A 57,671-nucleotide genomic window follows, 5' to 3' on the forward strand; every position below is an offset into this window, starting at 1 on the left:
TGCGGCGGTCTTTGGCGATGAGTTTTTCACCCACATTGGGCCAGCGTGGCTCATTAGGCATATGCTCTTTAAAAGCGACCAAAGCTTGCTCACGTAATGCAATGCGGTCAACTAAAAACAGGATTTTTTCAGCATGCCCTGCGCGCATAAGCGTATCGATCATCGCAATACAGGTGCGGGTTTTACCTGTACCCGTAGCCATGACCAGTAGGAAATTGCGTTTCTTTTGTTCAAGACCTTCAAGCACTGAGCGAATGGCCTTGATCTGATAATCACGGCCAGCAATCGAGGTGTTGATGAATTCATCTGTAAGCGGCTTGTGATTGCGGCGAATATAGGCGAATCGTTCCAGATCGTCTCGGGTGGGAAAGCCGATGACCTTGCGCGGAGGAGCGTTTCCAAGATCCCAAAAGTAGGTTTCATGGCCATTGGTGTAGAAGCAAAATGGCAACTCACCGCCAACTTGTTTTTGAATGTTGTAGCAATATTGTTTGGCTTGTTCACGACCTATAGCTGCTTCTTTACTGGTTTTTTTTGCTTCGATTACTGCTAAAGGTTTACCGTTTTTACCCAGCAAAACGTAGTCAGAGAACTGATGGCCTTGGTATGGGATGTAAGGTTCAGCTAAACCTTCTAGCAAGGTGGTCAGAATATCGTACTCTTCAACGACCTGTGTAGGGTCTTTAACGTCCCAACCTGACATGGAGAGTTGTTGATCGATCAGTTCAGCACGTGTCTGCGCCTCAGATTTCGACATGTCTACCATCCTCCCTTGTAATTATTGAGTCTCCCACACATGTAGCGGTCTGAGGGTCAGGCTGCTAGTTTTGCTGTTCTCTGGTAGAACACTCTCAGTATTCGCAGTCTGCCTTGTCAACAATTACAATGTAATCGTAAACTACTTTTCCTAACCCACCATTTTGACTAGTAATGGAACAAGGCGATTTATTGTTGAGCAGTTGCCCTTATATAGCTCACCGGCGATGATCTTGTCACATTCGTAACCATCAATCCAGAAGAACCAGGAGTTCGCTCTCCAACACAATCGCTTAGATATATCTAATACTTCGCTTATTTCATCGAAACAAGACAAAAAAAATAAACATCCGCGAAAACCAACAGCACCAGCATCACTGCTGGCACTGCCGATCCTTTCAGTAAAACCACCTCAACCTAAGCCCTACACCCAAACTCCCCATGCACCACATTCCCGTCCCGTTCCAGGTTATCCATATAGTCCGCATACCACTGCAGCATCTCACGCCGTCCATCAAGATACTTCGCATGGTTGTAGGTACCACGGATGCTGTTCTTATCCACATGGGCAAGTTGCGTCTCAATCCAGGCCGAGTTATAGCCCTGCTCATACAGGATGGTGCTCATAGTGTGGCGAAAGCCGTGGCCGGTCAGCCGCCCTTTGTAACCTAGCAGTTCGATAACCTGATTGATGCTTTCCTTGCTGATTGGCTTACGCTGATCGTTTCGGCCAATGAACACCAAGGGATAGCCACCAGTCATTGGCTTGAGGGAGCCGAACAGTTCGATAACCTGCGTTGATAATGGAACGACATGCGGCCGCTTCATTTTCATCACTTCAACCGGTATGTTCCACAGCCCCTTGTCAAAGTCGATATCCTGCCAACGTGCAAATCTCAGCTCCTGGGTTCTTACGCCCGTCAGCATGATGATCTTGGTTGCCGTTTTAGTGATGACACTGCCAGTGTAACCAGATAGGTCTTTAAGGAAATATGGCAGCTCCTGAGCTGTCAGGAAGGGGAAGTGCTCCTTCTTCGGCGTTGCCAAAGCGCTGGCAAGATCGGGAGCAGGATTGTAAGTAGCTCTGCCAGTGATAATGGCAAAACGAAATACTTCTCCGCAGCGTTGGCGAACTTTACGCATTTTCTCCAACGCTCCGCGCTTCTCCATTTTGCGCAGTGCTTCCAGCAACTCCATCGGCTTGAGGTCGGCAATAGGACGCTTGCCAATATAGGGGAAGATGTCTTTTTCGAAGGTATCAATGATTTCATCACGGTAGCGCAATGACCAGCGGTCGGCTTTAGCCTGATGCCACTCGCGGGCAACGGCTTCAAACGTGTTCTCCGAATTCAGTTTCTGTGCAAGCTTCTCTGCTTTTTTGGTTTCTCCAGGATCGTCACCTGCTGCCAGTATCTTTTTAGCTACATCGCGTTTGTCACGGGCTTCTGCCAGAGATACATCGGGGTAAACGCCAAAGGCAAGACGCTTCTCTTTCTCGCCATAACGATACTTCAATCTCCAGTAACGAGAACCACTGGTTTTTACTTCAAGGTAAAGCCCTCCTCCATCGAAGAGCTTGTACGGCTTGTCTTTTGGTTTAGCAGTTTCGACTTGTCGGGCTGTTAGCTTCATAGGGGGCACCTCAAAAATGGGGGCATCGCCAGTGCCCCCTACGGTGCCCCCAGATCACACTTGATTTGGGTAGACACGAGTTGACACCAGGAGAGCGAAAGTGGCTTAAGTTGCGGGTATTATAAGGGATTTATTGACTTTAGTGGAGTTCAGAATACATCGAATGGCGGAAGATCACAGGAGTCGAACCTGCCCAGGACCGCTGGCGGCCCCAACTGGATTTGAAGTCCAGCCGCCCCACCGGGGACGAGGATCTTCCTCTAAGAATCGGAAGCAAGAGGCGATTATAGCGCGAATCTCCCTTGCCGCTAAGGGGGAATTCGAGTTTCCGCGATCGCCTTCTTACACTTGGCCTCCCGACCCAAACTCCCGCCTTTTATCTGCTACCCTAGCGGTGCCCGGGTTATCAACCCGTACATTGCTGGAGATGCTATGACCAAGAAAGTTGCCGTCCTGCTCAGCGAAGGATTTGAAGAGGCCGAGGCGGTTATCGTGATCGACGTGTTACGTCGTATGGAGATAGAGGTAGAGCTGCTTTCCTGCCAGGATCGGCTGGAACTGCGAAGCTATCACCAGGTACGTATGTTTGCCGATGCTCTGTTGGAACGCCGCATGGACCAACTGTACGACGCCGTGGTGATCCCCGGTGGGCCGCAGGCTACCGTCGCTATGGCGGAAAACGAGCTGGTCGTGGAGTTTATCCGCCGCCACGATCGTGCCGCCAAGCTGATCTGCCCACTGTGTTCTGCCGCTGCCCGCGTGCTGGCTACCAACAAACTGCTGCAAGGCCGCCGTTATGTCTGTTCTGGCGATCTGCATCAGGAGATCGAGGATGGTACCTACGTGGCTGAAAGGGTTGTGGAAGATGGCAATCTGATCAGTGGCCAAGGGCTGGGGGCCGCGTTTGATTTTGCCTTCACCGTGGCCTATCGCCTGACCGGCGATCGCACTACCACGCAAGAGCAAGCCGTACATATCTATCACGAAAACTGGCAAGCCCCACAGGCAGTGCATTAATCGCCACCGCCTGCTAACTAGGCGCGGCACAGTTAGCGTTTCCGGCCCAGATGCCGAAAGCGAAAATTGTTACCGCGCTTTCTGTTTCCTCTCTTCCCCTAGTTATCCAAGTACTAGGCTTTCACCCCGAGTTTGCTATGTTTAGCTGCTATCAACGCATAACAATGACCCGTAACTGTTTTGCCAGATACGACGAAGCAATGATCAGCAATACCACGGTCATCAGCACGCCAGTTAAACTCCCCCCTTACCGAAATATCATTTATGTTAACCACGAAAAAGAAGTGTGGGAATAGACTGACCCTTTAGCGAAGATTATTAAATCTGACAGCAATGCAGCTATTTAATGAATGTTTACTGGCAAATATTTTCGATCAAAGTAGCAATATCGACTGAAAGAACCGTAACGTTACCTATACGACTTCCCCTGTTGTTTTAGATAGCCCACAATTGATGTGATTTCAAACACCACGCAGTACCTTCATGGGATCCAGACTAAAATAGAGAGGGAATTTCTTATGGGTGTGCCACACACAAAAATTCTATTACCTCCCGCCATTAATAAAAAACCAAACAAATTAATAGATGACCTGAATACAGACCCAACGAAATTCTCCTCAGATAAATTAATTGGGAGGCAGCCTAGAAATAACACCCCCCAATTAAAGTTAGTATAGGTGTGAAATTATTATGGAAAAGAAAAACAACACACCAACGCCCCACGATGCCACCTTCCGGCAGTTTCTGACCCAACCGGAGGTTGCTCGTGATTTCATGGAACTACACCTCCCGGCTGAGCTGCGTGCCATCTGCGACCTTAACACCCTGAAACTGGAGTCGAGCTCCTTTGTGGAGGAGAACCTCCGTCAGTACTTCAGCGACATGCTCTACAGCCTGAAAACGACAGCGGGCGATGGGTATATTCATGTGCTTATCGAACATCAATCGACGCCTGATAAGCACATGGCTTTCAGGCTCATCAGGTACGCAGTGGCGGCAATGCAGCGCCATCTGGAGCTAGGCCACAAAAAGCTGCCGCTGGTAATACCGATGCTATTCTATACCGGCAAACGCAGCCCATACCCCTATTCCACCCGGTGGCTGGATGAGTTTGATAACCCGGAGCTGGCTGGCAAAATTTACGGCACAGCTTTTCCGCTTGTTGATGTCACCGTCATCCCTGATGACGAAATCGCCAACCATCGCAGCATGGCGGCTCTGACGCTACTACAAAAGCACATTCATCATCGGGATCTGGCGGAATTGGTGGATAGGCTAGCTCCTATCCTACTGGCCGGGTATCTCTCTTCAACGCAGGTAATATCGCTGGTACACTATATTGTACAGGCGGGCGAAACGTCAGACGCCGAAGCCTTTGTACGCCAGCTGGCACAGCAAGTGCCGCAACATGGGGACACACTGATGACCATCGCACAACAGCTTGAACGGAAGGGTATGGAGAAGGGCCTTCAGCTTGGTCGACAAGAAGGCCGAGAGGAAGGTAGGCAAGAAGGTCGACTGGAAGGTCATTCAGAAGGCGAGCGCGATGCTAAGCTGAAAATCGCCCGTGCCATGCTGCAAAACGGTTTCGATCGCAACGCCGTCATGAAAATGACTGGCCTGAGTGAAGATGAACTGGCACAAATCCGCCACTGAGTTTTATTTTTCTCCGTGATAAAACAGCCCTCCCCTAATCAGGAGAAGGCAACGGAGATAAAGGAGAACTTTACGGCTGCAGTAACATGGGGACACACTGATGACCATCGCACAACAGCTTGAACGGAAGGGTATGGAGAAGGGCTTTCAGCTTGGTCGACTGGAAGGTCATTCAGAAGGCGAGCGCGATGCTAAGCTGAAAATTGCCCGAGCCATGCTGCAGAACGGTCTCGATCGCAACGCCGTCATGAAAATGACTGGCCTGAGTGAAGACGAACTGGCACAAATCCGCCACTGAGTTTTATTTTTCTCCGTGATAAAACAGCCCTCCCCTAATCAGGAGAAGGCAATGGAGTTAAAGGACAACTTTACGGCTGTAGCAACGCCTTCACATCCAGCAGAATAAACTCGTTATCATCCGCCACGTTGGGTTCACGGCTGGAAGAGAACGGGAAATTATTGTCGTTCCCCACGATGATATGGCTGCCATCCACCACGTCGACATTCTCGATAGTAAAGAACGGGAAGGTCAGCACGCCGTTATTCAGCGGTTTACGCGCCAGCTTCTGCGGATCCTGAATGTTCATCAAATCGACATACGCCAGTTTATCTACCGGTTTGCCGACGTTAACGTCGGAAAACGCGATTTTATACACCCGCTTAAATTTCGCGAGTTGGCTGAAGCAGTTATCGGTCGGCGCTCCTGCCGCACAGGCTTTATCCGCCGTGCCTTCGCCATTATCACGCTCGATCACCAGCCCGTGGGTGGCATCAATCATATTGAAATCACCAATGGCGTTCTGATTGTCTTCCAACACGTACTGCCAGCTGCGGCCAGTCCATGCCTGCTGTTTGACATCAAACTCCAGCACCCGCAGGTAGCGTTTGCCCGCCACGTTCTCAAACTGCTCACCGTCCCACAACGCTCCTTCCAGCATCGGATACAGCTTGCTGCCATCCGGTGATACCGCCATGCCTTCAAACCCCTTGGAGCGCGCGACCTGGAAGTTCTGTTTGCCGTCCGGCGCACCTGGCAGCGTCAGCGTCGGGTTATCCGGCGATTTCACCACTTTGCCATCAACCTGGGTATCAAACACCGCCAATACCTTGCCATTCAAATCCGCTTTAATCAGATAGGGGCCAAATTCATCGCCGATCCATAAGGCATCGTCGGCAAACTGGAAGCTTTCCGGGTCGAAATCACTGCCGGTCAGGTAACGTTTGTCGGTGCTTTCATTGACGATATGGAACGGCACTTTTTTATCGGGATCGTGCAGGAACAACGTTTTTAGCTGCGTTACCGTGCCTTCCTTGAAGTCGATACGGTAATGGTTGAGATACAGCATAGCGTCCGGCGAGCTGGCTTTGCTGCCAAAGCCGTTATCGGTCAGCACCCAGTAGGTGCCATCCGGCATATGTTTGATGCCGGAATGCCCCTGCAACGGTTGGCCATTGATGGGCAGCCCGATGCCGGTCAGCCGATCGGCGGATTTCCCCGCCACGCTACCCAATTCGGTGATGCGCTTACCGCTGGTGTATTTACCACTCTGTTGCAGATCGGCAGGGGCATCCTGCGGTGCCGTGACGCTGGACTTCACCGGTAATACGGCGTGTCCGGCCAGCACGGCGGGCACTTCCTGAGCCTGTGCCCATAGCGAGGTACTGAACACCAGACAGCTAGCCAGCAGTGTCAGGCGTGATGGAAGGTTATTCATATTATGTACTCCCTGGTTATCGTTTTGCCCAAAGGTAAAAAGCAACGCCACTATAGGGAGCGGTAATGACAGAAATATTATGAGCGAAAACACTGACATGAAAAGCAATGCATCATCCCGTCCGTTACTGCCATCATGATGGCCGATTTTGGCCTTCTTTCAGACTCATTACAGTCCCAATATGGTGTTACACCAAAATAAGGAGGGCCGAAAATGTCACATAGCGCACTATTGATCATCGATGTTCAACAATCTTTTCAACATCGCCCGTTCTGGCAGGAAGACGATCTGCCTGCGTTTCAGCAGGCGTTGAGCCGCCTGATCGCTGGCTGCCAGCAACAGGGTGTACCGCTGGTCGATGTCTTCCACGTCTCGCCTGAAGGGCCGTTTTCTTTGGCCTCCGGCTATGTGAAGCGCCTGCCGTTTCTCAGCCATCAGGCCGAGGTTACGGTACACAAACGGGTGCACAACGCGTTGACCGAATCTGGCCTGGATGCCTGGCTGCGCGAACGTCAGATCGACCATCTGATTATCAGCGGTATCCGTACCGAGCAATGCTGCGAAACTACCACCCGCGTCGCCTCGGATCTGGGCTATAAAGTGACGTTTGTAACCGAAGCCACGCTCACTTTCCCGATGCATCATCCAGACGGTAGCCTCTTTACCCCCGAGCAGTTAAAGCGGCATACTGAAACCGTGCTGGTCGATCGATTTGCCTCGATCGCCAGCGTCGATCAGGCATTGGCACAACTTGCGCAGGAATAACCATGTCCAGGGCCGTTTACTTTCTGATGCTCCCCAACGTGCTGTTACTGGATGTCAGCGGTCCGGCAGAGGTCTTGCGGCTTTGTGGGCAGTTCCAGCTGCACTATGTCAGCCCGGTGCCGCAGATCACCTGCTCCATCGGCATGACGATCGGCCAGTTGGCCCCGTTACCGCAGAAATGGGATGAAGGGGATATTTTAGTGATACCGGGAGTGGCGGACTCGGCTCGTTACTTTGCTACCGAGGAAGCGGCTCAGGCTCGCAATTGGCTCCAGTCGATGCGCCCCGCGTTGACACAACGGCAGATAGATCTGGTCTGCGTCTGTTCCGGTGCGCTGTTGGCCGCGCAGGCGGGATTGCTCGACGGTTATCATTGCACCACTCACCATGCCGTGCTCGACCGTCTGCGCCAACAGGCACCCGCCGCGCTGGTTAAAGAAAACCGTATTTTTGTTGAGGATCGCGGCGTGTTTACCAGCGCGGGCATCACCGCCGGTATCGATCTGGCCCTACACTTGGTCAATCAACACTGTGGCGCTGACCGTGCGCTTGAGGTTGCCCGTGAGATGGTGGTTTATTTCCGCCGCTCCGGCGACGATCCGCAGCTTTCACCTTGGCTGCGGCACCGCAATCACCTGCATCCTGCCGTGCACCGGGCGCAAGACGTGATGGCCGCCGAACCGGAAGCCGAATGGTCGGTTCCCCAGATAGCGGAGAAGGCTCATGTCAGTAGCCGCCATCTGGCCCGGCTGTTCCGCCTGCATATTGGCCTCAGCGTACGGGAATACCATGAACAACTGCGGTTGGCGGTCGCACAGCAACGGCTGCAACAGGGCTACGGTCTGGAAAAAGCGGCACTAACTGCAGGCTTCTCCTCTGGCCGCCAGCTGCGGCGTGCACAGCAGCGCTGGCAGGATTAAGACACCAGCCGCCGGGTATCCACTTTCTGTAATCCCATCGACAACAGCACGCTCACGCCAAGCGCCATACCGAACACCCAGAAGATATCCAGCAGCGGGTAGGCCGAGAACTCCCAATGCTGGTTACGCATCAGGTTGACGATCAGAGCGTGGAAACCGTAGATCGCCAGTGAATGGCGCGAGATCACACTTAACCAGCCGATCGGGTTAGGCAGGCAGTTTTTGCACCACACCAGCAGCGATACCGCCGCCACAAACACCAAGGGGCCGGTGTACATATAAAACGTATCGGCGAAGCTACCGTTGATAAACATCTGGCTTTTGGTGCCACGGATAATCAATATCACGCTCGCGATAAATCCCAGCGCCGCCGCCAAGCTGATGCCGCGCCGTTGGGTTGCCATCATGCCAATGGCCCGCCCTGCCAGGGCATACAGCAGGTAATAGAAGGTATCGCCATAGATATACAGGTTCACCGGTAGCAGACGCACATTGTCCAGGCTCAGCTTGCTGGTATTGGGGTTGGCGATAATCGCCAGAATGACGATGACGCCCGCCAGATAGCGGCCAGAAACCGGCTTAACGCTGATCAGCGGTGAAAGCAGGTAAATGACCGTAATCGCGTAAAAGAACCACAGATGATAAAACACCGGTTTGAACAGAATTGCGCGCAGCGAGGGCCAAAAACCGATGCGGGTAAAGCAGGCAATATAAATCAGGGCGATCACGCTGTAGAACAAAATACAGCAGGCAATGCGGATAAAGTGTTTCCGGTTGGCGCTGCGCTCACCAAAAAACAGAAAGCCGGAAAGCATAAAGAACAGCGGCACCGCCACCCGGGAAAGCGAGTTCAACACGTTCGCCATATCCCAGTTATGTTCCCCCACCGCCAAACCGTTGGTGACGTAGTAAGTGGTGGCGTGGATCATCACCACCATCATGCACGCCAGCGCACGCAAGTTATCTATCCAGCCAATTTTATTGCTCATCGGTGCCCGTCTGTTGCCTATAATTCTGTCATGGGAAAATGTTAACAAGAGGTTATAGCTCAGGGGGGCGCAGCACAACGCCTACGCGCAATATTAAGATTGAGCCTTAAAATCACCTTATGATTGCCAAGGTGAACAATTGGCGGCAAAATAGCCGCCACAACTCGCTCAGTTTGCGCTCTCCCGCCCTGGCAGTTCCTTATTTCTTCTTTACTATCAGTAAAATAAAAATGAAAACATCATTACCCCCTGCGGCACTTCTGGGCCGACAGGCGCTTTTATTCCCACTTTGTCTGGTGCTGTTCGAATTCGCGACCTATATCGCCAACGATATGATCCAGCCCGGTATGCTGGCGGTAGTCGCCGATTTTAATGCCGGCGTGGAGTGGGTGCCCACCTCAATGACCGCCTATCTGGCTGGCGGCATCTTCCTGCAGTGGCTGCTTGGCCCGCTGTCGGATCGCCGTGGCCGCCGCCCGGTGATGCTGGCCGGGGTGCTGTTCTTTATCGTCACCTGTCTGGCCATTTTGCTGGTCACCAATATCGAGCAGTTTATCGTAATGCGCTTCCTGCAAGGGATCGGGCTGTGCTTTATCGGCGCGGTAGGCTATGCCACCATTCAGGAATCGTTTGAAGAAGCGACCTGCATCAAAATCACGGCGCTGATGGCTAACGTGGCGTTGATCGCCCCGCTACTTGGGCCGTTGGCGGGGGCCGCCTGGGTTCACGTTGCCCCTTGGCAGAGCATGTTTGTGCTGTTTGCCGCTTTGGCGGCGATTGCCTTTGTCGGCCTGTGGAAGGCGATGCCGGAAACCGCCACGCTGCAAGGGGAAGCCTTCTCGGCAGCCAACCTGTGGCGCGACTATCGTCAGGTGCTGGTCAATCGGCGCTTTATCTGTGGTTCGTTGGCTATCGGCTTTGCCAGCCTGCCGCTGTTGGCCTGGATTGCCCAGTCTCCGGTGATCCTGATTAAAGGCGAATCGCTCTCCGCACTGGACTATGGCCTGTTGCAGATCCCGGTGTTTGGCGCGCTGATCCTCGGCAACCTGACGCTGGCACGCATCACGGGTAAATTAACTATTGAACGCCCAATCAAACTCGGCGCATGGCCAATGCTGTTAGGCCTGTTAATGGCCGCGCTGGCCACGGTATTTTCCGCCCACGCCTATCTGTGGATGACCGCAGGGCTGAGCCTTTATGCTTACGGCATTGGCCTGGCGAACGCCGGTCTGTATCGCCTGACGCTATTTTCCAGCAACGTCAGTAAAGGTGCCGTTTCAGCGGTGATGGGGATGTTGAGCATGTCGGTGTTTACCATTGGCATCGAGCTGGCCAAGGTAGCCTATGTGTGGGGCGGCAACGGGTTATTCAGCCTGTTCAACCTGATCAGTGGCCTGTGTTGGCTGACGCTGACAGCGCTGTTCCTCAGCAAACACCGTGGTGGAGCCACTCCCGCAACGAGTACCACAGTGTAATAGTTAATACCCTCACCCCAGCCCTCACCCACTGACAGACCAAGAACCTCATGGATATTTGCGGTAGGGAGAGGGTGCGAGTCCGGAGCCGCAGTCAGGCGCAGGAGATAAAATGTAGCACGTTACATCACCTCTCCCTTTGGGAGAGGTGATGGATCAGAACAGGCCCATCGGTTTTTCCGAGTAGCTCACCAGCAGGCATTTGGTCTGCTGATAGTGCTCCAGCATCATCTTATGGGTTTCACGCCCAATCCCCGACTGTTTGTACCCGCCGAACGCCGCATGCGCCGGATAGGCATGATAACAGTTGGTCCAGACGCGGCCCGCCTGAATGTTGCGCCCCATCTGATAGGCGATATTGCCGTTACGGCTCCATACCCCGGCACCCAGGCCGAAATCGGAATCGTTGGCCAGCGCCAGCGCTTCATCCATATCTTTGAAGGTGGTCACCGCCAGCACCGGGCCGAAAATCTCTTCCTGGAATACCCGCATGCTGTTCTTGCCGAACAGAATGGTCGGTTCCATGTAGTAGCCTTGTGCCAACCCGCCATCCAGCGCCTTGCGTCGGCCACCGGTCAGCACCTTGGCCCCTTCCTGCTTGCCGATCTCGATGTAGTTGAGGATGGTCTTCATCTGCCCTTCGGAAACCTGTGCGCCCATTTGGGTGCTGGCATCCAGCGGGTTACCGCTGCGGATGCTCTCCACCCGTTTGATCGCCCGCTCCATAAAGCGCTCGTAGATCGATTCCTGCACCAGCGCCCGGCTCGGGCAGGTACAGACTTCCCCCTGGTTGAAGGCAAACAGCGCAAAACCTTCCAGCGCCTTGTCGAAGAACGAATCCTCTTTATCCATCACGTCGGCAAAGAAGATGTTGGGCGACTTGCCGCCCAGTTCCAGCGTCACCGGGATGATGTTCTGGGTGGCATAGCCCATGATTTGGCGGCCCACTTCGGTAGAACCGGTAAAGGCCACTTTGGCGATACGTTTGGAGGTCGCGAGATATTCGCCGATTTCTCCGCCTGCGCCGTTGACCACGTTGATCACGCCTGGCGGCAGGATGTCCTGGATCAGTTCCATCAGCATCAGCACCGACAGCGGCGTCAGCTTGGCCGGCTTCAGCACGATGCAGTTACCCGCCGCCAGCGCCGGAGCCATCTTCCAGCAGGCCATCAACAGCGGGAAGTTCCACGGAATGATTTGTGCCACCACGCCCAGCGGTTCGTGGAAGTGATAGGCCACCGTTTCGGAGTCGATTTCGCTGATGCCGCCCTCTTGCGCCCGCACGCAGGCAGCAAAATAGCGGAAATGGTCGATAGCCAACGGCACGTCGGCATTGGCGGTTTCGCGGATCGGCTTGCCGTTATCCCAGGTTTCCGCTGCTGCCAGCAGGTCGATGTTCTGCTCCATGCGATCGGCGACCCGGTTAAGCAGGTTGGCACGTGCCTGCACCGACATCTTGCCCCAGGCCCCTTTGGCATCGTGGGCCGCATCCAGCGCCAGCTCAATATCCTGCGTGGAGGAGCTGGCCACTTCGCACAGCGTCTGGCCGGTGATCGGCGTCAGGTTGGTGTAATACTCGCCCTGGACCGGCGCCACCCAGGCGCCGCCGATGAAGTTGTCGTAACGTTTTTTCAGTTTGAGGGGAAACCCGGTGTTTTCAGGCGTGAGGTGGCTTGCCGTGGTGGTATTCGCCATTTGAATCTCCTTTTTACGTGGCTGCAACCTTACCGCCCGGAGACGGTAAGCAGGTTCGCGGCGCGGTGGCCGCAGATCAAACGTAAGAAGCGGTAAACTATCTCTAGCTGGAATGATAGGTGTTTACGGCGGAGAATGGCGAAACAATAGTCAAACGCATGAAGGGTGTCACAATTTTTTAAACTGGGTGCAACAAGATGCACCCATAGTTTCAACCACCAAACAGCCCGCTGTCCCGCAGCAGATGTTGGTTGCCTCTGCGGCGGGTAAAGCCGCTGCGATCGAAGAACTCCAATACCTGGATCGCCAGTTTGCGGCCAACACCCAGCCGATCGCGGAAGTCGCCGGCGTTGGTGCTGCCTTGCGTGGCGTGCAGCTCGCGGATCAACGCGGCAAACTGTTCGATACGCTGGCTGAGGTAGTAGCGATCGACCACCACGGCAGTGACATGGCCCAGCTGTGCAGCTTTGCGCAGCGTAGCGCGAACGTGGTTTTCCTCTTCGCCTAACGAGGCAGCCAGGTCGCGCACCCACCAAGGCTCTTCACCAAACAGCGGCTCAATCCGGTTCCACAATGCCTGTTGCTCGCTGCTGAACGCCAAACCGTGCTCGGGCAGGTGCAACCAGCCGCGCGTATTGCGCAGCAAACCGGCCGCCAGTAGCCGATCGATCATCATAAATACCAGCGGCTCATGCAACGCCGGTAACGCCATACGGCGCAGACGGGCGCGCCCCAGGCCCAACTGATCGGCATGTTGCTGATGGTATTCGGCCAACACCTGCAACAGGCGCTGCTCATGCGCTTGCACATTGGCCGGAGCCAATGCCATCTCGCCGGAGATCATCAAGGCATAGCCGGCCAGCAGTTGCTGTAGACCCTCGTCCGTCAGTTGGCGTGCCCAGGCAAATGCGGCCAGATCCAGCGCGCCACCCGGCAAACGCAGATCCAGCACTTGCCCGTCGCTGGATGCCTGAGCCAGCGCCCCCAACCAGGCCAGATATTCCGGCTGACGCTTGCCCCGCTTCGGCGAGGAGAGCCCCAGCACGCGCGCGGCCCCCAACGTTTGCCGAGCGCTGATATCACGCAGCACCAGCCGATCGTTTTCCACCAGCCACAGTGGGCGATCGAGGATCAGCTCCGCCAGGTTGTCGGCCAGCAGCGCAATGCGCCCGGTGATATGGCTGGCGGCATGGTGAATATGCAGCGACTGCCAGTGCTTGATCGGCACATCGGCGTCTATCGCCACCAGAATACGTTCTGCCGCCGCTGGCGGTTGTTGTGCCAGCAGCCAGTCGCCACGCGTTAACTGCTCTTTGCTGACATCGCCGCTGATATTCAGCGCAATACGCTGCCCGGCAAACGCCTGTTCGACCGCCTGATTCTGCGCATGCAGGCCGCGTACCCGCACCGGCACATCTGCACCGGTCAGCCACAGCGTATCGCCTACCTTTACGTTGCCGCCCAGCGCTGTCCCGGTCACCACCAGCCCGGCACCTTTGACACTGAAAGCGCGATCGACCGCCAGACGAAAACGGCGTGATAGTAAGTGCTCTCCGGGCTGCAACGCCAACAGGTGCTGGCGCAGCTCCTCAATGCCTTCCCCCAACGCCGCTGCGGTAACAAACACCGGCACATCATGCCAGCCCTGCTGCGCCAATTCGGCCAATACCTGGATTTGTACTTCGGCGACCCGCGCAGGGTCTACACGGTCGGCTTTGGTCAGCGCCACCGTTAACTGTGCACTGCCGCTCAGGCGCAGGATCGCCAGATGTTCGCGGGTTTGCGCCATGACGCCATCGTCGCAGGCCACCACCAGCAGCGCATGATCGATGCCGCCAATGCCCGCCAGCATATTCGCGAGGAATTTCTCATGGCCGGGAACATCGATAAACCCCAGCACGCGGCCATCCGGCTGCGGCCAATAGGCATAGCCGAGATCGATGGTCATGCCACGGCGTTGCTCTTCCGGCAGTCGATCGGCATTGATACCGGTGATCGCCTGTAGCAGGGTAGTTTTGCCGTGGTCGACATGGCCCGCGGTAGCGATAATCATGCGCTCAGCGCCTCAACCAGTGCGCCCTCCTGTTCCAGGCAACGCAGATCGAGCCACAGTTTGCCGTCGTTGATACGGCCAATGACCGGTTGCGGCAGGCTACGCCACTGCTGTGCCAAGCCTTCCAAGGTTGCGCCCCGGCCATCAAGTGGGGCAAAGGTCAGCGCGTAGCTCGGCAGGCGATCGACCGGCAGGGAACCGCTGCCAATCTGCGACCAGCATGGCTCGCTGCGTAGCTCGAAACGGCCAGCAAACTGCGCAGCCAACTGGCTCTGTAAACGTTCGGCGGCTTGCCGCATCTGCTGCTGTGGGCGGGTTAACAAGCGTAAGGTAGGTAAATGTTCTGCCAATAATTCCGGCTGTTGATACAGCCGCAGCGTGGCTTCCAGCGCCGCCAGCGTGATTTTGCCGACGCGCAGGGCCCGCTTGAGTGGGTGTTGTTGCAAGCGGGCGATCAGATCCTTTTTGCCGACGATAATCCCGGCCTGCGGCCCGCCTAGTAGCTTGTCACCGGAGAAGGTCACCAGATCGACGCCTGCGGCAATCAGGTGCTGCGGCATCGGCTCGGCTGGCAAGCCATATTGCGCCATGTCGATCAATGAGCCACTACCCAAATCGGTCGCCACAGGAATGCCCTGTTCACGGCCCAACACCGCCAGTTCGCTTTCATCGACCGCAGCGGTAAACCCTTGAATACTGTAATTACTGGTGTGAACCTTCATCAACAGGCCGGTTTGCTCATTGATGGCGGTGCGGTAATCTTTCAGATGTGTGCGGTTGGTAGTACCCACCTCCACCAGTTGGCAACCCGCCTGGCGCATGACGTCCGGGATGCGAAACGCACCGCCAATCTCCACCAGTTCACCACGCGACACGACCACCTGCTGGCCTGGAGCAACCGCCGCCAGCATCAACAACACCGCCGCCGCGTTATTATTGACGATGCAGGCGTCTTCCGCCCCGGTAAGCTGGCAGAGTAAATCCGCGATAGCCCGATCGCGGTGCCCACGGCCTGCGCCATCCAGATCGTATTCCAACGTCACAGCGCTGGTCATCGCACTGATGACGGCATCAACTGCCGGTTGAGCCAGCAATGCTCGCCCCAGGTTGGTGTGCAACACGGTGCCACTGAGATTAAACACCGGCTGCAACGCCGGACGCTGTTGTTGCTCTAAACGGGCATGCAGCGCCTGCGGCCAGTCCTGACACCAGGCTGGCAACTGGTGCAGCGTCTTGATGGTTTCACGTGCCTGCGCCTGCATCTGGCGCAGCAGTTCGCTGATTAGCGTCTGGCCGTGTTTGACGACGGCGGGTTCAACGGCAGGATCGCGCAGCAGGCGGTCGATGGCAGGTAACTGGCTGTAAAGATGCTGGGATTCAGTGCTCATGGTCATGTTCAGTGTCCGGTTATCGGCAAACTGGCTTGTTGGCGTGCCGAGCTAAACCAGTCAGGTTATTTAACCTGCATGGTATCAATAATTCGCTGTACCAATGCAAGATGTACCTCCGGTGTTTTTGCCGGCGTTAACATCTGCAACGTGACTACCCGTTTATTGAACACCGTCAACACGATGGTGGAAATCAGTTTTTGCCCGTTGACCGTCTGTTCGGTATCCAGACGATGAAACTTCTGCTGGCCGACGGTGAAATTCTCTTCTTTGGTTTTCTTGATGTTCTGATAGCGATCGGACAATTCGGTAATGATGCTTTGCGTCAGCTCTTTGAGCATCGCATCGCTGGTATTGATCTTCATGTCCGCTGGCGGGATCACTTCCGAAGCGACGGTGCGCTGGCGTGATTTGCTATCGAGGAACAGCTGAATGGTGGATTTGTCGTCGTTGATAATCCCGCTCAGCTTGGTTTGATCGCTGAAACCCGGTGGCAGTTCAAAGGTGATTTTGCCCTGTTGCAGCGAGACGTTCAGACCAGGGACCGGTTTGGCCTCTGCCACAGGGGGTGGGGCTACCGCTACGGGCTGTGTCACGACCGGTTTTGGCGCGGGTGCGGGGACTTCCGGCTTTTTGCTGTCCTGGTTATCGCAGGCAACCAGCCCGGTAAGCAGCACGGCCAACGCCGTACCTTTGGCAAGGGTCTTCAACATCATTCATTCCTTTCGCGTTGCGCGTCTTGGCGTAACGGTAGCAACTCGCCTCGCGGTTTGCCAGATGTCTAATCCGAAAGTCGCTGCTTGCTACTCCCCCTCACCCCAGCCCTCTCCCCAAAAAGGAGAGGGAGCTGGTACGGAGCTGCGGTCAGATGCAGACATCAATCTGTGGCACGATCGGTCCCCTCACCCTGTGGGAGAGAGGGTTAGGGTGAGGGCTACCGTTACTCGCCAGGGAACAGGAACGGGTTGATGCTGCTGCGCGCAAAGCCTTCCTCTTCCATCTTGGCATCGAGGATCAGCGAAGCCAGATCGTCGGCCACCGCCTCGACCTTCGGGTCCTTTTCCTGATAGAGGATCTTCAGGTAGGTGCCACAGTCGCCGCAGCTTTCCGCTTTCACCGCTGCCTGTTCACTTTCCAGCGACCAGTAGTTGAGATCGCCGGTTTGCTCGCAGTTGCTGCATTTCACCCGCACCACGTGCCATTCGCTCTCGCACAGGTTGCAGTGCAGATAGCGCAGGCCGTTCACAGTACCAATATGTACTACGCTGGAAACCGGGATGCTGCCGCAAACCGGGCAGAACTGGCGATGTTCGCCATACTCCGCCCGCGCCTTGCCAGGGATCTGGCTGGCCATCTGCGCCCAGTACAACGACAGCGCCGCCCACAGGAATGGGGCCTTGTCGCTGCCCACTTTGGCAAACTCGCCTTTCAGCAGGGCGCTGGCCAGCAGCTCCAGCTCATGGGTCGAGGATTTCTCCAGGTTATCCAGCACCGCCAGCACGTGTTCCGGTGCCTGCGGGCGCAGCTCTGCGATCAGCGACGCCAACAGCTTGTGCCAGTGTTCACTGCGTGGATAGAGGCTCGCATCCAACGGCGGCTTGCCGCTGGCGGCACTCTGGATCAACGTTTCGCCGAGATCCAGCTCCAGCGGATTATCATGGCAGGCGTTGTGCTGCGCTTGCGCAATGCTGGCGGCAAAGTTGAGATAGTCGCCCAGCGGATGGTCTACGGCCAATTGCTGCAGACGTTCGGCTCGGCGGGTATAAAGGCTCTTCAAGTTGGCGAAAAGTAACGGCGGAATAGTTTCCGCCGTTGAAGACTTTTCACGCTGTGCCCCTAACTGCTCTTTAGGAACGATGCGGATACTCATCTGGGTTTGTCTTCCTGTTGTTTCTCGCGGACCTCACGGTACCAGCGCGGGTGATGCTTCTTGGCCCAGGCAGCCGGCACCCAACCTTCCACCATCGCCGTAATGGTGCCTTTTACCCACAACGCGGCGTAAATGTGCACCATTATCACGATGATCAAACCCACCGCGGCTAACGAATGCACCACCAACGCGATGCGGATCAGCGGAATAGAGAAGGCTGGGGCAAAGTATGGCCGCCAGATAACGATACCACTGGCCAACAACAGCACCAGACTGATTATCGCCGCCCAGAATACGCACTTCTGACCGAAATTATAGCGCCCAGTGTCGCCCACTTCTTCGTTCATGGCAATTTTGTGGATATTCTTGGCCCAGACGATATCTTCCCGGTTGATCAGGTTGTGCTTCCAGTAGCGCAGGAACATCAGCAGGAAGGCCACGAACATCAACACCCCGGTAAAGGGGTGAAGGATGCGTGCCAACTGCGGCGTGCCGAAGATATTCAACAACCAGTTGAAGGAGGGGAACAGGAACCCCAGCCCGCTGATGGCGACAAACATAAAGCAGAACGCCACAATCCAGTGGTTAATCCGCTCCGGCGCGCTGTAGCGCTGAATTGGCTTTTCCTTCCTCATTTGCGCGTCTCCTCATCATGATGCTCGTCCTTCTGATCCGGCTCTTCCTCTTCTTCCACGCGGTTTGGACCCACGCCGACGTAGTGGAAAATACTGGCCGCGAAGGTGGCAGCAAACCCGATGGCGGCCAACGGCTTCCATACCCCTTTCCAGAAGGTGATTGCCGGGCTGATGGTCGGGTTATCCGGTAAACCGTGATACAGCTGCGGTTTATCCGCGTGATGCAGAACGTACATCACGTGAGTACCGCCCACGCCTGCCGGATCGTACAGACCGGCATTCTCATAGCCACGGGTTTTCAGTTCATCGACACGTTCCGCCGCGACGTTCTTCATCGCCTCTTTGGTGCCGAAATGGATCGCCCCAGTCGGGCAGGTTTTCACACAGGCCGGTTCCTGGCCCACGCCAACGCGGTCGACACACAGGGTACATTTGTACACCCGGTTGTCTTCCTGGTTCATGCGCGGCACGTCGAACGGGCAGCCAGCGATGCAGTAGCCACAGCCGATGCAGTGTTCCGACTGGAAATCGACGATACCGTTGGCGTACTGGATAATGGCCCCTTCCGCCGGGCACGCCTTCAGGCAGCCCGGATCGGCACAGTGCATGCAGCCGTCCTTGCGGATCAGCCACTCCAGCTTGCCGTGCTCCTCGACCTCCGAGAAGCGCATCACCGTCCACGACTTGGCGGTCAGATCGGCGGGATTATCGTAAACCCCGACGTTGTGCCCCACTTCATCGCGGATATCGTTCCATTCGGAACAGGCCACCTGGCAGGCTTTGCAGCCGATGCAGGTGGTGACATCGATCAGCTTGGCCACTTCTTCCTGGTGATCGCGCGCACGCGGTGCCGGAGTGAAGCCGTTGGTAGCGGATTTACGAATGATGTCTTGAGATTGCATTGCCATAATTCGTCTCCGTTACACCTTTTCCACGTTAACCAGGAACGCCTTGAACTCTGGCGTTTGCGTATTGGCGTCGCCGACAAACGGTGTCAGCGTGTTGGCGATAAAGCCTTTCTTCGCCACCCCTTCGTAACCCCAGTGGATTGGGATGCCGATGGTGTCCACGTCCTGGCCGTTCACCTGCAAGGTACGAATACGCTTGGTCACCACCGCCTTGGCCTTGATATAGCCACGGTTGGAGCTGACTTTAACGGTATCGCCCTGCTTGATGCCTTTCTTCTCGGCCAGCTTCTCGCCAATCTCCACGAACTGTTCCGGCTGGATGATCGCATTAAGCAACGCATGCTTGGTCCAGTAGTGGAAATGTTCGGTCAGACGATAGGTGGTGCCGACGTACGGGAACTTGTCGGATTTGCCCATCGCGGCCAGATCGTCTTTGAACACGCGCGCCGCCGGGTTGGACACCACGTTCGGGTGCAACGGGTTGGTGCCAAGCGGCGTTTCAAACGGCTCGTAGTGTTCCGGGAACGGCCCTTCGGCCATTTTATCGAGGGCAAACAAGCGGCCCATGCCTTCCGGCTGCATGATAAACGGCCCGACGTCGCTGCCCGGTGCGGCGGCGCTGTAGTCCGGAATATCGACCCCGCCCCACTTGGCTCCATCCCACTCCAGCAACTGGCGTTTGGCATCCCACGGTTTGCCCGCCGGATCGGCAGAGGCACGGTTATACAGGATGCGGCGGTTCAGCGGCCATGCCCAGGCCCAGCCCAGCGTGTTGCCAAGGCCGGAAGGATCGGCGTTGTCACGGCGCGCCATCTGGTTACCCGCCTGAGTCCAACTGCCTGCAAAGATCCAGCAGCCACTCGAGGTGGTGCCGTCATCACGCAGATGCGCGAAGGTACTCAGCAGTTCGCCTTTCTTCGCCAGCACTTTACCGTCTGGATCGAGAACATCCGCCAGCGCCCGGCCGTTGCTCTCCATCGCCACTTCTTCTGGCGCAGGATTGTTCGGGGTCAGGTAGTCCCAGGACATGTTCAGCAACTGTTCAGGTACCGCGCCGCCGTCACGGGTGTACATCTCGCGCAGGCGCATCAGCAGCCCCGCCAGGATCTCACCGTCGTTCAGCGCTTCCCCTGGGGCATCGGCCCCTTTCCAGTGCCATTGCAGCCAGCGGCCGGAGTTGACGATTGAACCGTTCTCTTCGGCAAAGCAGGTGGATGGCAGACGGAACACCTCGGTCTGGATCTTCGATGGGTCAACGTCGTTGAACTCATCGTGGTTCTGCCAGAAGTTGGCGGTTTCGGTGTTCAGCGGATCGATGGTTACCAGGAACTTCAGCTTGGCCAGCGAGGCCACCACTTTGTTCTTGTTCGGGAACGACGCCACCGGGTTGAAGCCCTGGCAGATATAGCCGTTCACTTTGCCCTGCGACATCATCTCGAAGTATTGCAGGACGTCGTAGCCTTTGTCCCACTTCGGCAGCCAGTCAAAGCCCCAGCTGTTGTCCTTCTGCGCTTTGTCACCGTAGAAGCTCTTCATCATGCTGACGAAGAATTTCGGGTAGTTGCTCCAGTAGTTCACCTGGCCCGGCAGCAGCGCCTTCGGCGTGTTGGCTTTCAGGTAGGTGTCCAGATCGGCCTGTTTTTCCGAAGGCAGCGTCATATAGCCCGGCAGGCTTTGTGACAGCAGACCCAGATCGGTCAGACCCTGGATATTGGAGTGGCCGCGCAGGGCGTTCACCCCACCACCTGCCATGCCCATATTGCCAAGCAGCAACTGGATCATCGCCATGGTACGGATGTTCTGCGCACCGACCGAGTGCTGTGTCCAGCCCAAGGCGTACAGGAACGAGGCCGTCTTGTCGCTGGCGCTGGTCTCAGCGATATATTCGCACACCTTGAGGAAGTCTTCGGTTGGCGTACCGCAGATGTTGGTGACCACCTCTGGCGTATAGCGGCTGATGTGTTTTTTCAGCAGGTTCCACACGCAGTTCGGGTCTTGCAACGTAACATCACGCTTGGCGAAGCCGTTCTCGTCGAGCTGGTAGTTCCAGGTGGTTTTATCGTACTTGCGATTATCCGCGTCGTAGCCGCTGAACAGGCCGTCGTCGAAGGCGAAGTCTTCCCGCACCAGCAGGCTGGCGTTGGTATAGGCATCCACGTATTCGCGGTTAATCTTGTTATTGGTGATCAGATACAGCAACACGCCCGACAGGAAGGCAATGTCGGTACCGGAACGAATTGGCGTGTAGAAATCCGCCACGGATGCGGTACGGGTAAAGCGCGGATCGATGACGATCAGCTTGGCTTTATTATGAATTTTGGCTTCCATCGCCCAGCGGAATCCCACTGGATGCGCTTCTGCCGCATTACCACCCATGACGACAATTAAATCGGCGTTTTTGATATCAACCCAGTGGTTGGTCATCGCACCGCGACCAAATGTTGGAGCAAGACTTGCTACCGTTGGTCCGTGTCAGACACGCGCCTGGTTATCTACGGCAAGCATGCCGAGAGCGCGACTAAATTTTTGGGTTAACATCCCGGTTTCGTTGCTGGAGGCCGAAGCGCACAGCATACCGGTGGTCAGCCAACGGTTGACGGTAACGCCCTGGTCGTTGGTGGGAATAAAGTTGGCATCGCGGTCTTCTTTCATCAGTTTGGCGATGCGGGTAAAGGCGTCGTCCCAGCTGATGCGTTGCCACTTGTCAGAGCCAGGAGCGCGATATTCGGGGTATTGCAGACGACTTTCGCTGTGGATGAAATCCACCAGACCTGCGCCTTTCGGGCACAGTGCACCACGGTTTACCGGATGATCCGGATCCCCTTCGATATGAAAAATGCTCTCTTTGGCGTTTTTGGCACCATCACCAAGGCTGTACATCAACAGCCCACAACCGACGGAACAATACGTGCAGGTATTACGGGTTTCACGGGCGCGCAGCAGCTTGTACTGCCGGGTTTCCGCCAATGCCACCGCCGGGCTGAAGCCCAGTGCGGCTACCGTGGTTCCTGCCATACCGCCAGCACAGATCTTAAAGAACTGCCTTCTGCTGACCTGCATGGGGGGTCTCCTTTCTCTCTCGTGTTGTCACATTGTTTCAAATGACGCTTTCCCCCTCTAAGCGGGAAGCGCTAAAATCACTATTCTTATGTGGATATTGGCCAACTTGGCCGCAACGACGCGCTAATAATACCATAGCGTGCGTAGGGTTGTTACGAACAGGTACCAGGAAAGTGAACAAAATTAACCAAGAGCAGCCTGTAAATGTGAACGCGCTCACGGGCTTGATCCAGGCTCCGGTGTATCAGCGCGGGCAATTGACCACCACGGAGCAAGATTGGCTCGCCGAAGAGGTGCCGGTCGCGCTGGTGTATAACGGCATTTCTCACGTGGTAATGATGTGTACGCCAAAGGATCTGGAAGCGTTCGCCCTAGGATTTTCCCTGTCGGAGGGCATTATCGACTCGCCACGAGATATCTTCAGTATAGAGGTTAATCCCACCTGCAACGGCGTGGAGGTCCAGATTGAGCTTTCCAGCCGCCGCTTTGCCGGGCTGAAAGAGCGCCGCCGGGCGATGGCGGGCCGCACGGGCTGTGGCGTTTGCGGTATTGAGCAGTTGGCGGATATCTTCCGGCCGGTGACGCCGCTACCCTTTACCCAGACCTTCTCGCTGGCCAATCTCGATCGCGCTCTCGGCCAGTTGCGCGATGTGCAGAACGTCGGCCAGCTCACGGGCTGTACCCATGCCGCAGGCTGGATCTCACCGCAGGGTGAGCTGCTGGGCGGTTGCGAAGACGTTGGCCGCCATGTGGCGCTGGACAAGATGATCGGCATCCGCGCCAAACAAGGCTGGCAGCAGGGGGCGATCCTGGTTTCCAGCCGTGCCAGCTACGAGATGGTGCAAAAATCCGCCATGTGCGGTGCCGAGATCCTGTTCGTGGTCTCTGCCGCCACCTCACTGGCGGTGCAAATCGCCGAGCGCAGCAACCTGACGCTGGTGGGCTTCAGCAAGCCAGGCCGGGCAACGGTGTTTACTCATCCGCAGCGGATCATCGACTAAACCACACAATCTGTAGGGCATTGATAATCATTTTCAATATCATTTAATTAATTATAATGCATCATACTGCTTACGCGGTGCTCACATTTTGCGCCGCTCTACACTACTGGAGATGATGATTATGAGTTATTCACTGCCATCCCTGCCTTACGCATACGACGCACTGGAACCGCATTTCGACAAGCAGACGATGGAAATCCATCACACCAAACACCATCAGACCTACGTCAACAACGCCAACACCGTGCTGGAAGCTTACCCTGAGCTGGCTTCGCTGAGCGTAGAAGAGCTGATCCAGGATCTGGATAAAGTCCCTGCAGACAAACGCACCTTCATGCGTAACAACGCGGGCGGCCACGCTAACCACAGCCTGTTCTGGAAAGGTCTGAAAACCGGCACCACGCTGGGCGGCGATCTGAAAGCGGCCATCGAGCGCGATTTCGGCAGCGTTGAGAAATTCCAGGAAGAGTTCGAGAAAGCCGCAGCCACCCGTTTCGGTTCTGGCTGGGCCTGGCTGGTACTGAAAGGCGACAAGCTGGCTGTAGTCTCTACCGCTAACCAGGACAGCCCGCTGATGGGCGAAGCCGTCTCCGGCGCTTCAGGCTTGCCAATCGTTGGCCTGGACGTGTGGGAACACGCTTACTACCTGAAATTCCAGAACCGTCGCCCGGATTACATCAAGGCATTCTGGAACGTGGTGAACTGGGATGAAGCGGCCAACCGCTTCGCCGCAGCCAAGAAATAATTTGGCGTTCCCCTATGATGCCCGCTGATGCGGGCATTTTTTTGCCTATTGTCCGCTAAAGTTTAACCGCCAGTTGCCGATGCTTTGTTCAATTGACTAACGCCTAAGAGGGAAAAATCATGGCGGCATTGAAAGCTTTGGCAGGAAAATTCGTTCACCTCACCGTAGGTAAAAAACTCGGACTCGGCTTCTCACTGATGTTAATACTGGCGATAGTTATCGCCGGCACCGGTATCACCTATCTCAATCTGATCGAATCACGCAGCAACCGCATCGATTTCAGCTATCAACTGACCGGCGAAATCGCTCAGGCGAAATACACCCGTGCCATGTTTAGCCAAAACTACAATACCGAATACCTGGAACGTAACCGCAAACATATTGAGAACGCCATCCAACTGGCTAGCCATGCGCAGGACCTGAACTGGGATACGCAAAGCCGCAAGGACCTGGAGCTGTTAGTGGTATTGCTGGGCAACTACGAGCAGCAACAAAAACTGTTCGCCAAGGCCGTCACCGATAAAGATGCGGTACGAGCCAGCTGGAACATGTCCGAAGTGCAAGACAGCCTGAGCCAGGTTGAACGCCAGTTGGTTACTGCCGACCTGCAGCTGGCCTTTATCCAGTTGAACCAGAAGCTGACCCAGATCCGCTACCACGCCCGTGGCCTGGTGCTAAAACCCAATCTCGACTCCGAAACCCCACTGATCAGCGCCATCGACGATGCCCGCAGCGCCGCCAGCACGCTCAGCCAACGTCTGAACGAGTCCCAGCGCCCGTTGCTCCAGCCTCTGTTAGCCGCGCTGGACGAGTATAAAGGCCATATTACCGCCTACCTGCCCGCCTATGACAATGAACTCAAGATCAGCAAACAGCTCGGCGGCTACGCCGACGAGATCGGTACGCTGGTCAATAACTTCATGAAAGATGAGCTGATGCAGACGCATAAAAACATCGATACAGCACAGTGGCAGATGGGGATCACTACGGCGATCGCCATTCTGGCCGGCCTGCTGGTGTCATGGCGCATCACGTTGCAGATCACCCGTCCGCTGCACAGCACCTTGGAGCTGGCTGAACGCATTGCCAAGGGCGATCTGCGCCAGGCACAAACCAGCACTCGCCGCGACGAACTGGGCCAGTTGCTTAATGCCGTCGCCGCCATGAGTCAGAACCTGCGCGATATGATTGAGAAAATCCAGATGGGGGTCAGCCAGGTCTCCACTGCTGCCGGTGAAATCGCGGCGGGCAATACCGATCTCTCCTCGCGTACCGAGCAACAGGCCGCTGCGGTGGAAGAAACCGCCGCCAGCATGGAGCAGCTCACCGCCACGGTGAAACAGAATGCCGACAATGCCCATCACGCCAACCAGTTGGCGACCGATGCCTCACAAACCGCACAGCAAGGCGGTAAACTGGTTAACAACGTCGTCAGCACCATGCGGGATATTTCCAACAGTTCGCAGCGGATCGCCGAAATTACCACCCTGATCAACGGCATTGCCTTCCAGACCAACATTCTGGCCCTGAATGCCGCCGTTGAGGCCGCCCGTGCGGGTGAGCAAGGCCGTGGTTTCTCGGTGGTTGCCAGCGAAGTGCGCAATCTGGCCCAGCGCAGCGCCCAGGCGGCGAAAGAAATCGAAGGGTTGATCACCGAGTCGGTCAACCGGGTGAAAAGCGGTACGGCTCTGGTGGAAGACACCGGTAACACCATGGAGCAAATCGTCCGTTCGGTCACCCACGTGCGCGATATCATGGCTGAAATCGCCGCCGCCTCCGACGAGCAAACCAGAGGCATCGCCCAGATTGGCCAGGCTATCGTGGAAATGGACCACACCACTCAGCAAAACGCCGCGCTGGTGGAAGAGTCTGCCGCCGCTGCCGATTCGCTGGAAGAGCAGGCCGAGATGCTGTTGCAAAGCGTCGCAGTATTCCGCTTGGCGGATAAGGCTACGCCAGTGGAAGCGAAAGCCACCCCGCTCAAATCTCCATCACTGACCAAACCGAGCACCAACTCCGCAGACAACTGGACGACCTTCTAATCCGTCCCCCCGCCCGGTGAATTCCGGGCGGGTTATCCTGTTCCTCCAGCGCGACTCAGGCTATGCTACGCAGCATTAACGAGAGAGAATGGAGGCCCGCATGCATCACCCAGACGTATATCTCGGTTCGATTCGACCTTATGAGGGCAGCCGCCCCAGCGCCATCGAAAAACGGCTGGTGGAGGGTGCGTTAAACCTCACACCACTTGGCCTGGCAGGCGATGAGCAGGCAGAAAAAAGCTATCACGGTGGGCCAGATCGCGCCCTATGCCACTATTCGCGCGAACACTACGACCACTGGCGTGAACAATTCCCGACGCAGGCTGAACAGTTCTGTGCACCCGCCTTTGGCGAAAATATCTCGACCTTCGGCCTGACCGAACATAACGTGTTTATGGGGGATATCTTCCGCTGGGGCGAAGCGCTGATCCAGGTTACCCAACCGCGATCGCCCTGCTTCAAGCTTAATTACCATTTTGCCATCGCCGACATGTCGGTGCTGATGCAGCAAACCGGCCGCTGTGGCTGGCTGTATCGCGTGGTTTCGACCGGTATGGTCAGTGGTGACCAGCCGCTGGAGCTGGTGACCCGCAACAGCGAGGTGTCCGTCGCCGAAGCCATCGGCATCGCCTGGCACATGCCGTTCGATGAAGAACAATACCGCCGCTTATTGTCGGTGGCGGGGCTGTCGGCCAGCTGGAGCAAAACCATGCTGACGCGCATCGCCAGTGGCAAAATCGAAGACTTCAACCGTCGCCTGCTAGGCCGCTAACCGGTAGCAGGCAGCAGACATCTACCGACCTGGATTTGGGAGTTGCGTTATGGCTACATCACCTCACTCCATTCATCACGCGGCCGCGACCGGCTATCAGGCCAATGCGGATCGTTACGTTTTGGGCCGCCCGGATTATCCGGCGGAGATCGCCGATTGGCTGCGGGATGCGCTTGAATTACAGCCCGGTAAGGCCGTCATCGATTTAGGCGCAGGTACCGGCAAGTTCACGCCGCGCTTGCTGGAAACCGGTGCCGACGTCATCGCCGTTGAACCCGTGGCGCAGATGCTGGCAAAGCTGGCAGCGGCCTTTCCTCAGGTGAAAACGCTGGCCGGTACCGCCGAGTCTATACCGCTGCCGGATGAGTCGGTAGATGCCATTGTGTGCGCGCAATCCTTTCACTGGTTTGCCACACGCTCAGCGTTGGCGGAAATTCAGCGCGTGCTGAAACCTGGCGGCAAGCTGGGTCTGGTGTGGAATATGCGCGACGCGCGCGTTGGCTGGGTACGCAAGATCAATCAGATCGTCGATCGCCACGAAGGGGATGCGCCGCGTTTTTATACCGGTGAATGGCGCAAACTGTTCCCATACCCTGGCTTTGCTCAGCTACAGGAGCAAGTGTTTATGCTGGGGCATAGTGGCACGCCGGAAGATGTGATTTATAACCGCGTACGATCCACCAGCTTTATTGCCGCGTTGCCGCCGCAACAGCAGGAACGGGTGATCGAACAGCTCCGCCAGTTGGTGGCAGAGGAAGAGGAACTGCGGGGGAAGGAGACGCTCACGGTGCCTTACCAGACCTGCGCGTATTTCACGACCAAGGCCTGAATGCCCCCTCTCCCACAGGGAGAGGGGACCGATCGAGCTCGTTAATGACTTTGCGTAATACCTTGCCTTTCTTGTTCTGAACCCCCTACTTTCCGAAGTTGCGCGGGCTTACCACGCGCTCGGGACAGCTCCCTCTCCCTATGGGAGAGGGTTGGGGTGAGGGGGCGATCAGAAGGCTTTTTTAGCGTAACCGGTAACCACTTTCAGGCCCATTTCGCGGCCAAGTGCGGTCATTGGGTGCACCACGATCAGGCCACGGGCGCTTTTTTTCAGCGAGCCCATATCCGCCTGCTCTTTCTTGGTGATCTCACGGCTGAACGGTAGCTGGCTCAACTTTTGCGCTTCCGCACTCAGTTTTTCCACACGCACGTTTTTCAGGCGCTCAATCTCGGTCGCCAGCTTCTCTTTTTCTTTGAGATGTTGCGCAATCAGGTCGGTGTTACCCTGCTGGATCACCGCGGTGTCTTTATGCTTGAGGGCGTCCAGCAGATCGCTCAGGCGCTTAATCTCGGCTTTTTCTTTCTCTTTCATCGTCTTTGGCCTGTTTTGTTCTTTGGCTTAAAAAATATTGGGCTAGTGTAGCAAAATGCGCGGCAGGTTACTCCTCAGCTTGCGCAATTCCCGCCGGCAGACCGCTCATCTCACAGGCTTTTGCCCCCACCCGCGCCAGCGCCTGGGTATAGCGGGCGTTAAACGGGTAGCAGCAGGAAAGCCGCAGCCCGTTATGATAACGCCCACTCGGGGAATACAGCGTGCCGGGCGTCAGGCAGATCTGCTCATCAAGCAGTTGATGGAACAGCGCCACCGTATCCACCCCGGGCGGGAACTCTACCCAGAACACAAACCCACCAGCAGGCTGCGTGGCCCTGGTGCCGCGCGGGAAATGGCGGGCAATCAGCGCTCTGGCTTCTTCCACCTGTGCCGCATAGCGTTTACGCAAATTGCGCAGGTGGTGATCGTATCCCCCCGCCTCCAGGAACATCGCCAGCGTTTCCGACAGCAAGTGCGACTCGGCCATCGAAGAGACCGCCTTCAACTTGCGCAAAGCCTCATTGAAGCGCCCACCGACCACCCAGCCGATGCGAAAGTCCGGTGCCAGCGTTTTGGTGAAGCTGGAGCAAAACAGCACCCAGCCATCGCGATCAAATGCCTTTACCGCCGGGCTGAGCGCGCTGCCAAATTGCAGCTCGGCATACAGCCCATCTTCAATCAGCGGCACTTGATGATCGTTCATCAAGCGTGCCAGGCGTTTTTTCGCTGCCAGCGGCATGGTGCAGCCTAATGGATTCTGGATTGTCGGCATGGCAATGACCGCGTTGAGCCGTTTCTCCTCAAGCAACAACTCCAGCGCATCCAGCGACAGGCCGTGCTGCGGATCGGTGGGAATTTCCAACGCTTTCAGCCCCAGGCTAGCGAGCAGCGGCAACAGGTAAAAATAGGTCGGAGACTCCAGCCCCACGCAGTCGCCCGGTTTGGTCGTCACCCTGAGCGCCAGCTGCAAGGCTTCCATGCAACCGTGCGTCAGCGTGATGTCGCTCGGCTCCAGCAACATGCCCAGCGTCATCGATCGCCGGGCGATCTGTTGGCGCAACCGCAGGCTGCCCGGCGGTAAGGCGTATTGACCAATCAGGTTAGGCTGACGGCGCAGCTGTGATGACAACATCCGCCCCAGTTTACCGCCAGGATAAAAATCAACCGTCTGCGGACAGGCGAGCGACAGATTGGTGAAGGCCGGGTTCTGCTGGGCGGCAAAAACCGTATCGATTAAAGCCAGCACATCATCTGCCGGCTGTTCGACCCGGGTACTGGGGGCCGATGCCGTTTTCAACGCAGGCAAGGTCGCTCGCACGTAAAAACCGGACTGCGGACGCGCTTCAATCAACCCCCGATCTTCCAACTGGCGATAGGCCGCCACCACGGTATTGATGCTGACGCTGTGAGTCTGTGCGCAACGACGCACCGAAGGCAGGCGGCTACCAGGCGGTAAGGTGCCACGGTGGATCGCTGCCGCCAACGTTTCCGCCAGTTGCAGGTAGCGGGTTTCCGGGATCTCGTCGAGCAGGGTCACAGTTTCTCTCCAGGCTATGGGTACAGTTTAAAATCAACGTAACTGTAACCATGACAATAGCTTATTTCTGGTTCTGTCACCATCTATCGACAGCCCTTATGCTGGTGATCTTCCCAATCATGTATGGAAAACCTCATGCTGGACTCCGCATTTATCAGTTACGTGACCGTGATGTCGATTACCCCTGGCCCCAATAACCTGCTGCTGGCCTCGTCCGGTGTCAATTTCGGCCTGCGGCGTACCTTGCCGATGGTGTTTGGCATCAGCCTGGGCTGTGCGACACAGCTAGCCCTCACCACGCTGTTGCTGGCGCTGATCCTGAACTGGGCTGACGCCATCCGTTTTCCGCTGGCAGTGATGGGCTGTGCATATCTGCTATGGCTATCGTGGAAACTGTATAAGGCGGCTTCACCGGATGCCAAACAACAGGCGCGGCCAATGCGCTTTATTGGCGGTGCCTTGTTCCAGGCGGTGAATCCGAAAGCCTGGCTGATGGCCATCAACGTGGCGATCCTGTTTACGCCCCATCAAGGAGCATCACTGCATCAAACGCTGTTAACCATTGCCGGCTTCACCGCAGTGAATATCCCCTGCATCTTGATCTGGGCAGTGATGGGCGATCGGCTACGCCACGCTTTGCGGGTGACCTGGAAGCTGCGGCTATTTAACGGTGTGATGGCAGGTTTGATGGCAACCACCGCGTTATGGCTGCTGTTTGACGAGTGGCGGGCGCTGCTGGCTTAAGGCTTTTGAGCACCGAGCGGGGAGAGGCGAGAGGGCTGTTTGGCACCGATCTCCGCCAGCAGCTCGGTGATCGACAGCACCATGGTCGAACGCACCATCTGCTGGTAACGCTGGTGTTGCATGGCGATCAGTGACTCATCCGCCTCGCCGGGCTGTAGAAACGTGGGGACCGGCGGCAAGGCGCTGACGCAATGCAGCTCACCGAACGGACCAAGAATTTCATCATCAATAAAGCGGTATTCCGAGCCGTCGTGATTCAGCTCTTCACGCATCGCCATCAGCAGTTCGGCGTCTTCATATTCGTGGCGGGAAATGACTCCCAGCCCATACATCAGCTTCAGGCGTACCGAAAGCTCACCAAGCGGCCCAGCACCAGACAATAGCGGTTCGACGGCATATTTCACCGCATAGTCGTCTTTACGGAAAACCTGCACCACCAGGACGTTTAGCGCTTCTGCCAGCAGCTCGACCGCTGCAATCAGAAAACTGCGCACCGTCTTGCCTGCGTTCAGCTTTTCCAACACCTTGTTTTCAAATGCCTGGGTCTCGATCATCTTCGCTTTTCGAATCGCCTGGGTGTCCGGACACTCCCGGTTAATCACCGGGAGTGAGCCTGAGCGAGGGGCAAAGATCCCCTGCCCCCTCACCCTACCCCTTATCCGTGGGGTAAGGGTACGGGTTTGCTTACACTGGTTTGATATCACAGCGTTTACTGCAAGGCGTTATACACAGCAACCGCCTCTTCCACAACCTTGCTGTCGACCGGCAAACCGGAAATTTGCGCCAGCGCGGCTTTTGGACCCAGTTTTGCCAGCAAGTCTACCAGCTCTTGTGCCTGTGGGTCCTGTTCGCTGCGATAACTCATGGCGGCGGCAATCCCCTTAATCAGGTTAGCGTGTGGCAAACCGTATTCCAACGTGCCCAACAGCGGCTTGATCAGGCGATCGCCCGCGCTCAGTTTGCGCAGCGGCTGTCGGCCCACGCGCTCTACGTCATCATGCAGATACGGGTTTTCGAAGCGGGACAGGATCTTGTTGATATAGGCGGCATGCTTGTCGGCATCAAAACCGTAGCGCTTGATCAGCACCGCGCCGCTCTCTTCCATCGCGCCCTTGACCACCTGACGGATAACCGGGTCCAGGATCGCATCACGGATGGTCAGCAGCTTGGCGCGCTGGCCCAGGTAAGCGGTGATTGCGTGGCCGGTGTTGAGGGTAAACAGCTTGCGCTCAACAAACGCCATCAGGTTATCGGTCAGCTCCATGCCGGCGATGGCAGGAGGTTGGCCCTTGAACTGGGTCTGATCGACAATCCACTCGCTAAAGGTTTCTACCGTCACTTCCAGCGGATCGTTACTGCCCGCTTCTGCTGGCGGCACAATGCGGTCTACAGCGGAATCGACAAAGCCGATATGCTGCTCAACCCACGCCTGCTCATCCTGCGGCAGTGCGTCGAACACGTGCTGCTTGAGCTGGCTGGTGCCGCGCACCATGTTTTCGCAGGCGATGATGTTCAGCGGTTGAGTATTGCCTTGCTGATGGCGCTTGACCAGACCTTTGGCGATCGTCCCGGCAATTCTGGCCAGGATCTGCGGGCCAACGGCCGTTGTGACAATATCGGCTTCGGCAATCAGGGCCACCGCGTCTTCGCTGCCGCTGTTAACGGCACTGACGTTTTTCACATCCTCAACGCGAGCCTGCTCGCCTACCACATGTACCTGGTAACTCTTGCGTTGATTCAACGCGTCCAGCACCGTCTGGTTAACGTCAGCAAAAGTCAGTTCGGCGTGCGCGTCGGCCAGCAGTTTACCGATAAAGCCACGGCCAATGTTGCCGGCTCCGAAGTGTAATGCTTTCATATTCCACCCTTTCTTAATGTCGAAGGGTGCAGCAAGCTGCACCCTTTAAAATGATCCTGTTATCAGGCCTTCTTGCCGCCCAGCAGATCCAACACTTCCTGGACGCTGGTGGTACTCGCCAGCCGCTCGATGACGCTTTCGTCATCCAATGCATTGGTCAGGCTGGTGATCACCTGGATATGCTCGTTGTTACGTGCCGCGATGCCGATAACCAGACGCGCTACCTCATCCTCTTCATCACCGAAGCGCACGCCCTGCGGGTACTGGCAGAACACCACACCGGTACGCAGCACGCGGTCTTTGGCTTCGATGGTGCCATGCGGCACGGCAATGGATTCGCCCAGATAGGTGGAGGTCAGCTTTTCACGTGCCAGCATCGCCGGAACATATTCTGGCTCGACGTAGCCCCCTTTCACCAGTTGCTCACCGGCGAAGCGGATCGCCTGCTCTTTATCGCTGGCGTGCAGGCCGAGGAAGACGTTGTTTTCCCCCAACTTGAACAGGTTCTGTTCGCTGGCGTCGAAGCTGTCATCCAGGGTAGCGATAACCTTCTGCTCGGTTTCGCTGGTCTTGTTAGCGGCCACCAAACGGGCAGTCAAATCGCTGTACAGATGGCTGTCCAGGAAGTTGGTCAGCGAGATATGTTGGGCCTGCGGCGCATGACGCATCGCACGCTCGGTCAAATCGCGGTGAGTGATCACCAGATCCACATCTTCCGGCAGGCTGTTGATCGCGCTATTGGTTACCGAGATATTCTTCAGCCCTGCGTCCGCCACTTTCTTGCGCAGCACACCGGCACCCATGGCGCTGGACCCCATACCTGCATCACAAGCCACGATGATTTTACGCACGGTGCTCAGGTCACCGTCTACTGCGGCATTTACCGCGCTACCGCCTTTAGACTGGGCTTTCATGTCCTGGATACGGCGTGTCGCCTCTTCCAGATCGTCATCCTCTTTCACTTTCGAGGTTTTCAGCAGGAAAGCTGATACCAGGAAGGACACCAGGAATGCCGCAAATACTGCCGCCAGGTTAGCGAAGTAGGCACCTTTTGGCGTCATCGCCAGCACCGCCAGGATAGAACCCGGAGAAGCAGGAGACACCAGACCGCCGTTCAGCAGGGTCAGGGTGAATACGCCGGTCATCCCGCCCAGAATCACCGCCAGGATCAGGCGTGGATTCATCAGCACGTATGGGAAATAGATTTCGTGGATACCACCCAGGAAGTGGATGATCGCTGCACCACCGGCAGACTGCTTGGCGCTACCGCGGCCGAAGAACATATACGCCATCAGCACGCCCAAACCTGGGCCTGGGTTGGCTTCGATCAGGAAGAAGATCGACTTACCGGTTTCCGTCGCCTGCTGGATGCCCAGCGGTGAGAAGATACCGTGGTTGATGGCGTTGTTCAGGAACAGGATTTTCGCCGGTTCAACGAAGATCGAGGTCAATGGCAGCAGGTTGTTGACCACCATGATATGCACGCCAGCCGCCAGCACTTTGGAAATGGCTTCGACCAACGGCCCGATACCCATAAAGGCCAGGATGGCCAACAGCATACCGATGATGCCGGCAGAGAAGTTGTTAACCAACATCTCGAAGCCGCTTTTGATTTTACCGTCTACCCAACGGTCAAAGTGTTTGATTGCCCAGCCGCCCAACGGACCTGCAATCATTGAACCGAGGAACATCGGCATGTCCGCACCGACGATCACGCCCATGGTGGTGATGGCACCGACCACACCGCCACGCTCGCCGCCCACCAGTTTACCGCCGGTATAACCGATCAGCAGTGGTAGCAGGTAGGTGATCATGGGGCCGACCAGCTTGGCTAACGTCTCGTTTGGCAGCCAGCCGGTAGGAATGAATAGCGCAGTGATGATACCCCAGGCGATGAATGCGCCAATGTTGGGCATCACCATGTTACTCAGGAAACGGCCAAAGTTTTGCACTTTAACCTTAATATCTGGTGAAAACATAAACACACCCCTATTGTTACGCGCTGACAATAAGAGCGCGCGATATTTGTTGTAACGATCTAGCCCTGTTGCTGCTGTTTGCGAAACGGACTCTACCACGCTCTTTTTACTACGCGAACCTCACGGAATTATTGTGATCACCGTCACTAACATTGCCCCTATACCCCGGCATATTTAGTGACATACATCACATTTATGCAGTGTAAAAAAAACACAATGAGAAGGAATAGCGGCCAAATACGACAGAAACGTGATGCAGGTCACCTTTCACCCTCTCGTGTTTGTTTTTAAAATGTGACATGAATCACAATTTATTTTACATATGACCACCGGGCCGTGGTCTGAAATGACATCTTCCCTGTGAGCACCCATGCCGTCGGGAAATAACCATGGTGTGGGTGAAAGAAAACTACATTAAGAGATGTGATGAATAATTGAAGTGTAGTACAGAAGTGCGCGGGAGTAGTTTGGTGAGCGGATACGACAGTTGCACCGCCAAACATTCCGGGCTAGTGGACAAATCCATCGCCCGGAAGAGGTTAAGCTGCAACCAAACGCTTTAGCTGAGAAGTATCGACTGCTTTTTTGGCGACCCACAGGCTGTAATTATCCTGCAGATTTAGCCAGAATTCAGGCGAACTCCCCAGCACAATTGACAGCTTCACCGCCATCTCTGGGCTAACAGCCGCATTCCCTGCGACCAGGCGCTGTGCTGTGGAGGGTGCAACCACCAACGCCCTGGCAAATACGCGAATACCAACACCCAGTTCTTCCAGCGTTTCAGCGATAATCTCGCCGGGATGAGGGGGGTTATGCATAGCCATTAGTGATAATCCTCATAGTTGACGATGTAGGCATCACCATCGATAAATTCAAACGTGATGCGCCAGTTGCCTGTTACGGTTATTGCCCATTGCCCAGCACGGTCACCCGACAGTGGGTGGAGTTGATAACCAGGACGGTCGATATCACTGATGTACTTTGCTGCATCAATGACGCCAAGCCTTAGACGAATTTTGCCGACCTGTTGAGTATTTATGCCAGCCGTAGAGCCTTTTTCGAAAAACTGCCGCAATCCCTTGTGCTTAAAGCTCTTGATCATCAGATGCTCCCTCACCCCCGTTGCGCAACACGAAACATTATACTAGCTGTTGCGCGTCAAGCAACACCTATTGATAAGATCGCAACGCGAGACTGCGTGCTGGTGAAAACCTGTAATTAACTGAACGGGTAATTTGAAGCGATGGGGGTATATGGCGGGAAGGGAACATCATTGTGAAGGTAAGATAGGGAGCCAAAAGATTGGCCCCCTATGCTCGATAACGCTTAATGCTACTGCATGACCGCCTGCACGGTTTTCTGTGCGTTCAGCAAGTCCTGCTGCTTGGCCACCAGATTGGACATCATGGTGTTGTACTGCGTTGCCTGCTGCTGGGTGCGAAACTGCACGCCGCCGTTGCTGAAGCTCACCTGATTGCCCTGAGCCTGCAAGAAGTCCCCTACCTGTACCAGGTCTTGAACAAAACCGGCGGTGGTTGGGATTGCTGGCATCAGCGCATTGGCCGGTGCGGTGACAATCTTGTCATACACCTGGTTGTATACCGCTTTCAGATCGTCCGGCTGTTTCAGCGCCGCATGCGCGGTATCAGCCTGGGCCTTGGCGGTCTGGATCTGCTGGCCCAGCAGGTTTAACGCGCCGATCGACTGTTGCAGGCTATCGCGCTTGCTCATGTAGTCCTGCGCGGTGCGGATCTGATTAACCTGCTCCAGCGCCGGGGTCAGGCTGGCCTCTACCGATTTGCTCAACTGTTGGGAAAAACCCACCAGAATGGCGTAATCACCGGCATAAGCACCGAATTTCTGTTTCTGATCTTCGCTCAACGTTGGGATATGTACGCCACTGCGCATGACAGTATTCTGTAAGTAATCAACGAATGCCTTGCGCTGCTCCGGCTCTTTATCGCCGCAGGCGGTCAGTTGCATAACCACCAACAATGCCAACACCGGTGCCAGCCAACGCGCGAAACTTCTGCTCTGGATCCCTACAGCCATGTGACATAACTCCTGTTTAAACGTGTCTTTTTTCAGATTCCATGCCGTCTGCCGCCCTCCATGCGTCTACAAGAATAGATCAAACGGGCGCCGTATGCAGCGCCCCTACTTTTGTGAGCCCGATGGAGCTGTTCAAGCGCCCGTAGGCGCTTTCTTGGGCCTTACGCCATTATTGCAGTACGGAAATATCCGCAACCTGCAAGAACAGTTCACGCAGCTTGCTCAGCAGCGTCAGGCGGTTCACACGGACCGCTTCGTCTTCCGCCATCACCATCACGCTGTCGAAGAATGCATCCACGGTTTCACGCAGTGCAGCCAGTTCAACCAGCGCTTCCTGGTAGCGGCCTTCGGCAAAGAACGGTTCCAGCTTATCGCGCAGCACCACCAGGTGGGTTGCCAGTTTCAGCTCGGCCGGTTCTTTCAAAACTGAAGCGTGGACATGATCCAGCAGGGTATCGGTGGATTTGGCCAGGATATTGGACACGCGCTTGTTGGCAGCGGCCAATGCGGCGGCGGCTTCCAGCGTCCGGAAATGCGTCACCGCTTTTACCCGCGCATCGAAATCGGCTGGCTTGGTTGGACGACGCGCCAATACGGCCTGGATGGTATCCACCGCGTGGCCTTCTTCCTGATACCAGGCACGGAAACGGCCCAGCATAAAGTCGACAACTTCATCCACTACTTTGGCGTTGGTCAGCTTGTCGCCATACAGGCGTACCGCCTCTTCCGTCAGAGTTTGCAGATCCAGCGGCAGGTTTTTCTCAACGATAATACGCAGCACGCCCAGCGCAGCACGGCGCAGTGCGAACGGATCTTTATCGCCTTTTGGATGTTGCCCAATGCCGAAGATCCCGGCCAGGGTGTCCATCTTGTCGGCAATCGCCAACGAGCAGGCCACCAACGATTGCGGCAGGTCGTCACCGGCAAAGCGTGGTTGGTACTGTTCGTTCAACGCGACCGCTACGTCTTCGGCTTCACCGTCGTGGCGTGCATAGTGCATGCCCATAACGCCTTGAGTGTCGGTGAATTCGAATACCATGTTGGTCATCAGATCGCACTTCGACAGCAGCCCCGCACGCGTAGCGTGATTGACGTCTGCCCCGATCTGGCCAGCGATCCAGCCAGCCATGGCCTGGATACGGTCGGTCTTGGCGCGCAGAGTGCCCAGTTGCTGTTGGAACAGCACGGTTTCCAGACGCGGCAGGTTGTCTTCCAGGCGCTTCTTGCGGTCGGAATTGAAGAAAAACTCGGCGTCAGCCAGACGTGGGCGCACCACCTTCTCGTTTCCGGAGATGATTTGCTGCGGATCTTTCGACTCGATATTGGCGACGAAGATAAAGTTCGGCAGCAGTTTGCCCGCAGCGTCATACACCGGGAAATACTTCTGATCGCCCTTCATGGTGTACACCAGCGCTTCGGCCGGCACCGCCAGGAATTTCTCTTCGAACTTGGCGGTCAGCACCACTGGCCATTCGACCAACGAGGTGACTTCTTCCAGCAGGCTTTCGCTCAGATCGGCTTTACCGCCAATCTTTTGTGCAGCCAGTTCAGCATCACGCTTGATCAACGTTTTACGGGTTTGATAATCGGCCACCACTTTCCCGCGCTCCAACAGGATTTGCGGGTATTGGTCGGCGTTATCGATAGTGAATTCCTGCTCACCCATAAAGCGGTGACCACGAATGGTGCGGGCAGAGTCGATGCCCAGCACGGTGCCTGGGATCAGTTCTGCACCCAGCAGCATCGTCACGGTATGCACAGGACGGACGAACTGGGTTTCTTTATCGCCCCAGCGCATCAGTTTCGGGATTGGCAACTTGGACAGCGCGGTGCTCACCATACCCGCCAGCAGTTGCTGGGCAGCTTGGCCTGGCACATGGGCGCGATACAGCAGCCATTCGCCTTTATCGGTCACCAGGCGCTCGGCCTGATCGACAGTGATCCCGCAGCCGCGCGCCCAACCTTCGGCCGCTTTGCTCGGTTTGCCTTCGGCATCGAACGCCTGGGCAATCGCCGGGCCACGCTTTTCAACTTCACGATCGGCCTGCGCTGCACGCAGATCTGCCACTTTCAGCGCCAGACGGCGCGGAGCGGCAAACCACTTCACTTCGCCATGTTCCAGGCCAGCGGAGTCCAATTCAGCAGTAAAGTTGGCAGCAAAGGCTTCTGCCAGTGAGCGAAGAGCCTTCGGCGGCAGCTCTTCCGTGCCGATTTCCACCAGGAAAGTCTGTTGTGTCATAGCTGCCTCTTACTTCTTATTACACATTGGGAAGCCCAGCGCTTCGCGGGAAGCGTAGTAGGCCTCGGCAACGGCTTTGGTCAGCGTGCGAATACGCAGAATATAACGCTGACGCTCGGTAACCGAGATCGCCTTGCGTGCATCCAACAGGTTGAAGGTATGAGCAGCCTTGAGGATACGTTCATAAGCCGGCAGCGGCAGCGGTTTCTCCAATGCCAACAGCGTTTGCGCTTCCTTCTCATACTGCTCGAAGCAGGTGAACAGGAAATCGACATCGGCGTATTCGAAGTTATAGGTGGATTGCTCCACTTCGTTCTGATGGAACACGTCGCCGTAGGTGGTAACGCCCAGCGGGCCGTTGCTCCACACCAGATCGTAAACGCTGTCCACGCCCTGGATGTACATCGCCAGACGTTCCAGACCGTAGGTGATCTCGCCGGTAACCGGTTTGCACTCCATGCCGCCAACCTGCTGGAAATAGGTAAACTGCGTCACTTCCATGCCGTTTAACCACACTTCCCAACCCAGACCCCAGGCGCCGAGCGTCGGGTTTTCCCAGTTGTCTTCGACAAAGCGGATATCGTGGATGGTCGGATCCAGACCGAGTTCTTTCAAAGAGCCCAGGTAGAGTTCCTGAATGTTTTCTGGCGATGGCTTAATCACCACCTGGAATTGGTAGTAGTGTTGCAGGCGGTTCGGGTTTTCCCCATAACGGCCGTCGGTTGGGCGACGTGAAGGTTGCACATAGGCGGTCGCCATTGGCTCTGGGCCCAGTGCACGCAGGCAGGTCATCGGGTGGGAGGTTCCCGCGCCAACTTCCATGTCCAGCGGTTGCACGATGGTGCAGCCCTGGCGCGCCCAATAGTCCTGTAGTGTCAGGATCAGACCCTGAAAGGTCTTGGTATCAAACTTTTGCATGTTGATTTCGCACGCGATACAAGTGGATTTAATAGAATGGGTCAGTATACCCGTTGACCGTAAGATATACAGCCAGAATCCGGCATCAAGTGTCAATCTTCGAGAAAAAAGCGCGCTGCGTGGCCGTTTAAGGAGGGATCGGGTTGGATAGCAGCCTGAAGACAAGGTTGAGTTCTTGGCCGCTCTCATTGCCGAGCGGAAAGCACCGGCCTGATGAGCTTCAGTTCGACGCCAAGCCTGATGGCATGTTTGGCATTGGTAACACCCAATTTTTTGACCACGTTGCCGATATGATATTTTACCGTGGTGAGCTTGATCCCCAAAATCAGTGCGATTTCCTGATAGGATTTCCCCATGCTCGCCCAGTAAATAACCTCATTCTCACGCCTGGAGAACAGCGCTTTCTGGTTGATTTTGTCATCATCGCTGGTGTTATTCAGTTCGTGATAGAGTGTGGTCAATTTATCATGCACGGTGATCAACAGCATTTGCAGTTTATGTTGATTCTCTTTGATAATCTCTTCTATATTTTCATCACAGGCGTCATCCATAATAAGAGACAGCACCACCAGATTATTGTTATGATCGTGCAACACAAACGTATAGCCATTGATGACATTATAGTGTTTGGCCATATCAAAAATATTGGGGTAATTTAACCCTGAACCGGTCGTGATATTTTCATCCCAGGAGAAAGGGGTTACTCGGCGGGAGGTGGTAATCAATACCGGATCGATAAACTGGTAGTTATTTGCGGTATAAAACTCAAACCATTCTGTCTTGTTAGAAATTATAGCGAAATCAGCAGGGTTTATTTTGCTCATAATCGCATAAGCGTACTTTATGCTGTTATACTCTCGTAAATTCATTTCCAAATAACGCTTTATGACTGAGTTAATAAATTCATTATTAAAGAATAAACTCGACACAAAAAATCTCCTTATAGAAATTCCCTTTACAAATGTCAGAGCACAGCATAGAAGCCATATTTTATCATAAAAAAAGCACAAAACTCATAGTGAGTAAGAGGAACCGTGAACTTTTAATAAATAGCGCCATAATGATTTTACTGCTTGATATATTTAATGAAATAACTGTACAATTTTCAACCACCAGCAACCCAGGACATCAACGTCTGACTTTTTCGCTCTGTTAACAAAGGGCTTCCGGAAGTCTGTGTGGTAAATTTTTAGTTACTGAAGTGTTTTTTGATCGGTGTTTTTCTGGCCAAAAATGTTAACAGCCGACAAAAAGCATCACATAATATCAGCTAACCCCTGACTTTCTGATTATTGATAGCGGATGAAAGCTGAAAAACTAATGATAACAACCGTGATTGATACGTTTTTTATATATTTCAGGCACGAAAATGCCCTCCCACTCGTTGATTAGCGAGCGAGAGAACAATTGACAGACAACCTGTTATTTATAATAATGTAAAAAACTTTCCCTGGTGTTGGCCAAATTGGCTCCTGATCCTTTAAACGGGATCAGTTTTTTTTATATTTAAATCCTTTGCTCTTATGCAGCAACAATAATGTCTTTCAGGGGCAAATGATAGTTATACTAAAGTACAGTCAGGCACTGTACTTTTTCGTTGAAGGACTTGCTCAAGGCATTGGCAAACAGGGCTGACAGCCCCGTATAACGGGTTCCGTACGCTAATCATGATAATCGCAGACCCTGCGATGTTCTGCCGGTGCCAAACTGTCTGACACCGGCAATTCGAATAAAACCCGCCCTCAAAAGCGCGCGCTGACCCCCACGTTGTACATAAATTGCTCACCACTACTCAAGCCACTGGTCTGTGAAACCGTTGCAAACGCCGCCACCCGCTCGCCCAATGGCATATTCGCCCCCAAGGTCACATCCATCCAGTTCTTATCCTGGCTGGCGCTGTCGCGGGTAAATGAGGTCTGGGTCGATTTCAATCCACCGCCAGCCCGGTAAACGCCATCGCCAAACTGGTGTTGATAGCTTACCTCGGCATAAGGGTTAACCACCCCGAGCTGGCTATCCAATCGCCATCCCAAAGCGCCGATCTGCGAATGATAGGTCTGATCGTTGAAGCGCATTGCCGTACTGTCGTCGCCATTCTCGCTATAACCCGAGACGTTACTGTAATCCCAGGCAAACTGGGCCATCGGCCCGGTGGTCAGGTACGATGCGATCGGGAAGTCATACCCCACCGTGATGCGTGCCCCCCACTGTTTACCATCGGTATCACCGGTTTCAGTACGGGTCAGCGAACCCAACTGCATACTGCGGTTAATATCGTCGTAATTCACGCTGGCATAGTGCAAATCGGCATTGACCCATCCCTGCTCGAACAGCGTCAGGGCGCTGAAGGCCGAAAGCAGCACGCCACGCGCCTTATAATCATAACGGCTGGAAGGCTGTTGATTGTCGTTGGAACCCGAGATCAGCGCGCCAATCAACCACTCATCCGTCAGTTGGTAATCCACGCCCAACGTCAGGTTATGCGTGGTGGCGTCGCCATCCCCGGCAACCGTATTGGCGGAGTAGTCATAATGTTGCCCGGCATAGCCGCCGAACACGCCCAACGACCCCTGCGGATTTTGGGTAGTACGTAACTGTTGAAAACGACTGTCCAGCGTGGCACGGCTATCACGCGCAAAGGCGGCAGTGGCCTGGTTGAGTGCCACCGCCTGTGCCGGGCCATCCAGCACCGCCTGAATATAATCGGCGATCAGTTGGTGGGCCTGCGGGCTTGGGTGGAAATGATCGGCAAACAGATAAGCCTGCTCGCTGTTAAAGCCTGGCATAGCTGAACTGCATACCGCCGAGGAAACGCCGGTCGGGCAAGCCATACCGGCGGTGTTGGTAAAACCAAACTGGCCCGGATTGGCGATCGCCTCGCTGAACAGTTTATTGACATCAACGCGCACGATATTGCCGCCGCCCTGAGCCAACAGGCGATCTTCGCTCTGGTTATAAAAATCGGTAAGCTGAGCGGCCTGGGCACTGAAACTGTCAAAAGCCGCGCTCAACTGCGCAGCAATGGCCTGCTGTACCAGTGGATTGCTGCTGGCCTGCTGTGCAGCAGCAGCTAAAGCCTGATGGATGGCCTGCTGGCGCGAAGCGTTATCCGGCGTAACCAGGGCATTGAGTTTGCTATATGCCGCCTGTATGGCCGCCCCCTGCACCGGCCCCAGCGCCTGCTGGATAATCAGTTCCATCAGTTGCGGGGTTGAGCCAATATTCGGTACCGTCGGCACGATCACCGTCCCGGCACCGGCATTCAATAACTCGTGCACCTGCGTCGCCGCTGCCAAGGCGCTGGTAAAGGCCACCTCCGGTGCGGTGGTGACATTCATCGCCGCAGCGGCCAGATCGTTGCCACCAATCCAGTGAATATACAGACCATCACCGTCGGCCTTGCCGTTCACTCGGGCAAGATAGCTCTGCACCTGATCCTGAGTATTGTCTGCCGGATTGAGTGCCGGTACGGCCACGCCACCACCGGCAGCATAGTTATAGCCACCGTTATCGGACGCCTCGAGCGCAGCGCCGATGCGCTGACCCAGGATTTCGTCATACAGTTGATGTTGATTACTGTCATACGTGAAGCGGCCATTATTGCCGGTATCACTCAGGCTATCGCCAAACACATAAAGCTGATCGTAGGCCTGTGCCGTAGCACTGAGGCAAAAAGCTAACGCCACGGCAAGCACGGTTGGAGCATGCTTGCCCTGTATTTTCAGAGGCATAGATAGACTCCTGAGAGCCAGAAAATGGGGAAATCACTGTTCTTATCGTTGGCCTTTATCTCCATGGCCATGTAGTAAATATTGCTGGCTTTCACACTTCGTCAAGTTGGCTGACGATAAATCGTGCAAAGGGTTGCCAAGCCGGCGGCTTCCAGCGATGATTACTGTAAATAAACACAGCACCAGGAGTCTCAGCATGGCCAACGAACGCTGCGGTTGGGTTACCGCCGATCCGTTATATCTTGAGTATCATGACCAGGAATGGGGCGTTCCCACCACCAATGCACGCGAGCTGTTCGAAATGCTGTGCCTGGAAGGCCAGCAGGCCGGTCTTTCCTGGATCACCGTGCTGAAAAAACGTGAAAACTACCGCCGCGCCTTCCACAACTTCGATCCACAGCGCATCGCCGCCATGACCGAGCAAGACGTGGCCACGCTGATGCAAGACAGCGGCATCATCCGCCATCGCGGCAAGATCGAAGCCATCATCAACAATGCCAAAGCCTATCTGGCGATGGAAATAGCCGGGGAGGATTTTGTCACCTTTATCTGGCAGTTCGTCAGCGGCAAGCCACTGCTCAATCACTGGCAGGCGCTGGGTGAAGTCCCCGCCAAAACCGAACAGTCCGATGCCCTGTCCAAAGCGTTGAAAAAGCGTGGCTTTAAATTTATCGGCTCGACCACCTGCTATGCCTTTATGCAGGCCAGCGGCCTGGTGAACGATCATCTTACCGGGTGCTTCTGCCACCCAAGGCAGAGTCAGGCATGATCCGCACCGCCAAACCGGCCGATATCGAGCCGCTGATGGCGCTGTGGCTGGCTAGTACCACCCATGCCCATCCGTTTATTGCGGCCGATTATTGGCAGCAAACCGCCCAGTTAGTGCGTGAAAACTACCTGCCGCGTGCCAAAACCTGGGTTTATCTGCACGATCAGCAGATCGTCGGGTTTATCAGCGTGCTGGATGAGCGCTTCATAGGCGCACTGTTTGTCGATGAGCACTTCCACGGCCACGGCGTCGGTGCCGCGCTGATGGAGCACGTGCAACAACTGCACGGCTGGCTAAGCCTGGAAGTGTACGAGCAGAACCTGCGGGCCTGTGCCTTTTACCGCAAGCTTGGCTTCAGTGAAGCACAACGCGAGTTCAATAAAGAGACTCAGGCCCATACGCTGATCATGAACTGGGCCGCCGCCGAACTGCGCTATCCCTGAAGAAGCGTGGGCGGGCTTTGTCATCCCTGCCCGCTTCTGGTACTTTGGCAGCCAACCTTGTCGACGAGATGCCGTATGTTTACCCACATCACCTTATCCAAGCTCAACGGTCTCGAATTGATGGTGTACAACTACGTCATCAAAAATAAGGACAAGGTCATGTATATGACCATTCGTGAGCTGGCGGAAAGTGCCAAGGTATCCACCACCACGGTGTTACGCTTTTGCAAGAAAATGAATTTCAGTGGCTATTCGGAGTTTCGCATTCGCTTTAAACTCTATCTGGAGCAGGAAGACAAGCTGCTGTTAACCTCTGGCGTCAGCGAAATCGTCAGCTTCTTCAAGAGTATTAATAACGATGAGTTCGAACAGTTAATTACCGCTGCGGCAGAACATATTGCGGCAGCGGAAAGGATTATCTTTGTTGGGGCGGGCACATCGGGAACGCTGGGTAAGTATGGCGCTCGTTTTTTCTCTAACGTCGGCAAGTTCAGTAATTATATTGACGACCCTTATTATCCTATCAGCAGCGATATGTATAAAAACGCGGTAGCGATTATTTTATCGGTTTCTGGTGAAACGCCGGAAATGCTCAAACTGGCCAGCCAATTCAGCCTGCATAACTGCAAAATCATCAGTATTACCAATAGTGAAACCTCTTCATTGGCGCGTATGGCGGACTTTAATCTCTCTTACCACATGCCGCAAATCCGCATTGCCAGCGAGTACGATATCACCACCCAGGTACCGGTGATGTATATATTGGAGGCGATTGGCAAGAAACTGGCCAAGAATCTTGGTCATTAATTTAATTACCAGAAATGGGCGTAATAACACCCTGTTTTTTACATGTGACAAATCACTATTACGCTATTTTGTTATATCGTGACAATCCCTCGCCGTTTGCTACTATCCAGTTAGAACCTTCTGAAACTTACAATAAAGCCCGATATTTCTGTACCCCACAGATGGAGTTACGTTGATGGCAATTAATTATGCTGACTCGGCAAAAGAGATCGTGCGCCTGATTGGCGGTGACAATAATGTGATTAATGTCACACATTGCGCAACACGTTTGCGATTTATTTTAAAAGATATCAGCCAGGCCGATAAAGACACGCTGAAACGCGTCAAGGGCGTTATTACCGTTATTGAATCCAGTGGCCAATTGCAGGTGGTGATCGGGAACCACGTCAATGATGCCTATCAGGAAGTGCTCAAACTGATCAATATGGATGAAAGCGTATCGGTCAGCGCGCCCAACGTCGGCATCGTCAGCCGCCTGATGGACATTATCTCCAGCATCTTTGCCCCCTTCCTGTATCCACTGGCGGCCTGTGGGGTGTTGCAGGGGCTAATCTCGCTGTTTGCCGCCTTGGGGTGGATGGATCCGGCGAGCGGTACTTATCGCATTCTGAACTTCGTTTCCTGGACCGGCTTCACCTTCTTGCCGGTGATGGTGGCCTTCACCGCCGCGAAAAAATTCAACGTCAATCCGTTCACTGCGGTGATCGCCGCCTGTGCACTGGTCTCCCCAGACTATATGAACATGCTCACCGCCAATAAAATCCTGTTGGTAAACTCTGCCGATCCGGCCATGCAGGCCTTGATGCAGGAAGCGGTCAACAATCCACAGATTGCCAGGGTGCTGGCCGAAGTGGCCGGTATCCCGATTAATGCCGATCCGCTCACCTTCCTGGGCATGCCGGTGCAGTATCTCAGCTACACCGCCTCGGTGATCCCGATCATCCTGATGGTCTGGATCATGTCTTATGTGCAGCGTTTCTTTGAACGCATCCTGCCGCTGGTGATCCGTAACCTGTTCACGCCGATGTTCTGTATCGCGATCATGGTACCGCTGACGCTGCTGGCCTTTGGCCCGATCGGCAACATGATTGGCGGTGCCATCGGCGGCGTCTATAACACGCTGTATCACCTGAGCCCCTCCATCGCCGGAGCGGTGGTGGGCGCTCTGTGGATGCCACTGGTGACGCTGGGCGTACACTGGGGGATCACACCGGTCACCGTGGGGAACTATGCCACGCTGGGGTATGACACCTTTACCGGCCTACAAGCCTCCCCGGTGTTTGCCATGGCGGGTGCCGTGCTGGGCGTCTATTTAAAATCCAAAGACCCGGAAATGAAGCGCGTTTCGTTGTCTGCGGGCATGACCGCTTTGTTTGGCATCACGGAACCGGCTATCTACGGTGTGGCACTGCGGCTCAAGCGCCCAATGATTTGTGGCTGTGTCGCCGGTGCGGTCGGCGGGTCGATTGCCGGGGCCTTCAATGCGGTGTCCTGGAGCTATTGCCTGCCGGGGATTGCCGTACTGCCGGTGTTCTTTAAAGAAGGCCATATGCCGCAGTTCCTCGGCTTCCTGCTGTCCATCTGCGTGGCGTTTGTGCTGGGAGCGGTGCTGACCTATATCGTCGGCTTCAAAGAAGAACAGCCTGCACCAACGGCACCGCTCAGCAAGCCAGAAATGGCCTAAATTCATCTAGATAAGAGAAATAGTATTATGAAAAGACAGTTACCGGATGATTTCCTGTGGGGCGGCGCGGTAGCGGCGCATCAGGTTGAAGGCGGCTGGGATCGGGGCGGTAAAGGCCCAAGCATCGTCGATGTGCTGTCCAGCGGTGCCCACGGAGTCGATCGCGTGATCACCGACGGCATTCAGCCAGGCTATCACTACGCCAACCACGACGCGGTAGACTTCTATCACCGTTACAAAGGTGATATCGCGCTGTTTGCCGAAATGGGTTTCAAGTGCTTCCGTACCTCGATTGCCTGGTCGCGTATCTTCCCTCTGGGGGATGAGCTGGAGCCGAACGAAGAAGGATTACAGTTCTACGACAGCCTGTTTGACGAGCTGTTGAAATATGGCATTGAGCCGGTGATCACCCTTTCCCACTTCGAGATGCCGTGGCATCTGGTGAAAGAGTATGGCGGCTGGAAGAACCGCAAAGTGGTTGATTTCTTTGTGCGCTTTAGCGAAGTGGTGATCGCTCGCTACCAGCACAAAGTGAAATACTGGATGACCTTCAACGAGATCAACAACCAGCGCAACTGGAAGACCCCGCTGTTTGGTTATTGCTGTTCCGGGGTGATTTTCACCCAGGAGCCGAACCCGGAAGAGTGCATGTACCAGGTGCTGCACCATCAGTTCGTCGCCAGTGCGCAGGTGGTCAAACTGGGGCATGCCATCAACCCGGACCTGCAAATTGGCTGCATGATCGCCATGGTGCCGCTGTATCCGTTCTCCTGTAATCCGGACGATGTGATGTATGCCCAAGAGGCGATGCGTGAACGCTTCCTGTTTGGCGACGTGCATATGCGCGGCTATTACCCGTCCTACATTCTGCACGAATGGGAGCGCCAGGGTTACTACATCCAGATGCAGCCGGAAGATGAGCAGATCCTGCGCGAAGGTTGCGCAGACTACATCGGCCTGAGTTATTACATGAGCAACGCGGTGCAGGCGGACTCCATCGGTGCGGGTACTGCCCTGTCCGGTTTTGAAGGCAGCGTGCCGAACCCTTATGTCAAAGCGTCCGACTGGGGCTGGCAGATCGATCCGGTAGGGTTGCGCTATACGCTCAATATCCTCTATGAGCGATATCAAAAGCCGCTGTTTATCGTCGAAAATGGCTTTGGGGCGCGGGATTTGCCTGAGGCGGATGGCCAGATCCACGATGATTACCGCATCGCCTATCTGCGTTCGCACATCGAGCAGATGAAAAAAGCGGTGATCGACGACGGCGTTGAGGTGATGGGCTTTACCCCTTGGGGCTGTATTGACTGCGTGTCATTCACCACCGGGCAATACAGCAAGCGCTACGGGTTTATCTACGTGGATAAGCACGACGATGGCACCGGCACCTTTGCCCGCTCGAAAAAACAGAGCTTTGACTGGTATCGCCGGGTGATCGCCAGCAATGGTGAAGTGCTGGGCTAACCGAATCTCTTCGGGGCGAAACGCTTCGCCCCGACTTGTCCGAAAGATCAATCCCTCCTGCATTAATTCAGTTTGTTCTGGTTCCCAAGCGACGATTTGGCGGTTACCTTCCCGCCTGTTTTACAGGTTCATAATTTGTCACGATTTTTTGCGGAACTGCTGGCCAGAAGGCACGTCATAGGAACGCGGCCCGTTGGGCGCTCGCGGTTGATTGCCGATGATTTAGCGCCTCCAGCTTGGAGTCGCGCACGCAGATATCCCTGCCATTAAAGGAACTACCAATGAAAAAACGCATTGCGATAATTGCTGGTGCGGTAGCCGTTGCCATGACGCTATCGGCTTGTACCACCAACCCTTACACCGGGGAGTCAGAGGCCGGTAAATCCGGTATTGGCGCTGGCGTTGGCGCAGCCCTGGGTGCCGGTATCGGCATGATCTCTTCATCGAAAAAAGACCGGGGTAAAGGCGCGTTGATCGGCGCCGCAGCCGGTGCCGCATTGGGCGGCGGTGCCGGGTACTACATGGACGTGCAGGAAGCCAAGCTGCGCGACAAAATGAAAGGTACCGGCGTTAGCGTCACCCGTCAGGGCGATAATATCGTGCTGAACATGCCGAACAACGTGACCTTCGATACCGACAGCAGCACGCTGAAACCGGCGGGTGCCAATACCCTGACCGGCGTAGCGATGGTACTGAAAGAATACGAAAAAACCGCCGTCAACGTGGTGGGTTATACCGACAGCACCGGGGCTCGCGCCCATAACATGACGCTGTCCCAGCAACGTGCAGACGGCGTAGCCAGCGCGCTGATCACCCAAGGGGTCGCCGCCAACCGCATCCGTTCGACCGGCGCCGGTCCGGATAACCCGATTGCCTCCAACAGCACCACCGAAGGCAAGGCGCAGAACCGCCGCGTTGAGATCACCCTCAGCCCGCTGCAATAAAACCGTGCGGGGCCTCGGCCCCGCCAGTTCGCATTTCCTGCCGCAGCCCACATCCTGATATGGGTCATTCCCGGCTTTAGGCTTGGTGTGTTAGTCTCCTTGGCATTGAACCGCAGGGGAGATCGGCTGTGAGCAGTGATAAAGCAACGCGTGCCTCAGGGCGCGCCACCATCAGTGATGTGGCAAAACACGCCCAAACCGGCAAAACCAGCGTGTCGCGCTATCTCAATGGTGAACAGCACCTGCTCTCCGACGATCTGAAACAACGCATCGAGCTGGCGATCCAGCAACTCGACTATCGCCCAAGCCAGATGGCCCGCAGCCTGAAAGGGGGCCAGACGCGGCTGATTGGCCTGATCATTGCCGATATCACCAATCCCTATTCCGTTCACGTCATGCGCGGTATCGAAGCCGCCTGCCGCCAGCACGGCTTTACCCTGCTGGTATGTAATACCAATAATGAAGTCAATCAGGAACAGCATTACCTCCAGTTGCTCAGCAGCTACCGGGTGGAAGGGATCGTGGTGAACGCCGTCGGGATGCGTGAAGATGCGCTCTCCATGCTGCAACAGTCGATGCTGCCGATGGTGCTGATCGACCGTAAAATCCCCGATTTCGCCTGCGATGTGGTAGGTCTGAATAATCATGAGGCCACCACTACCGCGACGGAGCACCTGTTGCAACAGGGGTTCGAGGCGATCCTGTTCCTCAGTGAACCGATTGGCACCGTGAATACCCGGCTTGAGCGGCTGCACGCCTTTCGCCAGACCATGGCCAACCACCCCGATTTGTCCGCCGAGCAGGCTGAGACCCCGCTTAACGACGCCGAAAAGTTGGAAACCGTATTACAGACCTTCAACACCCGCCATCGCGGTATGCGCAAAGCGGTGATCTCGGCCAACGGTGCCTTGACGCTGCAAGTTGCACGCGCCATGCGCCATTTGGGTATGCAGTGGGGCAACGATATTGGCCTGCTGGGCTTTGATGAGTTGGAATGGGCCGAATTGGCCGGGGTAGGCATCACCACGCTGAAGCAGCCTACCTACCAGATAGGGCATGCCGCGCTGGAGCTGTTGGTGCAGCGTATCCAGGGTATGGATGCTCCCGTTAGCGAACAGCTATTTTCCGGTGAGTTAATCGTACGCGGCTCCACCCAGCGTTGACCGGTGATGCCCCTCACCCTCTCCAACAGGGAGAGGGAACTGTCCGCGCTACCTGATATTTTGTCCGTCTACCTGACCTCCAGTGAATAAAAAAACCGGTATCACTCAGTTATACCTAGCTCACCACAACACCGAACTGGCTCCCTCGCCCTGTGGGAGAGGGCTGGGGTGAGGGGAAACCGTGTCGCCTTAGCTGACAAGTACGATAATTCATGAGCGAACGTTTTTCAGCCAACTCCGTGATTGCGATCATAGTTCTGCATTCTGCTGCTTTTCAATGGAACCGGTTCCATTTACCGTGAATACCTCAGTTACGGTGGTGGACTAGCCATCTCAGGAGCCAGATATGAAGCAACAGATTATTGTAGTGACCAGTGCCTACGGCAACGATAAGGTTCAGCAGCTAGGAGGGCAGGCGGCGTTATTACCCCTTATCGCCCAAGCCGGAGCCGACGGCGTGGAAATCCGCCGCGAACTCCTCTCCCCGCAGGAATTGGACGATTTGCCAGCCTTGGCACTGGCCCTGCAACAGCACCAACTGTCCGCTGTGTATTCCGCTCCTGAGTCACTGTTTACGCCACAGAGTACCCTGAACCCGAACTTGCCGGCCTTTTTGGCGGAGGCGAAGATCCTGCAAGCCAGCCGCCTCAAGCTCGCGTTAGGCCACTATAAGCCAGGCTTTGATTTCACTGAGTTAAAAATAGCGCTGGGGCAATCTGCCACTCAACTTGTGGTCGAGAACGACCAAACGCCAGACTGCGGCATCCTGTCGCAGCTGAATGCCTTCTTCTACGCGGCGCAAGCAAGCCAATTACCGGTCGGCATGACCTTCGATATGGCCAACTGGCATTGGGTAGGGCAAGACGCCTTGGCCGCCGCCGATCTGCTGGCCAGACACGTTGGCTATATTCATGTTAAGGCCGCAACCCTTGGACCACGCGGCTGGCGTGCAATTGCCCTGGATGATACCGACGGCAGTTGGCGCGATCTGCTGGCCCGTCTGCCACAGGACGTCCCACGCGGCATCGAGTTCCCGTTACAAGGCAGCGATCTGGAGGCGGTCACCCGCCACTATGTGAATGTGTTACGGGGGGAGCTGGCATGATGACAACGCAACATCCTTTAGACGTCGTCACGCTGGGCGAAGCCATGGCGATGTTTGTCGCAGCGCAAACCGGCGATTTGGCCGAGGTGGAAACCTTTACCAAACGCATCGCCGGTGCCGAGCTGAACGTAGCGATTGGGCTGGCCCGGCTGGGCCTGAACGTGGGTTGGGTCAGCCGGGTAGGCAATGACTCCTTTGGCCGCTTTACCCTGCAACAGCTGGCAAAAGAAGGAATCAATGCCAGCGGGGTAACCATCGATAGCCATTATCCGACCGGTTTTCAGCTCAAATCTAAAAACACCGATGGAACCGATCCCACTGTGGAGTATTTCCGCAAAGGCTCCGCCGCCAGCCGTCTGTCCACCGCCGATTTTAACCGCGACTATTTCGCCGGAGCGCGTCACCTGCATCTGAGCGGCGTGGCCGCTGCCCTTTCCAGCCCATCGCTGGAACTGTGTCATTTCGCCGCCGCCGAGATGCGCGCCCTGGGTAAAACCATTTCCTTCGATCCCAACCTGCGCCCGGTGCTGTGGTCTAGCCGCGAGCTGATGATCGAACAGCTCAATAAGCTGGCCTGTGCTGCCGACTGGGTGCTACCTGGGTTAAAAGAAGGCCAGATCCTGACCGGGCAATCCACCGCAGAAGGCATCGCCGATTTCTATCTGGAACGTGGCGTTCAGGCCGTCATCATCAAAACCGGGCCCGAAGGCGCCTGGTTTAAAACCGCCGCGGGCGACCAGGCCGCGGTTCCGGCGGTGAAAGTCACCAACGTGGTAGATACCGTCGGAGCCGGAGACGGTTTCGCCGTGGGGACGCTAAGCGCCCTGCTGGAAGGCAAAACGCTGCTCCAGGCGGTACAACGCGGCAACAAGATCGGCTCACTGGCCATCCAGGCCATCGGCGATAGCGAAGGGCTGCCAACCCGCGCCACACTGGCTGAATAATCATTTGCTCCTAAGTGCGCCCACCTCTGGCCCTACAACCGAGGCACGCCGGGAGAGCACAAGCCCCAGCGGATGGTTACCCGCCGCCGCTGGCAAAAAGACTCCACTGAAGGGATCTGAACATGAGTAAAGCAACTATTGCGGCTAAACGCTGGTGGTACATCATGCCCATCGTGTTTATCACCTACAGCCTGGCCTATCTGGATCGCGCCAACTTTAGCTTTGCCTCTGCCGCCGGGATCAACGACGATCTCGGCATCACCAAAGGGATGTCATCTCTGCTGGGCGCGCTGTTTTTCCTCGGCTATTTTTTCTTTCAAATTCCCGGCGCAATTTACGCCGAACGCCGTAGCGTCAAGAAACTGATTTTCTGGTGCCTCATCTTGTGGGGAGGCTGCGCTTCGCTAACCGGCATGGTCAGCAATATCCCAATGCTGGCAGCCATTCGTTTTATCCTCGGCGTGGTAGAAGCGGCGGTAATGCCCGCAATGCTGATTTATATCAGCAACTGGTTTACCAAGTCCGAACGCTCCCGCGCCAACACTTTCCTGATCCTCGGCAACCCGGTCACGGTGTTGTGGATGTCGGTGGTCTCCGGCTACCTGATCCATGCCTTTGGCTGGCGTGAAATGTTTATCATCGAAGGGATCCCCGCCGTGATTTGGGCCTTCTGCTGGTGGGTGCTGGTCAAAGACAAACCGTCACAGGTGGGTTGGCTGAGCGACCAGGAGAAGCAGGCGCTGCAACAGCAACTGGCTGAAGAACAGAAAGGCATCAAGGCCGTGCGTAACTACGGCGAGGCCTTCCGCTCCCGTAACGTGATCCTGCTATGTATGCAATATTTTGCCTGGAGCATCGGCGTGTATGGCTTCGTGCTGTGGCTGCCTTCGATCCTGCGCAGCGGTATGCAAATGGGGATGGTGGAAGCGGGTTGGTTGTCGTCGGTGCCTTATCTGGCCGCCACCATCGCGATGATCGTGGTTTCCTGGGCATCGGACAAGATGCAGAACCGCAAACTGTTCGTCTGGCCGCTGTTGCTGATCGGCGCGCTGGCGTTCTTCGCCTCTTACGCCATTGGCCCGAACCACTTCTGGATCTCCTATGGTCTGCTGGTAGTGGCCGGTGCGGCGATGTATGCGCCTTATGGTCCGTTCTTTGCCATCATCCCGGAGATGCTGCCAAGAAACGTCGCCGGCGGTGCCATGGCGCTGATTAACAGCATGGGCGCATTGGGTTCCTTCTTCGGTTCCTGGTTTGTCGGCTATCTGAATGGAGCAACCGGCAGCCCGGCGGCTTCCTATATGTTTATGGCTATCGCACTGCTGGCCTCGGTGGGGCTGACGCTGATCGTCAAGCCTGCACGCAACGAAGCTCAGCCACAGGTGGCCTGATGTTCCTGAGTGAGGGGCTTCGCCCTTCACTCACCCTGCAATATGTTATGTTGATTATCTCGTTCGCCAGATGGAGTTTGTGATGAAGCCTTCAATTGTGTTGTACAAAAGTATGCCCAGCGACCTGCGCGCAAGGCTGGATCAGCACTTCACCGTGCATGCCTTTGACGGCCTGCAACCAGATAACGCCGCCTTTGAGCAGGCGCTGCAACAGGCCGAAGGCATCCTGGGTTCCGGTGGCAAGATTGATGAAGCCTTTTTGCAACGAGCGCCCAGGCTGCGTGCGGCTTCCACCGTCTCCGTGGGTTATGACAACTTTGACGTCGATGCGCTCAACGCCCACCAGGTGCTGTTGATGCATACTCCAACCGTGCTGACCGAAACCGTGGCCGATACCATCATGAGCCTGGTGTTGGCCACCGCGCGCCGGGTCGTCGAAGTGGCCGAGCGGGTTAAAGCGGGGGAATGGCAAGGCAGCATCGGGCCTGACTGGTATGGCGTAGACGTGCATCATAAAACCATCGGCATCCTGGGCATGGGCCGCATCGGTCTGGCACTGGCGCAGCGTGCGCACTTTGGCTTTGGCATGCCGGTGCTGTACAACGCACGTCGCACACATGAAGAGGCAGAGCAGCGCTTTAATGCACGCCGTTGCGATCTTGATACGCTGCTGGCCGAGTCGGACTTCCTGTGCATTACGCTGCCGCTCACCGAGCAAACCTTCCATCTGATCGGCCGTGAGCAGTTGGCGAAGATGAAGCAGAGCGGTATTCTGATCAACGCAGGGCGTGGCCCGGTAGTAGATGAGCAGGCGCTAATTGAAGCCTTACAGGACGGCACCATTCACGCCGCCGGGTTGGACGTGTTCGAGCAGGAGCCGGTCGCGGTCGATTCACCGTTACTGAAAATGGCTAACGTGGTCGCGTTGCCACATATCGGTTCTGCCACCCATGAGACTCGCTACGGCATGGCCGCATGCGCCGTAGATAATCTGATTGCCGCTCTGACCGGCACGGTAACCGAAAACTGCGTTAACCCGCAGTTGCTGAAGAAGTAATTCTCATTAGATGCCAGTTTTTACCAACTGGCATCTAATCAAATTAACAGCGGCTTACAAGACGTGGCGAATGTGGTTCATTTGTTGGTGCAGAATACGTGCGATCAGAATGTCAGTATCACGGATGGTATAAAAAATAGTATGTCTCTGAAACTCAATACGCATTACGCCAGGAACCGCAAGATAATCCCGCCCTATCCTCGGAGTTTCGGCCAACATCTTCAAAAACGCCTCTAGTGCGTCGGTATAGTAGTCAGCTTGAGCCTCACCGAAATTTAAAAACGTGTAGTCATAAATCCCAATGAAATCGTCCTCGGCTCGTTTTGTGAGCTTATACACGGTGTTTCAGCTTCCTTTGGGCCGCAATGTCCCGCAATGATAACGAGCTTTCACCACTTTCCAAACCAGCGACAACAGCCTGGCGAATGACCTCATCATTTGTTTCCTGTTGCTCCAGCAAACGTAGTGCTGACCGCACAACTTCACTGGTCGATCCGTAGCGACCGCTGTCTATTAATCGGCCAACGAACGCATCAAGTTGCTCGCCTATTGTCACGCTGGTTGTTCTGGCCATAGCGCCTCCTGTGTTATCTATTAACACAATGATAGGAACGGTTATCGACAGTGTCAATGAAAGCCTAACCATAAAAATCCTACAAACCTCTCCCCCTTCCCCCTGCGCCCCCAAATTTCCGCCCCAGGATGAGGCGATTTTTTCTCTATCCAGCAAACTAGGCTACCCTACGATAAAAACGCTTCCTGCCACGAGTAAGGAGAGCCATGAAACGTCTGACCCTGCCCCTGCTGATGCTGCTTTCACCCGCAGCGCTGGCCAACTGGACGCTGCAAAGCTTCCCCGCCTTCAGCGAATCCACCAGCGGTGTGTTTACCAGCCAGGCTACGCTGGCCAAAGGCCAGCTGCCGTTGCAACTGTATCAGAACCAACAATGCTGGCAGCCCAGCGTTGCGGTGAAGCTGAACCAGGCGTTGTCGCTGCAACCCTGTAGCGATAGCGCGACCGTGAGTTGGCGACTGTTTCGCGATGGTGATTACCAGGTACGTATCGACACCCGCAGCGGTACGCCAACCTTGCAGCTCAGCCTGAAGGCCGAGCCGGAAAAAACCGTGGCTGCCGTTGCCCGCACCTGTCAGCGTTGGGACGGTCAACCCATCACCGTCGCAGTAAAAGACACCTTTGCCGAAGGCGAAACGCTGCGTGATTTCTACTCCGGCCAGACCGCCAAGGTCAATCAGGGCCAAATCACCTTACAACCAGCTGCCAACAGTGGTGGCCTGCTATTGCTGGAATCAGCCAATACACCGCCAAAAACCGCTTTTAGCTGGCACAACGCCACGGTCTATTTTGTGCTGACCGATCGTTTTGAAAACGGTAACCCGGCCAACGATCACAGCTATGGCCGTCACGGCGACGGCATGCAGGAAATCGGCACCTTTCACGGCGGCGATCTCGCCGGGTTGACACAAAAGCTCGATTATCTGCAGCAGCTCGGGGTCAACGCGCTATGGATCAGTTCCCCGCTGGAGCAAATCCACGGTTGGGTCGGTGGCGGCACCAAAGGGGATTTCCCACATTACGCCTATCACGGTTACTACCATCTGGACTGGACCAAGCTCGATGCCAATATGGGCAACGAGCAGGATCTGCGTAACCTGGTGGAGCAGGCGCATCAACGCGGGATCCGCATCCTGTTTGACGTGGTGGTCAACCACGTCGGCTATGCCACGCTCACCGATATGCAGCAGTTTCAGTTTGGCTCGCTGTACCTGAAGGGTGATGAAGCCGAAAAAACCCTCGGTAAAAACTGGGGCGATTGGCAGCCGGGGCCAGGCCAGAGCTGGCACAGTTTTAACGACTACATCAACTTCAGCGATAAAGCAGGCTGGAGCCAATGGTGGGGGAAAAACTGGATCCGCACCGATATCGGCGATTACGATTCGCCTGGCTTTAACGACCTGACCATGTCACTGGCCTTCCTTCCGGACATCAAAACCGAAGCGCCCGGTGCCAGCGGCCTACCGCTGTTCTTCCGCCACAAGTCCGATACCGCCGCGCGCGAAATCCCAGGGGCTACCACCCGCGATTATCTGGCAACCTGGCTCAGCCAATGGGTGCGCGACTACGGCATTGATGGCTTCCGCGTCGATACCGCCAAACACGTCGATAAACCCACGCTGGATCTGTTAAAGCAGCGTGCCACCGAAGCGCTGGCAGAGTGGAAAGCGGCCAACCCCAAACAGGCGTTGGACAATGCGCCGTTCTGGATGACCGGTGAGGCCTGGGGCCACGGGGTGATGAAAAGCGAGTATTACCAGCATGGCTTCGATGCGATGATCAACTTTGATTTTCAAGATCAGGCCGCGCAAGCG

Annotated in this window: 49 protein-coding genes, 1 tRNA gene and 1 pseudogene (2 of these 51 cut by a window edge); 24 read left to right on the forward strand and 27 right to left on the reverse strand. The window is 55.5% G+C overall.

The genetic code is table 11. From position 1 onward, the window contains the following. The 3 genes from ACRDCA_RS23055 to ACRDCA_RS23065 all read right to left on the reverse strand — a co-directional run. Nucleotides 1-757: the beginning of a type I restriction endonuclease subunit R gene (locus ACRDCA_RS23055; protein ID WP_438691620.1), read on the reverse strand. The gene continues 2,042 nt to the left of window position 1, outside the view; only the first 757 of its 2,799 coding nucleotides appear in the window; its start codon is at nucleotides 755-757; the stop codon falls past the left edge of the window. Between the two features lie 416 nt (nucleotides 758-1,173). Continuing rightward, the gene (locus tag ACRDCA_RS23060) at nucleotides 1,174-2,388 is read right to left on the reverse strand and encodes a tyrosine-type recombinase/integrase (RefSeq protein WP_438691621.1); all 1,215 of its coding nucleotides are present in this window, start codon (nucleotides 2,386-2,388) and stop codon (nucleotides 1,174-1,176) included. 164 nt (nucleotides 2,389-2,552) lie between these two features. Then, nucleotides 2,553-2,647 (reverse strand) — tRNA-Sec (locus tag ACRDCA_RS23065). Nucleotides 2,648-2,820: 173 nt separating this feature from the next. On the opposite strand from ACRDCA_RS23065, the gene ACRDCA_RS23070 reads away from it, so the two are divergent. The 3 genes and pseudogenes from ACRDCA_RS23070 to ACRDCA_RS23080 form a co-directional block, all read left to right on the forward strand. Continuing rightward, nucleotides 2,821-3,405, forward strand: coding sequence for a DJ-1/PfpI family protein (locus ACRDCA_RS23070; RefSeq protein ID WP_438691622.1), 585 nt, complete (start codon nucleotides 2,821-2,823; stop codon nucleotides 3,403-3,405). Between the two features lie 690 nt (nucleotides 3,406-4,095). After that, nucleotides 4,096-5,061: an Rpn family recombination-promoting nuclease/putative transposase gene (locus ACRDCA_RS23075; protein WP_438691623.1), complete on the forward strand. Its 966-nt coding sequence runs from the start codon at nucleotides 4,096-4,098 to the stop codon at nucleotides 5,059-5,061. An 85-nt stretch (nucleotides 5,062-5,146) separates the two neighbouring features. Continuing rightward, nucleotides 5,147-5,359, forward strand: a pseudogene (locus tag ACRDCA_RS23080) (ISNCY family transposase); the annotation flags it as partial. A 70-nt stretch (nucleotides 5,360-5,429) separates the two neighbouring features. On the opposite strand, the gene ACRDCA_RS23085 reads toward ACRDCA_RS23080, so the two are convergent. After that, nucleotides 5,430-6,776 (reverse strand): esterase-like activity of phytase family protein, encoded by a 1,347-nt coding sequence (locus tag ACRDCA_RS23085; RefSeq protein WP_438691624.1) that lies wholly within the window; start codon nucleotides 6,774-6,776, stop codon nucleotides 5,430-5,432. A gap of 213 nt (nucleotides 6,777-6,989) precedes the next feature. On the opposite strand from ACRDCA_RS23085, the gene ACRDCA_RS23090 reads away from it, so the two are divergent. Beyond that, nucleotides 6,990-7,541 (forward strand): cysteine hydrolase family protein, encoded by a 552-nt coding sequence (locus tag ACRDCA_RS23090; protein ID WP_438691625.1) that lies wholly within the window; start codon nucleotides 6,990-6,992, stop codon nucleotides 7,539-7,541. Between the two features lie 2 nt (nucleotides 7,542-7,543). Further along, nucleotides 7,544-8,461, forward strand: a complete 918-nt coding sequence (locus ACRDCA_RS23095) for a GlxA family transcriptional regulator (RefSeq protein ID WP_438691626.1) — start codon at nucleotides 7,544-7,546, stop codon at nucleotides 8,459-8,461. On the opposite strand, the gene ACRDCA_RS23100 is transcribed toward ACRDCA_RS23095, so the two are convergent. Next, complete coding sequence (locus ACRDCA_RS23100; RefSeq protein WP_438691627.1) at nucleotides 8,458-9,450, reverse strand: acyltransferase; 993 nt, start codon at nucleotides 9,448-9,450, stop codon at nucleotides 8,458-8,460. The genes ACRDCA_RS23095 and ACRDCA_RS23100 overlap by 4 nt on opposite strands. Nucleotides 9,451-9,680: 230 nt before the next feature. Here ACRDCA_RS23100 and ACRDCA_RS23105 point away from each other — a divergent pair, with 230 nt between their 5' ends. Continuing rightward, entirely contained in the window at nucleotides 9,681-10,925 is a 1,245-nt protein-coding gene (locus ACRDCA_RS23105; protein WP_438691628.1) for an MFS transporter, read from the forward strand. Nucleotides 10,926-11,081: 156 nt separating this feature from the next. Here ACRDCA_RS23105 and exaC read toward each other — a convergent pair whose 3' ends face one another. The 8 genes from exaC to fdnG all read right to left on the reverse strand — a co-directional run bounded on the left by exaC (nucleotide 11,082) and on the right by fdnG (nucleotide 22,534). Next, nucleotides 11,082-12,620 carry an acetaldehyde dehydrogenase ExaC gene (gene exaC / locus ACRDCA_RS23110; protein WP_438691629.1) on the reverse strand — a complete coding sequence of 513 codons (1,539 nt, stop codon included), beginning with the start codon at nucleotides 12,618-12,620 and terminating at the stop codon, nucleotides 11,082-11,084. 211 nt (nucleotides 12,621-12,831) lie between these two features. Beyond that, nucleotides 12,832-14,673: a selenocysteine-specific translation elongation factor gene (selB, locus tag ACRDCA_RS23115; RefSeq protein ID WP_438691630.1), complete on the reverse strand. Its 1,842-nt coding sequence runs from the start codon at nucleotides 14,671-14,673 to the stop codon at nucleotides 12,832-12,834. Continuing rightward, nucleotides 14,670-16,061, reverse strand: coding sequence for an L-seryl-tRNA(Sec) selenium transferase (gene selA / locus ACRDCA_RS23120; protein ID WP_438691631.1), 1,392 nt, complete (start codon nucleotides 16,059-16,061; stop codon nucleotides 14,670-14,672). The genes selB and selA overlap by 4 nt, the downstream gene beginning before the upstream one ends. 65 nt (nucleotides 16,062-16,126) lie before the next feature. Beyond that, nucleotides 16,127-16,774: a DcrB-related protein gene (locus ACRDCA_RS23125; protein WP_438691694.1), complete on the reverse strand. Its 648-nt coding sequence runs from the start codon at nucleotides 16,772-16,774 to the stop codon at nucleotides 16,127-16,129. 227 nt (nucleotides 16,775-17,001) lie between these two features. After that, nucleotides 17,002-17,931, reverse strand: coding sequence for a formate dehydrogenase accessory protein FdhE (fdhE, locus tag ACRDCA_RS23130; protein WP_438691632.1), 930 nt, complete (start codon nucleotides 17,929-17,931; stop codon nucleotides 17,002-17,004). Next, nucleotides 17,928-18,566 carry a formate dehydrogenase cytochrome b556 subunit gene (gene fdoI, locus ACRDCA_RS23135; RefSeq protein WP_438691633.1) on the reverse strand — a complete coding sequence of 213 codons (639 nt, stop codon included), beginning with the start codon at nucleotides 18,564-18,566 and terminating at the stop codon, nucleotides 17,928-17,930. Before fdoI ends, fdhE begins: the two co-directional genes overlap by 4 nt. Then, entirely contained in the window at nucleotides 18,563-19,474 is a 912-nt protein-coding gene (fdxH, locus tag ACRDCA_RS23140) for a formate dehydrogenase subunit beta (protein WP_438691634.1), read from the reverse strand. Before fdxH ends, fdoI begins: the two co-directional genes overlap by 4 nt. 12 nt (nucleotides 19,475-19,486) lie before the next feature. Beyond that, on the reverse strand, nucleotides 19,487-22,534 hold the full coding sequence (fdnG, locus tag ACRDCA_RS23145) for a formate dehydrogenase-N subunit alpha (RefSeq protein ID WP_438691635.1): 3,048 nt from the start codon (nucleotides 22,532-22,534) through the stop codon (nucleotides 19,487-19,489). Nucleotides 22,535-22,716: 182 nt separating this feature from the next. Here fdnG and fdhD point away from each other — a divergent pair, with 182 nt between their 5' ends. The 5 genes from fdhD to ACRDCA_RS23170 all read left to right on the forward strand — a co-directional run bounded on the left by fdhD (nucleotide 22,717) and on the right by ACRDCA_RS23170 (nucleotide 27,923). After that, entirely contained in the window at nucleotides 22,717-23,535 is an 819-nt protein-coding gene (gene fdhD / locus ACRDCA_RS23150; RefSeq protein WP_438691695.1) for a formate dehydrogenase accessory sulfurtransferase FdhD, read from the forward strand. A gap of 121 nt (nucleotides 23,536-23,656) precedes the next feature. Next, nucleotides 23,657-24,280: a superoxide dismutase [Mn] gene (gene sodA, locus ACRDCA_RS23155; RefSeq protein WP_438691636.1), complete on the forward strand. Its 624-nt coding sequence runs from the start codon at nucleotides 23,657-23,659 to the stop codon at nucleotides 24,278-24,280. A gap of 119 nt (nucleotides 24,281-24,399) precedes the next feature. Further along, entirely contained in the window at nucleotides 24,400-26,322 is a 1,923-nt protein-coding gene (locus ACRDCA_RS23160; protein WP_438691637.1) for a methyl-accepting chemotaxis protein, read from the forward strand. 100 nt (nucleotides 26,323-26,422) lie between these two features. Next, nucleotides 26,423-27,094 carry a 6-hydroxyaminopurine reductase gene (yiiM, locus tag ACRDCA_RS23165; protein WP_438691638.1) on the forward strand — a complete coding sequence of 224 codons (672 nt, stop codon included), beginning with the start codon at nucleotides 26,423-26,425 and terminating at the stop codon, nucleotides 27,092-27,094. Nucleotides 27,095-27,143: 49 nt separating this feature from the next. Next, nucleotides 27,144-27,923 (forward strand): class I SAM-dependent methyltransferase, encoded by a 780-nt coding sequence (locus ACRDCA_RS23170; RefSeq protein WP_438691639.1) that lies wholly within the window; start codon nucleotides 27,144-27,146, stop codon nucleotides 27,921-27,923. 168 nt (nucleotides 27,924-28,091) lie between these two features. On the opposite strand, the gene ACRDCA_RS23175 is transcribed toward ACRDCA_RS23170, so the two are convergent. Together ACRDCA_RS23175 and ACRDCA_RS23180 are read right to left on the reverse strand one after the other, a co-directional pair. After that, complete coding sequence (locus ACRDCA_RS23175; RefSeq protein WP_025122213.1) at nucleotides 28,092-28,454, reverse strand: YibL family ribosome-associated protein; 363 nt, start codon at nucleotides 28,452-28,454, stop codon at nucleotides 28,092-28,094. A gap of 67 nt (nucleotides 28,455-28,521) precedes the next feature. Beyond that, nucleotides 28,522-29,991, reverse strand: coding sequence for a PLP-dependent aminotransferase family protein (locus ACRDCA_RS23180; protein WP_438691640.1), 1,470 nt, complete (start codon nucleotides 29,989-29,991; stop codon nucleotides 28,522-28,524). Nucleotides 29,992-30,126: 135 nt separating this feature from the next. Here ACRDCA_RS23180 and ACRDCA_RS23185 point away from each other — a divergent pair, with 135 nt between their 5' ends. Beyond that, nucleotides 30,127-30,735 (forward strand): LysE family translocator, encoded by a 609-nt coding sequence (locus ACRDCA_RS23185; RefSeq protein ID WP_438691641.1) that lies wholly within the window; start codon nucleotides 30,127-30,129, stop codon nucleotides 30,733-30,735. On the opposite strand, the gene ACRDCA_RS23190 is transcribed toward ACRDCA_RS23185, so the two are convergent. From ACRDCA_RS23190 to ACRDCA_RS23235, 10 genes are all read right to left on the reverse strand, one after another. Further along, on the reverse strand, nucleotides 30,732-31,289 hold the full coding sequence (locus ACRDCA_RS23190; protein WP_024483278.1) for an MltR family transcriptional regulator: 558 nt from the start codon (nucleotides 31,287-31,289) through the stop codon (nucleotides 30,732-30,734). The two genes, ACRDCA_RS23185 and ACRDCA_RS23190, sit on opposite strands and share 4 nt — an antisense overlap. A gap of 155 nt (nucleotides 31,290-31,444) precedes the next feature. After that, the gene (locus ACRDCA_RS23195) at nucleotides 31,445-32,593 is read right to left on the reverse strand and encodes a mannitol-1-phosphate 5-dehydrogenase (protein WP_438691642.1); all 1,149 of its coding nucleotides are present in this window, start codon (nucleotides 32,591-32,593) and stop codon (nucleotides 31,445-31,447) included. A gap of 62 nt (nucleotides 32,594-32,655) precedes the next feature. Beyond that, a complete protein-coding gene (locus tag ACRDCA_RS23200; RefSeq protein ID WP_438691643.1) occupies nucleotides 32,656-34,572 on the reverse strand; it encodes a PTS mannitol transporter subunit IICBA in 1,917 nt (638 codons plus the stop codon). Nucleotides 34,573-35,111: 539 nt separating this feature from the next. After that, a complete protein-coding gene (locus ACRDCA_RS23205; RefSeq protein ID WP_438691644.1) occupies nucleotides 35,112-35,396 on the reverse strand; it encodes a HigA family addiction module antitoxin in 285 nt (94 codons plus the stop codon). Continuing rightward, on the reverse strand, nucleotides 35,396-35,674 hold the full coding sequence (locus tag ACRDCA_RS23210; protein ID WP_438691645.1) for a type II toxin-antitoxin system RelE/ParE family toxin: 279 nt from the start codon (nucleotides 35,672-35,674) through the stop codon (nucleotides 35,396-35,398). Before ACRDCA_RS23210 ends, ACRDCA_RS23205 begins: the two co-directional genes overlap by 1 nt. A gap of 230 nt (nucleotides 35,675-35,904) precedes the next feature. Then, nucleotides 35,905-36,624, reverse strand: coding sequence for a DUF3053 domain-containing protein (locus ACRDCA_RS23215; protein WP_438691646.1), 720 nt, complete (start codon nucleotides 36,622-36,624; stop codon nucleotides 35,905-35,907). 169 nt (nucleotides 36,625-36,793) lie between these two features. Continuing rightward, nucleotides 36,794-38,863 carry a glycine--tRNA ligase subunit beta gene (glyS, locus tag ACRDCA_RS23220; protein WP_438691647.1) on the reverse strand — a complete coding sequence of 690 codons (2,070 nt, stop codon included), beginning with the start codon at nucleotides 38,861-38,863 and terminating at the stop codon, nucleotides 36,794-36,796. 9 nt (nucleotides 38,864-38,872) lie between these two features. Next, a complete protein-coding gene (gene glyQ / locus ACRDCA_RS23225) occupies nucleotides 38,873-39,781 on the reverse strand; it encodes a glycine--tRNA ligase subunit alpha (protein WP_438691648.1) in 909 nt (302 codons plus the stop codon). Nucleotides 39,782-39,966: 185 nt separating this feature from the next. Continuing rightward, entirely contained in the window at nucleotides 39,967-40,710 is a 744-nt protein-coding gene (locus tag ACRDCA_RS23230) for a helix-turn-helix transcriptional regulator (protein WP_438691649.1), read from the reverse strand. Between the two features lie 813 nt (nucleotides 40,711-41,523). Further along, nucleotides 41,524-43,512, reverse strand: a complete 1,989-nt coding sequence (locus ACRDCA_RS23235; RefSeq protein ID WP_438691650.1) for an autotransporter outer membrane beta-barrel domain-containing protein — start codon at nucleotides 43,510-43,512, stop codon at nucleotides 41,524-41,526. Between the two features lie 196 nt (nucleotides 43,513-43,708). Between ACRDCA_RS23235 and ACRDCA_RS23240 the strand changes: the two genes are divergently transcribed. From ACRDCA_RS23240 to ghrB, 11 genes are all read left to right on the forward strand, one after another. After that, nucleotides 43,709-44,281 carry a DNA-3-methyladenine glycosylase I gene (locus tag ACRDCA_RS23240; RefSeq protein WP_438691651.1) on the forward strand — a complete coding sequence of 191 codons (573 nt, stop codon included), beginning with the start codon at nucleotides 43,709-43,711 and terminating at the stop codon, nucleotides 44,279-44,281. Beyond that, on the forward strand, nucleotides 44,278-44,724 hold the full coding sequence (locus tag ACRDCA_RS23245) for an N-acetyltransferase (RefSeq protein WP_438691652.1): 447 nt from the start codon (nucleotides 44,278-44,280) through the stop codon (nucleotides 44,722-44,724). The genes ACRDCA_RS23240 and ACRDCA_RS23245 overlap by 4 nt, the downstream gene beginning before the upstream one ends. 75 nt (nucleotides 44,725-44,799) lie before the next feature. Next, on the forward strand, nucleotides 44,800-45,531 hold the full coding sequence (locus tag ACRDCA_RS23250; RefSeq protein ID WP_438691653.1) for a MurR/RpiR family transcriptional regulator: 732 nt from the start codon (nucleotides 44,800-44,802) through the stop codon (nucleotides 45,529-45,531). Nucleotides 45,532-45,706: 175 nt separating this feature from the next. Then, nucleotides 45,707-47,215, forward strand: coding sequence for a PTS transporter subunit EIIC (locus tag ACRDCA_RS23255; protein ID WP_438691654.1), 1,509 nt, complete (start codon nucleotides 45,707-45,709; stop codon nucleotides 47,213-47,215). A 24-nt stretch (nucleotides 47,216-47,239) separates the two neighbouring features. Continuing rightward, a complete protein-coding gene (locus ACRDCA_RS23260; protein WP_438691696.1) occupies nucleotides 47,240-48,679 on the forward strand; it encodes a 6-phospho-beta-glucosidase in 1,440 nt (479 codons plus the stop codon). 281 nt (nucleotides 48,680-48,960) lie between these two features. Next, nucleotides 48,961-49,623 carry an OmpA family lipoprotein gene (locus tag ACRDCA_RS23265; protein ID WP_438691655.1) on the forward strand — a complete coding sequence of 221 codons (663 nt, stop codon included), beginning with the start codon at nucleotides 48,961-48,963 and terminating at the stop codon, nucleotides 49,621-49,623. A 128-nt stretch (nucleotides 49,624-49,751) separates the two neighbouring features. Beyond that, entirely contained in the window at nucleotides 49,752-50,786 is a 1,035-nt protein-coding gene (locus ACRDCA_RS23270) for a LacI family DNA-binding transcriptional regulator (RefSeq protein ID WP_438691656.1), read from the forward strand. Nucleotides 50,787-51,132: 346 nt separating this feature from the next. After that, a complete protein-coding gene (locus tag ACRDCA_RS23275) occupies nucleotides 51,133-51,891 on the forward strand; it encodes a sugar phosphate isomerase/epimerase (RefSeq protein ID WP_438691657.1) in 759 nt (252 codons plus the stop codon). Continuing rightward, nucleotides 51,891-52,835 carry a sugar kinase gene (locus ACRDCA_RS23280; protein WP_438691697.1) on the forward strand — a complete coding sequence of 315 codons (945 nt, stop codon included), beginning with the start codon at nucleotides 51,891-51,893 and terminating at the stop codon, nucleotides 52,833-52,835. Before ACRDCA_RS23275 ends, ACRDCA_RS23280 begins: the two co-directional genes overlap by 1 nt. Before the next feature lie 122 nt (nucleotides 52,836-52,957). Further along, nucleotides 52,958-54,226 carry an MFS transporter gene (locus tag ACRDCA_RS23285; protein ID WP_438691658.1) on the forward strand — a complete coding sequence of 423 codons (1,269 nt, stop codon included), beginning with the start codon at nucleotides 52,958-52,960 and terminating at the stop codon, nucleotides 54,224-54,226. Nucleotides 54,227-54,308: 82 nt separating this feature from the next. Further along, a complete protein-coding gene (ghrB, locus tag ACRDCA_RS23290) occupies nucleotides 54,309-55,283 on the forward strand; it encodes a glyoxylate/hydroxypyruvate reductase GhrB (protein WP_438691659.1) in 975 nt (324 codons plus the stop codon). Between the two features lie 54 nt (nucleotides 55,284-55,337). Here the strand turns inward: ghrB and ACRDCA_RS23295 are convergent, their stop codons facing one another. Both ACRDCA_RS23295 and ACRDCA_RS23300 read right to left on the reverse strand, forming a co-directional pair. Continuing rightward, a complete protein-coding gene (locus ACRDCA_RS23295) occupies nucleotides 55,338-55,622 on the reverse strand; it encodes a type II toxin-antitoxin system RelE/ParE family toxin (RefSeq protein ID WP_438691660.1) in 285 nt (94 codons plus the stop codon). After that, nucleotides 55,615-55,857 (reverse strand): type II toxin-antitoxin system ParD family antitoxin, encoded by a 243-nt coding sequence (locus ACRDCA_RS23300; RefSeq protein ID WP_438691661.1) that lies wholly within the window; start codon nucleotides 55,855-55,857, stop codon nucleotides 55,615-55,617. The genes ACRDCA_RS23295 and ACRDCA_RS23300 overlap by 8 nt, the downstream gene beginning before the upstream one ends. Nucleotides 55,858-56,063: 206 nt before the next feature. Here ACRDCA_RS23300 and ACRDCA_RS23305 point away from each other — a divergent pair, with 206 nt between their 5' ends. Beyond that, nucleotides 56,064-57,671, forward strand: partial view of an alpha-amylase gene (locus ACRDCA_RS23305; RefSeq protein ID WP_438691662.1) — the 5' portion only. The gene runs 459 nt beyond the window's last position; the window shows 1,608 of its 2,067 coding nt (coding positions 1-1,608); its start codon is at nucleotides 56,064-56,066; its stop codon lies off the right edge, out of view.

Origin of the sequence: Serratia sp. (in: enterobacteria) (genome assembly GCF_051654945.1) — a bacterium.
Lineage (GTDB): Bacteria > Pseudomonadota > Gammaproteobacteria > Enterobacterales > Enterobacteriaceae > Chania.

Bases quoted from the DNA above. Each gene is read 5' to 3' on its own strand.
- ACRDCA_RS23195 (WP_438691642.1), bottom strand. From the start codon at position 32,593: ATGAAAGCATTACACTTCGGAGCCGGCAACATTGGCCGTGGCTTTATC.
- selA (WP_438691631.1), bottom strand. From the start codon at position 16,061: ATGAGCACTGAATCCCAGCATCTTTACAGCCAGTTACCTGCCATCGAC.
- exaC (WP_438691629.1), bottom strand. From the start codon at position 12,620: ATGGCGAATACCACCACGGCAAGCCACCTCACGCCTGAAAACACCGGG.
- ACRDCA_RS23215 (WP_438691646.1), bottom strand. From the start codon at position 36,624: ATGGCTGTAGGGATCCAGAGCAGAAGTTTCGCGCGTTGGCTGGCACCG.
- ACRDCA_RS23095 (WP_438691626.1), top strand. From the start codon at position 7,544: ATGTCCAGGGCCGTTTACTTTCTGATGCTCCCCAACGTGCTGTTACTG.
- ACRDCA_RS23170 (WP_438691639.1), top strand. From the start codon at position 27,144: ATGGCTACATCACCTCACTCCATTCATCACGCGGCCGCGACCGGCTAT.
- ACRDCA_RS23160 (WP_438691637.1), top strand. From the start codon at position 24,400: ATGGCGGCATTGAAAGCTTTGGCAGGAAAATTCGTTCACCTCACCGTA.
- ACRDCA_RS23200 (WP_438691643.1), bottom strand. From the start codon at position 34,572: ATGTTTTCACCAGATATTAAGGTTAAAGTGCAAAACTTTGGCCGTTTC.
- ACRDCA_RS23185 (WP_438691641.1), top strand. From the start codon at position 30,127: ATGCTGGACTCCGCATTTATCAGTTACGTGACCGTGATGTCGATTACC.
- ACRDCA_RS23075 (WP_438691623.1), top strand. From the start codon at position 4,096: ATGGAAAAGAAAAACAACACACCAACGCCCCACGATGCCACCTTCCGG.
- selB (WP_438691630.1), bottom strand. From the start codon at position 14,673: ATGATTATCGCTACCGCGGGCCATGTCGACCACGGCAAAACTACCCTG.
- ACRDCA_RS23235 (WP_438691650.1), bottom strand. From the start codon at position 43,512: ATGCCTCTGAAAATACAGGGCAAGCATGCTCCAACCGTGCTTGCCGTG.
- ACRDCA_RS23245 (WP_438691652.1), top strand. From the start codon at position 44,278: ATGATCCGCACCGCCAAACCGGCCGATATCGAGCCGCTGATGGCGCTG.
- ACRDCA_RS23280 (WP_438691697.1), top strand. From the start codon at position 51,891: ATGACAACGCAACATCCTTTAGACGTCGTCACGCTGGGCGAAGCCATG.
- ACRDCA_RS23240 (WP_438691651.1), top strand. From the start codon at position 43,709: ATGGCCAACGAACGCTGCGGTTGGGTTACCGCCGATCCGTTATATCTT.
- fdoI (WP_438691633.1), bottom strand. From the start codon at position 18,566: ATGAGGAAGGAAAAGCCAATTCAGCGCTACAGCGCGCCGGAGCGGATT.
- ACRDCA_RS23190 (WP_024483278.1), bottom strand. From the start codon at position 31,289: ATGATCGAGACCCAGGCATTTGAAAACAAGGTGTTGGAAAAGCTGAAC.
- ACRDCA_RS23265 (WP_438691655.1), top strand. From the start codon at position 48,961: ATGAAAAAACGCATTGCGATAATTGCTGGTGCGGTAGCCGTTGCCATG.
- ACRDCA_RS23300 (WP_438691661.1), bottom strand. From the start codon at position 55,857: ATGGCCAGAACAACCAGCGTGACAATAGGCGAGCAACTTGATGCGTTC.
- sodA (WP_438691636.1), top strand. From the start codon at position 23,657: ATGAGTTATTCACTGCCATCCCTGCCTTACGCATACGACGCACTGGAA.
- ACRDCA_RS23070 (WP_438691622.1), top strand. From the start codon at position 2,821: ATGACCAAGAAAGTTGCCGTCCTGCTCAGCGAAGGATTTGAAGAGGCC.
- ACRDCA_RS23125 (WP_438691694.1), bottom strand. From the start codon at position 16,774: ATGTTGAAGACCCTTGCCAAAGGTACGGCGTTGGCCGTGCTGCTTACC.
- ACRDCA_RS23105 (WP_438691628.1), top strand. From the start codon at position 9,681: ATGAAAACATCATTACCCCCTGCGGCACTTCTGGGCCGACAGGCGCTT.
- ACRDCA_RS23250 (WP_438691653.1), top strand. From the start codon at position 44,800: ATGTTTACCCACATCACCTTATCCAAGCTCAACGGTCTCGAATTGATG.
- ACRDCA_RS23285 (WP_438691658.1), top strand. From the start codon at position 52,958: ATGAGTAAAGCAACTATTGCGGCTAAACGCTGGTGGTACATCATGCCC.
- ACRDCA_RS23275 (WP_438691657.1), top strand. From the start codon at position 51,133: ATGAAGCAACAGATTATTGTAGTGACCAGTGCCTACGGCAACGATAAG.
- ghrB (WP_438691659.1), top strand. From the start codon at position 54,309: ATGAAGCCTTCAATTGTGTTGTACAAAAGTATGCCCAGCGACCTGCGC.
- ACRDCA_RS23210 (WP_438691645.1), bottom strand. From the start codon at position 35,674: ATGATCAAGAGCTTTAAGCACAAGGGATTGCGGCAGTTTTTCGAAAAA.
- ACRDCA_RS23100 (WP_438691627.1), bottom strand. From the start codon at position 9,450: ATGAGCAATAAAATTGGCTGGATAGATAACTTGCGTGCGCTGGCGTGC.
- ACRDCA_RS23090 (WP_438691625.1), top strand. From the start codon at position 6,990: ATGTCACATAGCGCACTATTGATCATCGATGTTCAACAATCTTTTCAA.
- ACRDCA_RS23205 (WP_438691644.1), bottom strand. From the start codon at position 35,396: ATGGCTATGCATAACCCCCCTCATCCCGGCGAGATTATCGCTGAAACG.
- ACRDCA_RS23085 (WP_438691624.1), bottom strand. From the start codon at position 6,776: ATGAATAACCTTCCATCACGCCTGACACTGCTGGCTAGCTGTCTGGTG.
- ACRDCA_RS23255 (WP_438691654.1), top strand. From the start codon at position 45,707: ATGGCAATTAATTATGCTGACTCGGCAAAAGAGATCGTGCGCCTGATT.
- ACRDCA_RS23175 (WP_025122213.1), bottom strand. From the start codon at position 28,454: ATGAAAGAGAAAGAAAAAGCCGAGATTAAGCGCCTGAGCGATCTGCTG.
- ACRDCA_RS23060 (WP_438691621.1), bottom strand. From the start codon at position 2,388: ATGAAGCTAACAGCCCGACAAGTCGAAACTGCTAAACCAAAAGACAAG.
- glyS (WP_438691647.1), bottom strand. From the start codon at position 38,863: ATGACACAACAGACTTTCCTGGTGGAAATCGGCACGGAAGAGCTGCCG.
- yiiM (WP_438691638.1), top strand. From the start codon at position 26,423: ATGCATCACCCAGACGTATATCTCGGTTCGATTCGACCTTATGAGGGC.
- fdhE (WP_438691632.1), bottom strand. From the start codon at position 17,931: ATGAGTATCCGCATCGTTCCTAAAGAGCAGTTAGGGGCACAGCGTGAA.
- fdxH (WP_438691634.1), bottom strand. From the start codon at position 19,474: ATGGCAATGCAATCTCAAGACATCATTCGTAAATCCGCTACCAACGGC.
- glyQ (WP_438691648.1), bottom strand. From the start codon at position 39,781: ATGCAAAAGTTTGATACCAAGACCTTTCAGGGTCTGATCCTGACACTA.